This window comes from Pseudomonas sp. Xaverov 83, from assembly GCF_019352905.1.
GTDB lineage: Bacteria > Pseudomonadota > Gammaproteobacteria > Pseudomonadales > Pseudomonadaceae > Aquipseudomonas > Aquipseudomonas yamanorum.
The window spans coordinates 8,991-63,609 of sequence record NZ_JAAAFU010000092.1 but is presented as its reverse complement, the minus strand read 5'-3'; the positions used below and the strand labels follow the sequence as shown (position 1 = coordinate 63,609).

At 60.0% G+C, this 54,619-nt stretch carries 61 protein-coding genes, 1 tRNA gene and 1 pseudogene (1 of these 63 running past the window's edge); 20 read left to right on the top strand and 43 right to left on the bottom strand.

The annotated features are described in order from the left end of the window. The 5 genes in view from K0H47_RS29100 to sctU are tightly spaced (at most 10 nt apart) and all read left to right on the top strand, a layout consistent with a single transcriptional unit that may run on beyond the window. A protein-coding gene (locus tag K0H47_RS29100) for a FliM/FliN family flagellar motor switch protein (RefSeq protein WP_219274015.1) crosses the window boundary here: on the top strand, positions 1-868 show its 3' portion. The gene continues 146 nt to the left of window position 1, outside the view; 868 of the gene's 1,014 nt are visible here — the last part of the coding sequence; its start codon lies off the left edge, out of view; its stop codon occupies positions 866-868. After that, on the top strand, positions 865-1,518 hold the full coding sequence (sctR, locus tag K0H47_RS29095; protein WP_201140988.1) for a type III secretion system export apparatus subunit SctR: 654 nt from the start codon (positions 865-867) through the stop codon (positions 1,516-1,518). The genes K0H47_RS29100 and sctR overlap by 4 nt, the downstream gene beginning before the upstream one ends. A gap of 7 nt (positions 1,519-1,525) precedes the next feature. After that, positions 1,526-1,789: a type III secretion system export apparatus subunit SctS gene (gene sctS, locus K0H47_RS29090; protein WP_010177045.1), complete on the top strand. Its 264-nt coding sequence runs from the start codon at positions 1,526-1,528 to the stop codon at positions 1,787-1,789. 10 nt (positions 1,790-1,799) lie between these two features. Beyond that, complete coding sequence (sctT, locus tag K0H47_RS29085; RefSeq protein ID WP_177026483.1) at positions 1,800-2,588, top strand: type III secretion system export apparatus subunit SctT; 789 nt, start codon at positions 1,800-1,802, stop codon at positions 2,586-2,588. Next, on the top strand, positions 2,585-3,682 hold the full coding sequence (gene sctU / locus K0H47_RS29080) for a type III secretion system export apparatus subunit SctU (RefSeq protein ID WP_219274014.1): 1,098 nt from the start codon (positions 2,585-2,587) through the stop codon (positions 3,680-3,682). Before sctT ends, sctU begins: the two co-directional genes overlap by 4 nt. Here sctU and K0H47_RS29075 read toward each other — a convergent pair. From K0H47_RS29075 to K0H47_RS28985, 19 genes are all read right to left on the bottom strand, one after another. Continuing rightward, positions 3,679-4,041, bottom strand: a complete 363-nt coding sequence (locus K0H47_RS29075; protein ID WP_063033141.1) for a hypothetical protein — start codon at positions 4,039-4,041, stop codon at positions 3,679-3,681. The genes sctU and K0H47_RS29075 overlap by 4 nt on opposite strands. Positions 4,042-4,046: 5 nt before the next feature. Beyond that, positions 4,047-4,250: an HrpT family type III secretion system protein gene (gene hrpT / locus K0H47_RS29070; protein WP_201140990.1), complete on the bottom strand. Its 204-nt coding sequence runs from the start codon at positions 4,248-4,250 to the stop codon at positions 4,047-4,049. Then, entirely contained in the window at positions 4,247-6,388 is a 2,142-nt protein-coding gene (sctC, locus tag K0H47_RS29065) for a type III secretion system outer membrane ring subunit SctC (RefSeq protein ID WP_219274013.1), read from the bottom strand. Before sctC ends, hrpT begins: the two co-directional genes overlap by 4 nt. A gap of 14 nt (positions 6,389-6,402) precedes the next feature. Next, the gene (locus K0H47_RS29060; protein WP_063033139.1) at positions 6,403-6,795 is read right to left on the bottom strand and encodes a hypothetical protein; all 393 of its coding nucleotides are present in this window, start codon (positions 6,793-6,795) and stop codon (positions 6,403-6,405) included. A 1-nt stretch (position 6,796) separates the two neighbouring features. Further along, complete coding sequence (locus K0H47_RS29055; protein ID WP_063033138.1) at positions 6,797-7,015, bottom strand: hypothetical protein; 219 nt, start codon at positions 7,013-7,015, stop codon at positions 6,797-6,799. 104 nt (positions 7,016-7,119) lie between these two features. Next, positions 7,120-7,710, bottom strand: coding sequence for a type III secretion system stator protein SctL (gene sctL, locus K0H47_RS29050; RefSeq protein WP_063033137.1), 591 nt, complete (start codon positions 7,708-7,710; stop codon positions 7,120-7,122). Between the two features lie 16 nt (positions 7,711-7,726). Next, the gene (locus K0H47_RS29045; protein WP_177026484.1) at positions 7,727-8,266 is read right to left on the bottom strand and encodes a type III secretion protein; all 540 of its coding nucleotides are present in this window, start codon (positions 8,264-8,266) and stop codon (positions 7,727-7,729) included. After that, positions 8,259-9,038 carry a type III secretion system inner membrane ring lipoprotein SctJ gene (gene sctJ / locus K0H47_RS29040; protein WP_093201781.1) on the bottom strand — a complete coding sequence of 260 codons (780 nt, stop codon included), beginning with the start codon at positions 9,036-9,038 and terminating at the stop codon, positions 8,259-8,261. The genes K0H47_RS29045 and sctJ overlap by 8 nt, the downstream gene beginning before the upstream one ends. 6 nt (positions 9,039-9,044) lie before the next feature. Beyond that, positions 9,045-9,419 carry a hypothetical protein gene (locus tag K0H47_RS29035; RefSeq protein WP_177071887.1) on the bottom strand — a complete coding sequence of 125 codons (375 nt, stop codon included), beginning with the start codon at positions 9,417-9,419 and terminating at the stop codon, positions 9,045-9,047. A 62-nt stretch (positions 9,420-9,481) separates the two neighbouring features. Beyond that, a complete protein-coding gene (locus K0H47_RS29030) occupies positions 9,482-9,658 on the bottom strand; it encodes a hypothetical protein (RefSeq protein WP_063033133.1) in 177 nt (58 codons plus the stop codon). A 183-nt stretch (positions 9,659-9,841) separates the two neighbouring features. Then, positions 9,842-10,765, bottom strand: a complete 924-nt coding sequence (locus tag K0H47_RS29025; protein ID WP_219274012.1) for a sigma 54-interacting transcriptional regulator — start codon at positions 10,763-10,765, stop codon at positions 9,842-9,844. A 421-nt stretch (positions 10,766-11,186) separates the two neighbouring features. Continuing rightward, the gene (gene ychF, locus K0H47_RS29020) at positions 11,187-12,287 is read right to left on the bottom strand and encodes a redox-regulated ATPase YchF (RefSeq protein ID WP_017475978.1); all 1,101 of its coding nucleotides are present in this window, start codon (positions 12,285-12,287) and stop codon (positions 11,187-11,189) included. 23 nt (positions 12,288-12,310) lie between these two features. Next, positions 12,311-12,895 carry an aminoacyl-tRNA hydrolase gene (gene pth / locus K0H47_RS29015; protein WP_017475979.1) on the bottom strand — a complete coding sequence of 195 codons (585 nt, stop codon included), beginning with the start codon at positions 12,893-12,895 and terminating at the stop codon, positions 12,311-12,313. Between the two features lie 165 nt (positions 12,896-13,060). Continuing rightward, positions 13,061-13,660, bottom strand: coding sequence for a 50S ribosomal protein L25/general stress protein Ctc (locus K0H47_RS29010; RefSeq protein ID WP_017475980.1), 600 nt, complete (start codon positions 13,658-13,660; stop codon positions 13,061-13,063). 138 nt (positions 13,661-13,798) lie between these two features. Next, positions 13,799-14,740 carry a ribose-phosphate pyrophosphokinase gene (locus K0H47_RS29005; RefSeq protein WP_003208392.1) on the bottom strand — a complete coding sequence of 314 codons (942 nt, stop codon included), beginning with the start codon at positions 14,738-14,740 and terminating at the stop codon, positions 13,799-13,801. A 45-nt stretch (positions 14,741-14,785) separates the two neighbouring features. Continuing rightward, positions 14,786-14,860: transfer RNA gene (locus K0H47_RS29000), tRNA-Gln, on the bottom strand. Between the two features lie 36 nt (positions 14,861-14,896). Continuing rightward, entirely contained in the window at positions 14,897-15,748 is an 852-nt protein-coding gene (gene ispE / locus K0H47_RS28995; protein WP_063033131.1) for a 4-(cytidine 5'-diphospho)-2-C-methyl-D-erythritol kinase, read from the bottom strand. 1 nt (position 15,749) lies between these two features. After that, positions 15,750-16,367 (bottom strand): lipoprotein insertase outer membrane protein LolB, encoded by a 618-nt coding sequence (gene lolB, locus K0H47_RS28990; RefSeq protein ID WP_063033130.1) that lies wholly within the window; start codon positions 16,365-16,367, stop codon positions 15,750-15,752. A 4-nt stretch (positions 16,368-16,371) separates the two neighbouring features. Further along, entirely contained in the window at positions 16,372-18,096 is a 1,725-nt protein-coding gene (locus tag K0H47_RS28985) for a tetratricopeptide repeat protein (RefSeq protein ID WP_063033129.1), read from the bottom strand. 182 nt (positions 18,097-18,278) lie between these two features. Between K0H47_RS28985 and hemA the strand changes: the two genes are divergently transcribed. The 6 genes from hemA (at position 18,279) to K0H47_RS28955 (ending at position 23,644) form a co-directional block, all read left to right on the top strand. Next, the gene (gene hemA / locus K0H47_RS28980; RefSeq protein WP_008432265.1) at positions 18,279-19,568 is read left to right on the top strand and encodes a glutamyl-tRNA reductase; all 1,290 of its coding nucleotides are present in this window, start codon (positions 18,279-18,281) and stop codon (positions 19,566-19,568) included. Then, positions 19,565-20,647, top strand: a complete 1,083-nt coding sequence (gene prfA, locus K0H47_RS28975; protein ID WP_003208405.1) for a peptide chain release factor 1 — start codon at positions 19,565-19,567, stop codon at positions 20,645-20,647. The genes hemA and prfA overlap by 4 nt, the downstream gene beginning before the upstream one ends. Beyond that, the gene (prmC, locus tag K0H47_RS28970) at positions 20,648-21,475 is read left to right on the top strand and encodes a peptide chain release factor N(5)-glutamine methyltransferase (RefSeq protein WP_093201760.1); all 828 of its coding nucleotides are present in this window, start codon (positions 20,648-20,650) and stop codon (positions 21,473-21,475) included. It begins immediately after the preceding gene. Continuing rightward, entirely contained in the window at positions 21,472-22,227 is a 756-nt protein-coding gene (locus tag K0H47_RS28965) for a molybdopterin-synthase adenylyltransferase MoeB (protein WP_219274011.1), read from the top strand. Before prmC ends, K0H47_RS28965 begins: the two co-directional genes overlap by 4 nt. After that, on the top strand, positions 22,220-23,014 hold the full coding sequence (gene murI / locus K0H47_RS28960; protein ID WP_219274010.1) for a glutamate racemase: 795 nt from the start codon (positions 22,220-22,222) through the stop codon (positions 23,012-23,014). The genes K0H47_RS28965 and murI overlap by 8 nt, the downstream gene beginning before the upstream one ends. A gap of 111 nt (positions 23,015-23,125) precedes the next feature. Further along, on the top strand, positions 23,126-23,644 hold the full coding sequence (locus K0H47_RS28955) for an acyloxyacyl hydrolase (protein ID WP_063033125.1): 519 nt from the start codon (positions 23,126-23,128) through the stop codon (positions 23,642-23,644). Between the two features lie 138 nt (positions 23,645-23,782). Here the strand turns inward: K0H47_RS28955 and K0H47_RS28950 are convergent, their stop codons facing one another. The 12 genes from K0H47_RS28950 to K0H47_RS28895 all read right to left on the bottom strand — a co-directional run bounded on the left by K0H47_RS28950 (position 23,783) and on the right by K0H47_RS28895 (position 33,787). Further along, positions 23,783-24,088, bottom strand: coding sequence for a YkgJ family cysteine cluster protein (locus tag K0H47_RS28950; RefSeq protein WP_177026491.1), 306 nt, complete (start codon positions 24,086-24,088; stop codon positions 23,783-23,785). A 54-nt stretch (positions 24,089-24,142) separates the two neighbouring features. Further along, positions 24,143-24,634, bottom strand: coding sequence for a DUF2878 domain-containing protein (locus tag K0H47_RS28945; RefSeq protein ID WP_219274009.1), 492 nt, complete (start codon positions 24,632-24,634; stop codon positions 24,143-24,145). Next, positions 24,627-25,898 carry a cyclopropane-fatty-acyl-phospholipid synthase family protein gene (locus K0H47_RS28940; RefSeq protein ID WP_093201743.1) on the bottom strand — a complete coding sequence of 424 codons (1,272 nt, stop codon included), beginning with the start codon at positions 25,896-25,898 and terminating at the stop codon, positions 24,627-24,629. The genes K0H47_RS28945 and K0H47_RS28940 overlap by 8 nt, the downstream gene beginning before the upstream one ends. Continuing rightward, the gene (locus K0H47_RS28935; protein WP_093201738.1) at positions 25,885-26,691 is read right to left on the bottom strand and encodes a DUF1365 domain-containing protein; all 807 of its coding nucleotides are present in this window, start codon (positions 26,689-26,691) and stop codon (positions 25,885-25,887) included. Before K0H47_RS28935 ends, K0H47_RS28940 begins: the two co-directional genes overlap by 14 nt. After that, the gene (locus K0H47_RS28930; RefSeq protein ID WP_177026493.1) at positions 26,688-27,935 is read right to left on the bottom strand and encodes an NAD(P)/FAD-dependent oxidoreductase; all 1,248 of its coding nucleotides are present in this window, start codon (positions 27,933-27,935) and stop codon (positions 26,688-26,690) included. Before K0H47_RS28930 ends, K0H47_RS28935 begins: the two co-directional genes overlap by 4 nt. Next, entirely contained in the window at positions 27,932-28,714 is a 783-nt protein-coding gene (locus tag K0H47_RS28925; RefSeq protein WP_093201729.1) for an SDR family oxidoreductase, read from the bottom strand. The genes K0H47_RS28930 and K0H47_RS28925 overlap by 4 nt, the downstream gene beginning before the upstream one ends. After that, entirely contained in the window at positions 28,711-29,133 is a 423-nt protein-coding gene (locus K0H47_RS28920; RefSeq protein ID WP_063033118.1) for a nuclear transport factor 2 family protein, read from the bottom strand. The genes K0H47_RS28925 and K0H47_RS28920 overlap by 4 nt, the downstream gene beginning before the upstream one ends. Further along, a complete protein-coding gene (gene phrB, locus K0H47_RS28915; RefSeq protein ID WP_219274008.1) occupies positions 29,126-30,571 on the bottom strand; it encodes a deoxyribodipyrimidine photo-lyase in 1,446 nt (481 codons plus the stop codon). Before phrB ends, K0H47_RS28920 begins: the two co-directional genes overlap by 8 nt. After that, entirely contained in the window at positions 30,572-31,501 is a 930-nt protein-coding gene (locus tag K0H47_RS28910) for a MerR family transcriptional regulator (RefSeq protein ID WP_219274007.1), read from the bottom strand. It abuts the gene before it with no gap. A 3-nt stretch (positions 31,502-31,504) separates the two neighbouring features. Continuing rightward, on the bottom strand, positions 31,505-32,464 hold the full coding sequence (locus tag K0H47_RS28905) for a DUF523 and DUF1722 domain-containing protein (protein WP_177026509.1): 960 nt from the start codon (positions 32,462-32,464) through the stop codon (positions 31,505-31,507). 124 nt (positions 32,465-32,588) lie between these two features. Beyond that, on the bottom strand, positions 32,589-32,804 hold the full coding sequence (locus K0H47_RS28900) for a TIGR02450 family Trp-rich protein (protein ID WP_063033115.1): 216 nt from the start codon (positions 32,802-32,804) through the stop codon (positions 32,589-32,591). Then, positions 32,801-33,787: an NAD(P)/FAD-dependent oxidoreductase gene (locus K0H47_RS28895; protein WP_093201716.1), complete on the bottom strand. Its 987-nt coding sequence runs from the start codon at positions 33,785-33,787 to the stop codon at positions 32,801-32,803. The genes K0H47_RS28900 and K0H47_RS28895 overlap by 4 nt, the downstream gene beginning before the upstream one ends. Before the next feature lie 209 nt (positions 33,788-33,996). On the opposite strand from K0H47_RS28895, the gene K0H47_RS28890 reads away from it, so the two are divergent. Further along, the gene (locus K0H47_RS28890; RefSeq protein ID WP_177026496.1) at positions 33,997-34,896 is read left to right on the top strand and encodes a TIGR01777 family oxidoreductase; all 900 of its coding nucleotides are present in this window, start codon (positions 33,997-33,999) and stop codon (positions 34,894-34,896) included. A gap of 14 nt (positions 34,897-34,910) precedes the next feature. Beyond that, positions 34,911-35,936, top strand: coding sequence for a ferrochelatase (hemH, locus tag K0H47_RS28885; RefSeq protein WP_219274006.1), 1,026 nt, complete (start codon positions 34,911-34,913; stop codon positions 35,934-35,936). Positions 35,937-36,076: 140 nt separating this feature from the next. Here the strand turns inward: hemH and K0H47_RS28880 are convergent, their stop codons facing one another. The 3 genes from K0H47_RS28880 to algW all read right to left on the bottom strand — a co-directional run bounded on the left by K0H47_RS28880 (position 36,077) and on the right by algW (position 40,183). Then, the gene (locus K0H47_RS28880; RefSeq protein WP_093201707.1) at positions 36,077-36,796 is read right to left on the bottom strand and encodes a DUF4198 domain-containing protein; all 720 of its coding nucleotides are present in this window, start codon (positions 36,794-36,796) and stop codon (positions 36,077-36,079) included. Positions 36,797-36,808: 12 nt separating this feature from the next. Beyond that, positions 36,809-38,920 carry a TonB-dependent siderophore receptor gene (locus K0H47_RS28875; protein ID WP_219274005.1) on the bottom strand — a complete coding sequence of 704 codons (2,112 nt, stop codon included), beginning with the start codon at positions 38,918-38,920 and terminating at the stop codon, positions 36,809-36,811. A gap of 108 nt (positions 38,921-39,028) precedes the next feature. Beyond that, positions 39,029-40,183, bottom strand: coding sequence for a Do family serine endopeptidase AlgW (gene algW / locus K0H47_RS28870; protein WP_063033109.1), 1,155 nt, complete (start codon positions 40,181-40,183; stop codon positions 39,029-39,031). 103 nt (positions 40,184-40,286) lie between these two features. On the opposite strand from algW, the gene K0H47_RS28865 reads away from it, so the two are divergent. From K0H47_RS28865 to cysN, 3 genes are all read left to right on the top strand, one after another. Next, positions 40,287-41,045, top strand: a complete 759-nt coding sequence (locus K0H47_RS28865) for a Nif3-like dinuclear metal center hexameric protein (RefSeq protein WP_063033108.1) — start codon at positions 40,287-40,289, stop codon at positions 41,043-41,045. A 256-nt stretch (positions 41,046-41,301) separates the two neighbouring features. Beyond that, on the top strand, positions 41,302-42,219 hold the full coding sequence (cysD, locus tag K0H47_RS28860; protein WP_063033107.1) for a sulfate adenylyltransferase subunit CysD: 918 nt from the start codon (positions 41,302-41,304) through the stop codon (positions 42,217-42,219). Between the two features lie 9 nt (positions 42,220-42,228). Continuing rightward, positions 42,229-44,127 carry a sulfate adenylyltransferase subunit CysN gene (gene cysN / locus K0H47_RS28855; protein WP_063033106.1) on the top strand — a complete coding sequence of 633 codons (1,899 nt, stop codon included), beginning with the start codon at positions 42,229-42,231 and terminating at the stop codon, positions 44,125-44,127. Between the two features lie 183 nt (positions 44,128-44,310). Here cysN and K0H47_RS28850 read toward each other — a convergent pair whose 3' ends face one another. Genes K0H47_RS28850 through K0H47_RS28840 form a run of 3 tightly spaced genes read right to left on the bottom strand, consistent with a single transcriptional unit; the run spans position 44,311 to position 47,709 of the window. Then, entirely contained in the window at positions 44,311-45,210 is a 900-nt protein-coding gene (locus K0H47_RS28850) for an acyltransferase (protein WP_063033105.1), read from the bottom strand. Continuing rightward, a complete protein-coding gene (pta, locus tag K0H47_RS28845) occupies positions 45,211-47,310 on the bottom strand; it encodes a phosphate acetyltransferase (RefSeq protein WP_219274004.1) in 2,100 nt (699 codons plus the stop codon). 60 nt (positions 47,311-47,370) lie between these two features. Continuing rightward, positions 47,371-47,709 carry a DUF3565 domain-containing protein gene (locus K0H47_RS28840; RefSeq protein WP_003208456.1) on the bottom strand — a complete coding sequence of 113 codons (339 nt, stop codon included), beginning with the start codon at positions 47,707-47,709 and terminating at the stop codon, positions 47,371-47,373. On the opposite strand from K0H47_RS28840, the gene K0H47_RS28835 reads away from it, so the two are divergent. The 3 genes from K0H47_RS28835 (at position 47,678) to K0H47_RS28825 (ending at position 50,062) form a co-directional block, all read left to right on the top strand. Continuing rightward, positions 47,678-48,163 (top strand): peptidylprolyl isomerase, encoded by a 486-nt coding sequence (locus K0H47_RS28835; RefSeq protein WP_017476012.1) that lies wholly within the window; start codon positions 47,678-47,680, stop codon positions 48,161-48,163. The two genes, K0H47_RS28840 and K0H47_RS28835, sit on opposite strands and share 32 nt — an antisense overlap. 135 nt (positions 48,164-48,298) lie before the next feature. Further along, entirely contained in the window at positions 48,299-48,781 is a 483-nt protein-coding gene (locus K0H47_RS28830) for a glutathione peroxidase (protein WP_063033103.1), read from the top strand. 177 nt (positions 48,782-48,958) lie between these two features. Beyond that, a complete protein-coding gene (locus tag K0H47_RS28825; protein ID WP_219274003.1) occupies positions 48,959-50,062 on the top strand; it encodes an NADH:flavin oxidoreductase in 1,104 nt (367 codons plus the stop codon). On the opposite strand, the gene K0H47_RS28820 is transcribed toward K0H47_RS28825, so the two are convergent. Together K0H47_RS28820 and cysZ are read right to left on the bottom strand one after the other, a co-directional pair. Beyond that, positions 50,031-51,233, bottom strand: a complete 1,203-nt coding sequence (locus K0H47_RS28820) for a glycosyltransferase family 1 protein (RefSeq protein WP_063033101.1) — start codon at positions 51,231-51,233, stop codon at positions 50,031-50,033. The two genes, K0H47_RS28825 and K0H47_RS28820, sit on opposite strands and share 32 nt — an antisense overlap. Before the next feature lie 64 nt (positions 51,234-51,297). Beyond that, a complete protein-coding gene (cysZ, locus tag K0H47_RS28815; protein WP_017476016.1) occupies positions 51,298-52,053 on the bottom strand; it encodes a sulfate transporter CysZ in 756 nt (251 codons plus the stop codon). A gap of 293 nt (positions 52,054-52,346) precedes the next feature. Here cysZ and trxB point away from each other — a divergent pair, with 293 nt between their 5' ends. Further along, positions 52,347-53,309, top strand: coding sequence for a thioredoxin-disulfide reductase (gene trxB / locus K0H47_RS28810; RefSeq protein ID WP_063033099.1), 963 nt, complete (start codon positions 52,347-52,349; stop codon positions 53,307-53,309). A gap of 186 nt (positions 53,310-53,495) precedes the next feature. Here trxB and K0H47_RS28805 read toward each other — a convergent pair whose 3' ends face one another. The 4 genes and pseudogenes from K0H47_RS28805 to K0H47_RS31245 form a co-directional block, all read right to left on the bottom strand. Beyond that, positions 53,496-53,834 carry a HopJ type III effector protein gene (locus K0H47_RS28805; RefSeq protein WP_063033097.1) on the bottom strand — a complete coding sequence of 113 codons (339 nt, stop codon included), beginning with the start codon at positions 53,832-53,834 and terminating at the stop codon, positions 53,496-53,498. Beyond that, on the bottom strand, positions 53,827-54,123 hold the full coding sequence (locus tag K0H47_RS28800; RefSeq protein WP_063033096.1) for a DUF1244 domain-containing protein: 297 nt from the start codon (positions 54,121-54,123) through the stop codon (positions 53,827-53,829). The genes K0H47_RS28805 and K0H47_RS28800 overlap by 8 nt, the downstream gene beginning before the upstream one ends. 23 nt (positions 54,124-54,146) lie before the next feature. After that, complete coding sequence (gene folX, locus K0H47_RS28795) at positions 54,147-54,518, bottom strand: dihydroneopterin triphosphate 2'-epimerase (RefSeq protein ID WP_003208474.1); 372 nt, start codon at positions 54,516-54,518, stop codon at positions 54,147-54,149. Positions 54,519-54,520: 2 nt separating this feature from the next. Then, positions 54,521-54,619: pseudogene (locus K0H47_RS31245) on the bottom strand (GTP cyclohydrolase I FolE); the annotation flags it as partial.

The window sequence follows — 54,619 nt, the reverse complement described above, 5'->3', positions numbered from 1 at the left end:
TGCCAAACCGCAGTGTTTCGAGAGTACCAGCGGGGCGCTGGCATTCGCCGAGCCTGGACCGTTGTTCAGCCTGCTGGGGGAGTGCCCTGTGACATTGGCAGAGGCCGGCAATGACCCGGATTCCTGGTTCTGGGAATTGTTCCACCATCACCTGAGCCCCGAAGTGCGGACGCTGTTCGGTTACCTGCGGTTGCTGCCTGCCCCCAGGACGTTGACGTTCGGCTGCCGGTTCACGGTGACGCTGGGTGCGTCCCGCGTGGTGAGTTACCTGTGGCTGGCGCCCGAGACCTTCCTGGCGCTGTGCGACGCCGGCCCCTGGCGACCCATTGCCGCGCCGCTGCCTGCGTCGTTTCAACTGGCGCTTGCGGTGAAGCTGGGGCGCCTGCGTCTGCCGATTCAGCAGGTGCGCCACCTGCGTGTGGGTGATGTGGTGATGCTTGAACAACCCCTGTTCGACCCACAGGGCAATGGCCAGCTGCACGTCGGCAGGCACCGGCTGCACGGTTGTATTGATGATGAATCCGGGCCGTTGTGCCTGACGCTTATTTCGATCGAGGAAACGTCCATGGACGAGGATTTTGCAACACAGCAATACCCGGTGCAGGAGGGTGACCAGCCCGTGATGGACGTCTTCGGCCATGAGCCCTTCGACGAGTTGAACATGGCCCTGGATGTGCGCTGTGGCACCCTGAGCCTGACGCTCGGCGAACTGCGTAACCTGGCCCCTGGCGCGGTGCTGGGCATCTCCGGTTACGCCCCGGGTATGGCCGGGCTCTATTACGGCGACCGGCCGATCGGCCAGGGGCAGTTGGTGGAAGTGGACGGGCGCCTGGGCCTGCAGTTGTCACGTGTGATTTTCGCTCGATGACGCTTCAGGGGATTGACCCCCTTGTACTGGCATTGTTTCTCGGCGCGTTGTCGTTGATGCCGATGTTGTTGATCATCTGCACGTCCTTCTTGAAGATCGTCATCGTGCTGATGATTACCCGCAACGCCATCGGCGTGCAGCAGGTGCCGCCGAGCATGGCCATCAACGGAATAGCCTTGGCCGCGACGATATTTATCATGGCGCCCGTGGGCTATGAAATCGCCCAGAACGTCAAGGCGGCGCCTGTGGACATGAGCAATGTCCAGACGCTGCTGGAGACAGGGCGTGAGGCCATACAGCCGTTGCGCGCATTCATGCTGCGCAACACCGACCCGGATGTGTTGACCCACCTGCTGGAAAACAGCGCGCGCATGTGGCCACCTGAAATGGCGCAAAGCACCCAGCGCGAAGACCTCATCCTGCTGATCCCGGCGTTTGTGTTGTCGCAGTTGCAGGCGGGGTTCGAGATCGGTTTTCTGATCTACATTCCATTCATCGTCATCGACCTGATTGTCTCCAACCTGCTGTTGGCCCTGGGGATGCAGATGGTCTCGCCCATGACCATTTCCCTGCCGCTCAAGCTGCTGTTGTTCGTCATGGTTTCCGGGTGGTCGCGATTGCTCGACAGCCTGTTCCTTTCTTACCTCTGAGTGACCTATGGAACCCATCGTGCTGTTCAAGCAGGGCATGCTGCTGGTGGTGGTGCTGTCGGCACCGCCGCTGATCGTGGCGGTGATCGTCGGTGTGCTGACCTCCCTGGTGCAGGCCCTGATGCAGATCCAGGACCAGACGCTGCCCTTCGGCATCAAGCTGGTGGCGGTGGGCATCACCCTGGTCTTGACTGGCCGCTGGATCGGTTTGGAGTTGATCCAGCTGATCAACCTGATGTTCGACATGATCGCCCGTTCGGCATTGAACTGAGGGACTGCGCGTGCTGCTTTATCTTGAGTATTTGCCAAGCCTGCTGGTTGCCATGGCGCGCATTTATCCCTGTGCACTCCTGGTGCCGGCGTTCAGTTTTCAACATATCCGCGGCATGCCCCGGCACGTGATCGTGATGGTGATGGCGTTGATTCCGGCGCCCGGTATTCATGCCGTCATGAGCGGCCAGGATTACTCCGCGCTGATGATCATCGGGCTGATACTCAAGGAAGCGACCCTGGGTTTTTTGCTGGGGATCTTGCTGGCCATGCCGTTCTGGATGTTCGAGTCGGTGGGCGCGCTGCTGGATAACCAGCGCGGAGCCTTGGCGGGTGGCCAACTCAACCCGTCGCTGGGGCCGGATGCCACACCCATCGGGCACCTGTTCAAACAGTTGGTGATTTATCTGCTGATCGTGGTGCTGGGGCTGAGTGTGTTGACCCAGGTGATCTGGGACAGCTACCTGATCTGGCCGGCCACCGCCTGGCTGCCGCTGCCGGCCATCAATGGCTTCAGCGTTTTCCTCGGCGTGCTGGGCGATACCTTTACCCACATGATGCTGTACGCCGCGCCGTTTATTGCGGTGCTGCTGTTTCTCGAATTCGGCTTCGCGGTGCTGGGCCTGTACAGCCCGCAGCTGCAGGTTTCCACCTTGGCAACGCCGGTCAAGTGCCTCGCCGGGCTTGGGATTTTGCTGCTGTATTTTCCATTGCTGCAGGATTTGATCGTCACCCGCATGGCGCAGTTGGCAGACCTCAAACATTCCATCGGCCTGATGTTTCAGGGGGTTGCACCATGAGTGACTCAGGGGAGAAAAAACACGCCGCCACCCCAAAGAAACTCAAGGATCAGCGCAAGAAAGGCCAGGTCGCGCAAAGCCAGGATGTCGGCAAGTTATTGGTGCTGACCGCCTTGAGTGAAATCGCCCTGTTCACCGCTGAAACCAGCATGCAGCGCTTCCAGCAATTGATGATGCTGGCGATGTCGGGCATCGGCCGGCCTTTTGTGCGGGCCCTGGAAGAGGTGTTGCTGGAAGGCCTGCTGATGTTTTTTTCGTTTGCCCTGTTGATGGCCGGGGTGGCGATTGCCGTGAAGCTGATCAGCAGCTGGTTGCAGTTCGGCTTCCTGTTCGCACCGGAAAGTTTGACGCCGAACTTCAGTCGCCTGAACCCGCTCAGCCAGATCAAGCAGATGTTCTCCGCCCAGTCGGTAATGAACCTGTTGATGGGACTGGGTAAGGCGCTGTTGCTGACCCTGGTGCTGTACGTGGTGATCGGGCCGTCGTTGTCGGCGTTGATCAACCTCGCCACCAGCGATTTGCAGAGCTATATCCTGGCACTGATCACCTTGTTCCGTCACTTGCTGCACGCCTGTCTGGGGTTGCTGCTGGTGCTGGCGTTGATCGATATGGCGTTGCAGAAACATTTCTTCGCCAAGCGCATGCGCATGACCCAGGTGGAGGTGATGAAGGAATACAAGGACACGGAAGGCGACCCCCACGTCAAGGGCCAGCGGCGTCAGCTGGCCTATCAACTGGCCCAGGAAGAGCCGAAGGTCAAGCTGCCCAAGCTGGAAGAGTCCGACATGCTGGTGGTCAACCCGACGCACTTTGCCGTTGCGCTTTACTACCGTCCGGGGAAAACCCCGCTGCCGATGTTGGTGGACAAGGGCACGGACGCCGGGGCCCGTAAACTGATCGATCGGGCCAAGGCTGCCGATGTGCCGGTGATCCAGTGCGTGTGGCTGGCGCGTACGCTCTATGAGAAGAAACTGGGGGCCCCCATTCCCCGGGGGACGTTGCAGGCGGTGGCCTTCATCTACCGGACGCTGCGTGAGCTGGACGATGAGGCCAAGCGCGACACCTTGCATTGGCCGGAACTCGAACAGCGTTAACGCGGGCGGCGTACATCCAGCGCTTCAAGCTTGGCCAGGGACAGTATCCGGCTGACGGTGTCATTGAGCGCCGCACCGTCCACCGGTAAGGCGTGCCAGATCACCAGCGCGCCCTTGGCATCCAGGTAGACAAAGCACCCGTCGAACGCCAATGCATGTTCAAAGCGCCGCTCAAGCACGTGCTGCAACTGCCCGGCCTGTAAGGCCTCGGGTGCAATCTGCAAGGCCAGGCCCCGCTGGGTACCGGCCTTTATCGGGAGCAGGGTAATGCCTGGAGAGAGGGGCAGGTGAGCGTCATTGCCGCTCACCAACTGGTCCAGGAAAACCTGGCGATGTTGATCATCGTCGGGTAATCCCATGGGGTTCACCGCTCCAGGGATATGGTCTGATAATCCGAGCGTTCGCCGGCAGGGCCGGGTTCTACGCGCATCTGTGGCGGCCACCAGACCACCATTTTATTGGCGCTGGATTGCGGACGTGAGCAGGAGTCGCCCTTGCACGTTGGCGTGCAACCGACGATGAGCAACGTGAGGCCAATCAAGGTGACGCAAGACAGTGGTCGTTTCATTGTGGGGTGCTCCGGGCTGGCGTGAGGAGGGAAGGGCGGGGCACGCCGATGTGCTCATCTTTGATGACAGGGCGCATGGCGATAAACACTTCAGCCTCTTCACCCGGCTTGAGCCAGGCACGTGGCCAGACGCTCACTGCCAGGGTCTGGGAGTTGCTGCATTCCTTTTCATCGATGCGCACGTGGCGATTGAACTGGTTGCGCAGCACCACCACGGCCACGTTGAACTGCGGGCCGGCATACCACTGGGTGCGCTCGGTATTGAGGGCCAACAGGTCCCGGGTGGCGCACAAGGTATCCAGGCCAAGTGGCATCGGCGCCGCCTTGAAGGCCTTGGGCACTTGGCCGCTGACGAGGTGAGCCAGGGTGCTGGTGATGTCGCTGCGCTTGATCACCGGTTGATGCTCCGCATAGCGCCTTGTCAGAGGCTTGAGCGCCGCCTGCAGTTCGGCCTGGTCTTCCTGGGGCAAGTAGCGTGAAGGGTCGGCCTGATCGCCGATGACTCGCGGGGTCAGGATAAACAGACGCTCGCGCCGGTTGTTCTGGCGTTCGGTGGAGGAAAACAGCGCCTTGCCCAGCAACGGTATGTCGCCCAGCAGCGGTACCTTGTTCTGCTTGTCGGTGCGTTCGGTGACATGGAACCCACCCACCACCAGCGAGCGTTTTTCCGCCATCACCGCCTGGGTGCTGACCTTGCCCCGGCGCACATCAGGGCCGATGCGCTCGGGGTTGGACTCATCGAAGTTACCGTCCTCGATATCCACCACCAGATGGATCTGGTGCTGCCCGCGGGAGGTGATCACCCGGGGCACGACCTGGAAACTGGTGCCTACCGTGATGGGCAGGATGTTGGCGACTTCGGTGCCGGCCGTCAGGTATTGGGTGCGGTTGAAGTCAATCACCGCCGGCTGGTTTTCCAGGGTGAGCACTGACGGGTTGGACACCATCGTCGCCAGGCCACGTTGTTCCAACGCGCGTATGTCGGCATAGAAACGGTCACGGTGTGCTATCGACAGCTGCGAGGAGGTCCCGGGGGCCATGCTTACGCCGCCACGAAAGCGGCTGTTTTGAAAGCCCCAGTTGACCCCGAATTCGCGTAATTGGGTGCGTTCGATATCGAGGATGATTGCGTCGATTTCCACCAGCTTGCGGGCGACGTCGAGTTGAGCGATCAGCTCGCGGTACATCGCCTGGCGTTCCGGCAGGTCATAGATCAGCACGGCGTTGTTGCGCACGTCGGCCTCGACCCGGATTCTGCTGGCGGACACCGGTGCCCGTGGGGTGAGCGACAGGCCGCTGTCCAACTGCCCCGGGTTGATTGCCGGGCCGAGCATCTGCCCCAGCATCGGGTTGCCCAGCCGTGGAAAGCTCGGCGTGATGGGCGAGGGTTGTGAGGCTGAGGCTGGGCGCTGGCTAAGAGTCGAGAGGGTGGAGGCGGGGCGAGGTTCCAACAAACCGCGCAGCATGCTGGCGACGCCGGGAATGGTCAGCTTTTCACCGCGATAATCAATCGGGCGGTCCGCTGCGTTGGCGAACTTCAGCGGGTAGGTGAGGATGCTCTGCTTTTCGTCGGGAGATTTGCGCTGGCTGCTGAATTGCTTGATCTGCTCAATGTAGCGCTTGGGGCCCGAAACCAGTACCACGCCATCGTCGGACAACTCACCCCAGCCAAACCGGCTGTCCAGCAGGCCAATATCGGTCAGGGCCTGCTTGAGGTCGGCGAGGGTCTCGGAAGAGACTTCCAGTCGCGCTGATTCCTGTTGGTCCAGGGTGCTGATGTACAGGGTGTTGTTGTACAGGTACCACTGGAAGCGATGCTCCACGCCCAGCCTGTCGAGCAGCGATTGCGGGGTATTGGCGCGTATCTTGCCGTTGACGTTGCCTTCCAGCAGGCCGTCGATTTGCAGTTGTGTGCCAAACGACTGGGCGAAATCTTCCAGTACTTCCCGCAGTGGCTTGTGTTCGGCTTCATACGCGTAGGCGGTGTTTTTCCATTCACTGGGGACGGCGGCCAAGGTGCTTTCCAACGGGGTCAGCAACCAGGGCAGCAAGATCAGGCCACGCCAATGGGCTCGTTTTGTGCGGTCTGCAGGCGAGTCGGTGCGCAAGCGAGGGAGCTTGTAATTCTTGTTAGACATGATCGTTCTCTGAATTAGTACGGCAGCGAGCGTAGGGACGTGGGCATGGGTTTCCGGGTTGGGGCTGCGAGGCGTGCGACGATGGCGCGCCAGGTGTCACGCTGGTTGAGCAGAGCTTCGAGACACCCCAACAGGCGCTTCTCGTCGGCCCCCTCCCGCAGGCACTGGACGAGCCAGAGCACGCCACTGGCCGGCTCCAGGGCAAGTGCGCCGTGAAAGTGATTCAGGCTGGCGCCTCCCAGGCGCATCAAGGTTTGCAGGCGTAAGGTGTCCGGGCGACTTTGAGTCAGCTGGACACTCAGTTGCACGGTGTTCGATATACGCTGAAAAATAATCTCGTCATCGTCTTCGAACAGTCTGAGCTGGCCTTCTGTACCGTTCACCCAGCGAGTAATCAGCGACTGCAACTTACTGCACGCCGTCGAGCACAGTCTTGAACAGTGAGTGTTGGACGCGGACCTGTTCGTGAAACGCGAACGAAGAGAGGCGTTCTTGTTTAATGAGATCGCCGAAATAGGCCATGTCCACGTTGTCGATTTCCGGCTCATTGGCGATGGCGGCAACACGATTGGTATCGGTGTTGAGTTGTCTTAAAAGTTGGCTTCTCAAGTTCCCGTAAAAATTCATAGATTTCACTCCAGATGTGTTTGAGCTGTGTGGTTTGCCTCCGACTGTCAGTTCCATCCACATTGAGTTTTTTGTAACACACAGAGGGGCTGTCGACGGCAGTGTCATTCACTGTGCTTGCCGGCCTTGGGTGCGAGCAAAATGTCGCGCATTGAGAGCCAGTCGATACGAAAGTCCCCTTCATCCGTTTCCAGTACGAGCGTCTGGGGTTTGATCAACTCCTCAGTACGAACTATCCAGGGAGTGGCCCCATGCCTGGCCAGGCAGCGCTCCACGGTCTCACGCTCAAGTGGATGGCAGAGGAGAGTCGCCTTGACCGCCGGCATTTGTGCGGCCATCAATTGTTTGATCAAGGCGCTGACGCGTTGCGCTGGTGCGACATCATCCAGCAGGCAGAGCAGGGCCTGGTTGGCGATGGACGTCGCATATTGTTCGAGGTTGTCGCTCAGCATTTGATGCTGGCTCTCCCATTGTTTGAGCTGGGAGTTGGCGCGCTGCCAGAACTCCACGCTGGCCTTTTGATGCAGTTCTTCGCGTTGCTCTGCTGCCAGTAGCAGCAGGTGCTCAGCCTGGACTTTTGCGCGCTCCAACAGTTGATTGGCCTGGGCACTCTCCTGAATTTCTTCTCGCGTGATCAACAGGCGTGTCGGGCCAGGCGTTCCATCGTGCAGGGCAATTTTGTGTCGGCGTAACATGATGGGGGCAGTTCCGTCAGGGGAGGCGTTCGTCGTTTGTCGTCGTGACACGCCAGACGACTGCTTGCCAGAGGATATCGAGCCGGTTGTGGACGTCGTAAAAGTCGGCGTTTTTTTGCTCCAGTGCCAGTACACGATGACGCGCAAAGCGCAGGCGAAGTCGCTGCCAGACAGTGGGTTCGACCCACGCACGCAGTAGCTGCAGTGGATCGTCGTCGTGGGACAGTACCGTGTTTGGATTCAGTGCCTTCGATAGGCTCAGGCACCACAGGTGCTGGTTTTCGCTCAACACCCCGTCAATCGGGCGATGGCAGGTATCACTCAGCAGCGCCAGCATCAGTTCGAGCTGCGCTTTTGATGCGAGGGCCAGTCGAAGCACCGTGACGTGGGGTGTGGCGGGCAGGCAGGGCGGGATACCCAATGTTGTGCTCGCCAAGGCGTGATTGCTGCGACAGAGTGCGTCCAGAGCGCGATACTTGTCGGCGACGTTCCAGTCCGCATGTGCAGACCTCCATGGGAAGGCCCACCACTGAACCCAGTTCAGTTGTTCAGTCATTGGGTGGCCGAGCTCGGGCAAGTGCCGTTTGCTGAAGCCGCTTACGCCACAACACCGCTGCTATGATCGCCAGAACCAGACCTGCCAGTGACAACGCGATACTGTTCCGCCAAAACGCCAGATCATTTTCTGGAATGAGGAAGGGCCCGAAGTAGCTCAGGCGTTGCTGCTCCTGATAGGCTGCGGCAGGTACGAAAATCACCGTCAGCTTTTGTGAGTTATCCACAGCTGTGGTCATGCCGGGAATGCTACTGGCGACCATCCTGCGAACGCGTGCGCGGATATTGTCGGGGTCCAGCCGTGGGTCATGCTTGATGAATACCGAAGCAGATGCCGGTTGTACAGGTTCGCCAGGCGCTATGCGTTCAGGCAGCACAACGTGCACTCGGGCCACAATCACCCCGTCAATGTTTGACAAGGTGGCTTCCAGCTCTTGGGACAAGGCATAGATATAGCGGGCGCGCTCTTCAAGCGGAGTGGAGATAACGCCTTCCTTACGGAAGGTATCTCCCAGGGTGGTACGGGCAACCCTGGGTAATCCGACAGCCTCCAGCGTACGTACGGCACGGCTGATGTCAGTGGCGTTGACCCGCACGACAACACCATCTTTGGCGGGGATCTTTTGCGCGCGTATGTGCTTGTCTGCCAGTTCCGCGATGACTTCATTGGCTTCCTGCTCAGAGAGTTGGCGATGGAGTTCGACGCGTTCACCGCAGCCGCTGAGCATGAGCGTCAGACATAAGATGAACCCGGTGGCCAGTGGACGGATCATTTTTACCTACTGTAAGTTGCCGACTTTTTCGACAAGTTGTATGGCTTTCCCGATACTTTTCGTGGCTGCGTGGTTTAACAACACCGTGTTGGAGAGCTCGGTGGAATATTTAAGTTTTTCTTTTTCGTTGTGGGTGGTGTTGAAGGCTGTCAGGGTTTTGCTCATACGGTTTGTCGACTTGACCAACAAGGCTGACGCCTCTGTCAGGATATTCGAGATGTTCCCTGGCGCGGCAGTATTAACGGGAAGCGTCGAGTGCTCCACCTTTGCTTCGAAAAAATGTGCATCTTCAGTTTTTTGTGAGGGGGGGGAGGCTGGCTGAATCCAGGAAGTTGTAGTAACTCTGGTGTTTTCTAACGAAACATCATTTTCTGTCTGCATACAAAGCTCCTTGGGCCGGAATAAAAAAACCGCACCTGCCTAAAGGCAGGGCGGTCTGTTGGTTAGCGAATTGCTTCAATATTTTTTTTCTTTTCGGTAATTTTAAAAGCCTCGATACCGTCTTTGAGCGACTCCCGGGCTTCTGCTTTTCTTAACTGCTTGAGGTCGTCGTTTTCACCGCCGCCGAAGCCCTGAGACGGATAGGTATTTGCCGGGGCGGTATCACTGATACGGGACATATGGTTACTCCATTATTTCGAATGAAAAGGAAAGTACTCGTGGCCGTACTTGGTGTGTACGCACCTTTGTTGGGCGTTCACGTTAGCTCTAGCAAGACCCGTAGCTTGTGTGGTTGTAGCGACGGTGGCGTTCCACCTTTCAGAAGGGCCGCTGTATCTGAATATTTCTCGCTGCACCGGGCACTAGTCCAGTGATATAGCCAGTTGCTTCATGCGGTAATAGAGCGTGCGTTTCGCAACCCCCAGTTCAACGGCCACGCCATCAACACATTGGCCGTGACGGCGAAGCGACTCTTCAATCAGCGTTTTCTCGATTTGCTGCAGCCGTTCCTTGAGGCAGGTTTCTGTCTTTTGATGGCCCGCCACCGACTCTGAAAGCGGTGGCAGACCCAACACAAAACGCTTCGCCGCCGAACGCAGTTCACGAACGTTGCCCGGCCAGGGATGGCACAGCAACCGTTGCAGCAGCGCACTGGGGGGAGAGGGTGCGGGGCACTTAAAGAACTCTGACTCTTCGCGGACCATGTTCAGGAATAACGGCACAATCCGCTCACGCCGTTCCCGCAGGGGCGGCAGCTGGATATCGACCACATTCAGGCGAAAGTACAGGTCGCGCCTGAACGCTCCCTGTTCGACCATCTCATGCAGTGATTGCTGTGCGGAGGCGATGACCCGCATATCCACCGGAATGAACCGCGTGGAGCCCAGGCGTTCAACGCCCCGGCACTCCAGCACTCGCAGCAGCTTGGCCTGCAAGTTGAGAGGCATGCTGTCAATTTCATCGAGGTACAACGTGCCCAGGTGGGCGGCTTCGACAAACCCTGCCCGGGATTGCATCGCACCGGTATAGGCGCCGCTGTTGACCCCAAACAGTTGGCTTTCAGCCAGGCTTTCCGGTATCGCGGCGCAGTTGACGGCAACAAAGTTGCCCTTTCGGCGGGACAGCAGATGTATGCGTTGTGCCAAAGTATCTTTACCTGTCCCGGTTTCGCCCAGCAGTAGCATATCGATATTAAGTGTGGCCGTATTATGGATAGTGGCTTCAATGGCGGGGCATTCGGTAAGGGGTGAGTCTGTTACATCCTCATTGTGATAGGAGGCCGGCATATTGTTGTTGCTCCAATATTGGGTCGCATCACTGTTGTTAGACTTTATTAGTCCTTTCGAATGCCGGGAAGTAAATCGGAAAACATCTGCTTTGTCATCTTGGGTAAGAGGTCAAAAGGCGGCCCTAAGTGTGTAGAAAAGATTAAGAGTAGGCGGAGTAAAAAGAAGGCAACTCGTTTTGTTAGTTTGATTTCTCATTCTGCGAAGGATAAATCCTAAAGTGGCTGGAGAATTTTGGAGTCTGAAGGGTTTTTGTCGCCAAGTGATGGGGTATTGGTTTTGTGAGTGTTTTTGTTTTTTAATATATAAAGTTAACGAATGTGTCTTACTGCCGGGTTGTTCAATGCAAAACTGTTCGCCCACAAAAAAGCCGATGCACTGCATCGGCTTTTTTGTTTGCGGCATGGGCCGCAGTTGACGCTTACACGTTGAAGCGGAAGTGCATCACGTCGCCATCCTTGACGATGTATTCCTTGCCTTCCAGGCGCCATTTACCGGCTTCCTTGGCTCCGGCTTCACCCTTGAACTGGATGAAGTCGTTGTAGGCGATGACTTCGGCGCGGATGAAGCCTTTTTCGAAGTCGGTGTGGATCACGCCAGCGGCTTGCGGGGCAGTGGCACCGACCTTGACGGTCCAAGCGCGGACTTCTTCAACACCGGCGGTGAAGTAGGTCTGCAGGTGCAGCATTTCGTAGCCGGCGCGGATCACGCGGTTCAGGCCAGGCTCTTCCAGGCCCAGGGCCTCGAGGAACATGTCCTTCTCTTCGCCGTCTTCCAGCTCGGCGATTTCCGCTTCGATCTTGTTGCAGACCGGTACGACCATCGCGCCTTCTTCTTCGGCAATGGCCATGACCACGTCGAGCAGCGGATTGTTCTCGAAACCGTCTTCAGCCACGTTGGCGATGTACATCACAGGCTTGGTGGTCAGCAGGTGGAAGCCCTTGATCACGGCCTTTTCGTCGGCGCTCATGCTCTTCATCAGGCTGCGTGCCGGCTTGCCCAGGGTGAAGTGGGCAATCAACTGCTCCAGCAAGGCTTTCTGGACCACTGCGTCCTTGTCGCCGCCCTTGGCGTTACGGGTGACCTTTTGCAGTTGCTTCTCGCAGCTGTCTAGGTCGGCGAAGATCAGTTCCAGGTCGATGATCTCGATGTCGCGTTTCGGGTCGACGCTGTTGGAGACGTGAATTACGTTCTCGTCTTCGAAGCAGCGGACCACGTGCGCAATGGCATCGGTCTCACGGATGTTGGCGAGGAACTTGTTGCCCAGGCCTTCACCTTTCGACGCGCCGGCAACCAGGCCTGCGATGTCGACGAACTCCATGGTGGTCGGCAGGATGCGCTTTGGATTCACGATGGCCGCCAGGGCGTCCAGGCGTGTATCGGGCATCGGCACGATACCGGTGTTCGGCTCGATGGTGCAGAAGGGGAAGTTCTCCGCCGCAATCCCGGATTTGGTCAGGGCGTTGAACAGGGTGGACTTGCCGACGTTAGGTAGGCCGACGATGCCGCAATTGAATCCCATGGTGTTTCCCCTCGGGTAAAGAGTCAGGCCTTCTGGCTGTGCAGGTTTTTCATCGCACGGTTCCATTCACCGGCGAAGATATCCGGCAGCACGCCGAGGGCAAAATCGATGCTGGCATCGAGTTTTTCCTGTTCGGCGCGTGGCGCACGACCCAGGACGAAATTTGAAACCATACTGGCAACGCCCGGGTGGCCGATGCCAAGCCGCAAGCGGTAAAACGTATTCTGATTGCCCAACTGCGCGATGATGTCCCGCAGGCCATTATGCCCGCCATGGCCGCCGCCTTGCTTGAGCTTGGCAACGCCGGGTGGCAGGTCAAGTTCGTCATGGGCCACCAGGATTTCTTCGGGTTTGATCCGGAAGAAGCCCGCAAGCGCCGCGACAGCCTGGCCGCTGCGGTTCATGTAGGTGGTGGGAATCAACAGACGAACATCCTGACCCTGATGCGAAAAGCGTCCGGTCAGGCCGAAATATTTGCGATCGGCCGTAAGGTTTACACCTTGTGCGTGGGCGATGCGCTCAACAAAAAGGGCCCCCGCGTTATGCCGGGTCTGTTCGTATTCGGCGCCTGGATTTCCCAGGCCAACGATCAGTTTAATGGCAGTCACGACAGGGGCCCTTCCTTTGGAGTTGTGGATAACATCGCCGTGGGTGCGGCGAAAGTGAACGACAAAAACTCATTAACCGTTAGAGGCCAACTTCGCATTCTCGCCCGCTTTCTCGCTACGTTCCGGTCCGCGATGTTTCCTCAAGCTCCGGCATTACAGAGTGAATTACTCTGCAGCGCCTTCTTCAGCTTCTGGTGCAACGCGTGGAGCGTGTACGTTTGCAACAGCTTTGTCATCACCGTGAGCCAGTGCAACAAACTCAACGCCTTTAGGGGCCTTGAGGTCGGACAGGTGGATGATGTCGCCGATTTCAGCAGCCGACAGGTCGACTTCGATGAACTCAGGCAGGTCTTTCGGCAGGCAGGTCACTTCGATCTCGGCTACAACGTGCGAGATTTCGCCGCCTTTCTTGACCGGAGCTTCTTCACCAACAAAGTGCACAGGCACGATAGCGGTCAGTTTTTGACCGGCTACAACGCGAATGAAGTCAGCGTGCAGTACGTGGCCCTTGGCTGGGTGACGTTGCAGTGCCTTGATGATGACGTTCTGCTTCTTGCCACCAACGTTCAGCTCGATGATGTGGCTGTAGGCCGCGTCGTTTTCGAGCAGTTTGGCGATTTCTTTAGCCAGCATGCTGATGGATTCAGGGGCTTTTTCGCCACCGTAAACTACAGCTGGAACCAGGCTTGCGAGACGACGCAGGCGGCGGCTCGCACCTTTCCCCAGGTCGGAACGCAGTTCAGCATTCAAAGTAAATTCGTTCATGTTGTATCTCCAAAATAACCACATTCGCCCTAGCGTTTGCGACCAGCGCTAAAGGCGATATGGGCAAAAAAGCCCCGCCCCAACAGAATGCTGGGGCGGGGCGCTTTTCGTCAGGTTGATGCAGCTAAGGTTTAACCCTTAACGGAACATCGCGCTGATCGATTCTTCGTTGCTGATGCGGCGAACCGCTTCGGCAACTACCGGTGCGATATCCAGTTGACGGATACGCGAACAGGCTTGAGCGGCAGCGGACAACGGGATGGTGTTAGTCACCACCAGTTCGTCCAGCATTGAGTTCTCGATGTTCTCGATCGCTCGGCCCGACAGCACAGGGTGTGTGCAGTAGGCGAAGACTTTTGCTGCACCGTGCTCTTTCAAGGCTTTCGCCGCGTGGCACAGGGTGCCGGCGGTGTCGACCATGTCATCAACCAGAATACAGGTACGCCCTTCGACATCACCGATGATATGCATCACTTCAGAGTGATTGGCTTTCTCACGGCGTTTGTCGATGATCCCGAGATCCACGCCCAGGGATTTGGCAACAGCCCGTGCACGCACGACGCCACCAATGTCCGGGGACACGATCATCAGGTTTTCAAAGCGCTGGTCTTCGATGTCATCCACCAGGACGGGGGAGCCGTAGATGTTATCTACCGGAATATCGAAGAACCCCTGGATTTGGTCAGCGTGCAGGTCAACCGTGAGAACACGGTCGATGCCTACCACGGTCAGCATGTCAGCAACGACTTTCGCGCTGATAGCCACACGTGCGGAACGCGGACGGCGATCCTGACGGGCATAACCAAAGTAAGGGATTACAGCTGTGATTCGAGTCGCTGAGGAGCGGCGGAAGGCATCAGCCATCACGACGAGTTCCATCAGGTTATCGTTGGTCGGAGCGCAAGTCGGCTGAATAATGAAGACGTCTTTACCGCGAACGTTTTCATTGATCTCGGCTGTAATTTCGCCGTCGGAGAATTTACCGACAGAGATGTCACCGAGAGGGATATGCAGCTGACGTACAACACGCCGAGCCAGATCGGGGTTAGCATTCCCCGTAAAGACCATCATCTTGGACACGCGCAGTACCTAGAGGCTGAGGGTAACCTGGATGAGTATAGAAAATGGCAGGGGCGGCTGGATTCGAACCAACGCATGGCAGGATCAAAACCTGCTGCCTTACCGCTTGGCGACGCCCCTGTATCTGTTGCAACGAGTACCCAGTACTCGGTTCCTTTAGAGCAGACTTTGCAGCTTGCGATGCAACATCGAAACGTTGCTTCCCTTTGCTACAAACCCTGTAAGGGTCTCTGTAAGAAGGGCCGAGACTTTATCAGCTTCAGCTTTGCTTGGGAAGCCCCCAAACACACAACTTCCAGTTCCGGTTAATTTTGCTTCGGTAAATTTACCTAACAAATTCAAAGCGTTACGTACATCTGGATAACGCCTTGCTACAACCGGTAAGCAGTCATTTCGACTGTTTCCCTTGGGAACGGGGCGCACTTTAATGGGAGGAGAGTTACGTGTCAACAGTGGATCTGAAAAAATTTCTGCTGTACTTACAGATACTTGCGGAACAAGCACGACATACCAAGGCTCTTCGGGGTCTACAGGGGTGAGTTTCTCCCCCACGCCTTCGGCAAAAGCAGCGTGCCCACGCACGAAAACCGGGACGTCCGCGCCCAGTGTCAGGCCCAGCGCCGCCAGGCGATCGTGGTCCCAACCCAGCTGCCACAAGTGATTCAGGCCGAGCAAAGTTGTCGCGGCATTCGAGCTGCCGCCACCGATGCCGCCGCCCATGGGCAGGATTTTTTCGATCCAGATGTCGATGCCCAATGGGCAACCGGATTGTTCCTGAAGTTTTTTCGCGGCCTTCACAATCAGGTTGCTGTCGTGAGGCACGCCTTCGAATTCGGTGTGCAGTTGAATCACGCCGTCATCGCGAACGGCGAAAGTCAGCTCATCGCCGTAATCGAGAAATTGAAAAATAGTCTGCAGCTCGTGATAGCCGTCTTCACGGCGACCGAGAATGTGCAGCATCAAATTCAGTTTGGCCGGGGAGGGCAGGGTCAGACGTTGCGCGGTCATGTCACTGCCCCAGTTTGCGAGGTTGCCAGTCCTTGATCACCAGCGTGACGTCAAGGTCGGTGCCATGCAGCTTGATGCGCTCGGGCAGCCAGTAACCATTCTGTTGCACATAGCTCAGGTACTCGACCTGCCAGCCATCCTGTTCCAGCGAAGCCAGGCGGCTGTCGCCATTGAGGCTCAGGCGGCTCTTGCTGTCTGGCGCCGGAAGACCGCGTACCCACCACACCAGGTGCGATACGGGGAGTTTCCAGCCCATCTGTTCTTCCAGCAGGGCTTCCGGCGTCGGCGCCTCAAAGCGGCCCTGATTGGCCACTTCCAGGCTGACTTGCCCCGGTCGGCCGGTCAGGCGTGCCGCGCCGCGACCCAGCGGGCCGGACAGGCGAATGTCGTAATAGTCCTGGCGTTGCAGCCAGAACAAGGTGCCGCTGCCTGAATCTTTCGGAGCGCGAATGCCGACCTTGCCCTCGATCTGCCAGCCGTCAAGGCTGCTCAGTTGATCCTTGTGCTGCTGCCATTGCGCCGGGTTGCCCGGGCCTTCGACAGATTCACGGGTGCCGAGGCCGGAACAGCCGGCGAGCAGGGCGATAAAGCTGAATACGATGACGTGGCGCAAAAACATAAAATTAAAGGGTCTCGGATCCGGTCAGGCGCTTGATGGTACTGCGCAGGATTGGGCTTTCGGGTTGTTCCTTGAGGAACTTCTCCCAGATTTGTCGCGCTTCACGCTGCTTGCCGTTGGCCCAGAGCACTTCGCCCAGGTGTGCGGCCACTTCCTGGTCGGGGAAGCGCTCCAGCGCCTGGCGCAGCAAGCGTTCGGCTTCGTCCAGGTTACCCAGGCGGTAATTCACCCAGCCGAGGCTGTCGAGTACGGCCGGGTCTTCCGGGTTCAGCTGGTGAGCCTTTTCAATCAGCTCCTTGGCTTCGGCGTAACGCGTTGTACGGTCGGACAAGGTGTAACCCAGGGCGTTCAGTGCCATGGCGTTGTCCGGATCGCGCTTGATGATCAGGCGCAGGTCTTTTTCCATCTGCGCCAGGTCATTGCGTTTTTCCGCCTGCATGGCGCGGGTGTACAGCAGGTTCAGGTCGTCCGGGTATTGCAGCAAGGCTTGCTGGAGGATTTTCCAGGCGCGATCGCCTTGCTTGTTGGCCGACAAGGTCTCGGCCTGGATCAGGTACAGCTGGATCGCGTAGTCCGGCTCGGCATCCCGTGCGGCAGCCAGGCGTTTTTCGGCCTCGTCGGTGCGGCCGTTGCTCATCAGGATATCGGCCTGGCGCAGTTGGGCCGGCAGGTAATCATTGCCAGGACCAACTTGGGCGTATTCAAGCAGCGCGGCTTGCGGGTCGTTGCGTTCTTCAGCGATGCGACCCAGGTTCAGGTGCGCCGAATCAACGTGGCTTTCGCGGGCGATCAAGTCTTCCAGGTAGCCCTTGGCCTCATCCCATGCCTTGGCTTCCAGGCACACCAGCGCCAGGGAGTAACGCAATTCGTCATCGTCCGGGTATTGCTGGACGAGGTTGGCGAACTGCACCTTGGCATCTTCCATGCGGTCCTGTTCAACCAGCATGCGCGCATAGGTCAGCAGCAGGCGTTTGTCGCCCGGGTACTTCTTGATGCTTTTTTCCAGCAGCGGAATCGCTTCCTTGCCGCGGTTAAGGTTTTGCAGCAGGCGGGCGCGCAGCAGGATCGGTGCTATCTCGCCGTCTTCCGGCGGGTGTTGCTCCAGCAACTTCAGCGCGGCCTCGGACTCATCATCCTGTTGCAGCAACAGCGCCTTGCCGAAAATCAGCTGACTGTTGTTCGGGTGTTTTTGCAGCAGACGGTCGAAACTCTTCATCAGGCCGTTGCGGGTGTCCTGATCGGTGTCGGCGGCCGACAGCGCGAGGAAGTCGAAATGTGTGTCGCCCTTGCCCTGCAGGACTTTCTCCATATAGACCATGGAGTCGTCATAGCGCCCGGCGCGGGCCAGTTGAATGGCGGCTGCCCGTTGCGCCTCGAGATCGTCAGGAGCGTTTTTCGCCCAGATCAGCGAGGTGTCCAGGGCGGCCTGATCGGCGCCCAGGTACTCGGCGATACGAAACGCGCGCTCGGAAATCCCCGGATCCTGAGTATTGATGGCCTGGGTCACGTAGTTATCCAGGGCAATGTCGAAACGATTGCGCTGGCCGGCCAGCTCCGCGCTCAGCAGACTGAAGACCGTTTCTTCACTGAACGAGGAATAAACCTTGGGCTTTTCAGGGGCGGGGGTGCTGTCTTCTACCGGCGGCGTACCGTCCGGCGACACGGGTGCCATGGCCTGGCAGCCGCTGAGAAAGACAAAAGCAAGGAGCAACGCGGAAGATCTATTCATATAGGAAGAGGACGACTAACCTGCGGTCGGATCATCATGACACAAGCCTTCGGCCAAACATAACCGAGTCTCAGTGGATGCCTTTATAGACACAAGGCATTAGGACAATAGCCTACGGTGGTTGTTCTGAATCATTCGAAGTAGGACAATTGTCGGCTTCCCGACATCATCAGCGATATTGAATGGCCTTCCTTGCACTCGGTATTAACCACAAGACTGCTTCTGTAGACGTCCGCGAGCGCGTGGCTTTTACTCCCGAGCAGTTGGTTGAGGCCTTGCAGCAGCTCTGCCGGCTCACCGACAGTCGCGAAGCTGCGATCCTTTCGACCTGCAATCGCAGCGAGCTCTATATAGAGCAGGAGCATCTTTCAGCGGATGTGGTGCTGCGCTGGCTGGCCGATTACCACCATTTGAGCCTTGATGAACTGCGCCAAAGCTCATATGTGCACGAAGAGGATGCGGCAGTTCGTCACATGATGCGCGTCGCCTCCGGGCTCGATTCGCTGGTGCTGGGTGAACCGCAGATCCTCGGCCAGATGAAATCGGCCTACGCCGTGGCCCGCGAGGCCGGCACCATCGGCCCGCTGCTGGGGCGTTTGTTCCAGGCCACCTTCAATTCCGCCAAGCAAGTGCGCACCGATACCGCCATCGGTGAAAACCCGGTGTCCGTGGCGTTTGCCGCCGTCAGCCTGGCCAAGCAGATTTTCAGTGACTTGCAACGCAGCCAGGCCCTGCTGATCGGCGCCGGCGAGACCATCACCCTGGTCGCCCGTCATCTGCATGAGCTGGGGGTGAAGCGCATCGTTGTCGCCAACCGTACCCTGGAGCGCGCCAGCATTCTGGCCGAGCAGTTCGGTGCCCATGCGGTGTTGCTCTCGGATATCCCGGCCGAACTGGTGCGCAGCGATATCGTCATCAGTTCCACCGCCAGCCAGTTGCCGATCCTTGGCAAGGGCGCGGTGGAAAGCGCCCTGAAACTGCGCAAGCACAAGCCGATTTTCATGGTGGATATCGCTGTTCCTCGGGATATCGAGCCTGAAGTCGGCGAGTTGGACGACGTTTACCTCTACAGCGTCGACGACCTGCACGAGGTGGTGGCCGAAAACCTCAAGAGCCGCCAGGGCGCAGCCCAGGCCGCCGAGGAGATGGTCAGCACCGGTGCTGACGACTTCATGGTGCGCCTGCGTGAATTGGCGGCAGTGGACGTGCTCAAGGCCTACCGTCAGCAAGGCGAACGCTTGCGGGACGAGGAATTGATCAAGGCCCAGCGTATGCTCGCCAACGGCAGCAGCGCCGAAGACGTGCTGATGCAACTGGCACGCGGCCTGACCAACAAATTGCTGCACGCCCCCAGTGTTCAGTTGAAAAAGCTTACCGCCGAAGGCCGCCTCGATGCGCTGGCCATGGCCCAGGAACTCTTTGCCCTCGGTGAGGGCGCGACAGAAAGCTCTTCGGATAAAAAACCGCAATGAAAGCGTCACTGCTCAATAAACTGGACGTCCTTCAGGACCGTTTCGAAGAACTGACCGCCCTGCTCGGCGACGGCGAGGTCATCTCCGATCAGACCAAGTTCCGCACCTATTCCAAGGAATACGCGGAAGTTGAGCCGATCGTGGGCACCTATAAACAGTTGCTCAAGGTTCAGGCTGACCTCGAAGGCGCACAGGCGCTGCTCAAGGACAGCGACCCGGACATGCGCGAAATGGCCGTTGAAGAAGTGCGAGAAGCCAAGGACAAGCTGATCGAACTGGAAGGCGACCTGCAGCGCATGCTGCTGCCCAAGGACCCTAACGACGGGCGCAACGTGTTCCTCGAAATCCGCGCCGGCACCGGCGGTGACGAGGCGGCGATTTTCTCCGGCGACCTGTTCCGCATGTACTCGCGGTATGCCGAACGTCGCGGCTGGCGGGTCGAGATTTTGTCCGAGAACGAGGGCGAACACGGCGGCTATAAAGAAGTCATCGCCCGGGTTGAAGGCGAGAATGTCTACGGCAAGCTGAAGTTCGAGTCGGGCGTGCACCGCGTGCAGCGGGTTCCGGCAACGGAATCCCAGGGCCGCATCCACACTTCGGCGTGCACCGTGGCCGTGTTGCCCGAGCCTGACGAACAGGAAGCCATCGAGATCAACCCGGCAGATCTGCGGGTCGACACCTACCGCTCATCGGGCGCCGGTGGCCAGCACGTGAACAAGACCGACTCGGCGATCCGCATCACTCACTTGCCTTCGGGCATCGTGGTGGAATGCCAGGAAGAACGTTCCCAGCACAAGAACCGTGCGCGGGCCATGTCCTGGCTGTCGGCCAAGCTCAATGACCAGCAGACCAGCGCTGCCGCCAACGCGATTGCCAGCGAGCGTAAATTGCTGGTGGGTTCGGGCGACCGGTCCGAGCGTATCCGTACCTACAACTTTGCCCAGGGCCGGGTCACTGACCACCGCGTCAACCTGACGCTGTACTCCTTGGACGAAATCCTTGCCGGTGGCGTTGATGCGGTGATCGAGCCATTGTTGGCCGAATACCAGGCCGACCAGCTCGCAGCGATAGGTGAATAAATGACCATTATCGCCAGCCTGTTACGCGCCGCCGACCTGCCGGACTCGCCCACTGCGCGCCTGGACGTGGAGTTGCTGCTGGCGGCTGCCTTGGGCAAGTCCCGCAGCTACCTGCACACCTGGCCGGAAAAAATCGTCAGCAGCGAAGACGCACTGACCTTTGCCGACTACCTGCAACGCCGCCGCACCGGCGAGCCTGTGGCCTACATCCTCGGCCAGCAAGGCTTCTGGAAGCTCGATCTGGAAGTGGCGCCGCACACGCTGATCCCGCGTCCGGAAACCGAGATGCTGGTGGAAGCCGCTCTCGAATTGCTGCCTGCTACACCGGCCAAGGTCCTCGACCTCGGCACCGGCAGCGGCGCAATTGCCCTGGCCCTGGCCAGCGAACGCCCGGCCTGGCAAGTCACGGCTGTCGACCGCGTGCTGGAAGCCGTGGCCCTGGCCGAACGCAACCGCCAGCGCCTGCACCTGAATAACGCCACGGTGCTGAACAGCCATTGGTTCAGCGCCCTTGAAGGCCGCACCTACAACCTGATCATCAGCAACCCGCCATATATCGCCGATACCGATCCGCATCTGGTGGCCGGTGATGTGCGCTTTGAGCCGGCCAGCGCGCTGGTGGCCGGGCATGACGGCCTGGACGACCTGCGGCTGATCATCGCCCAGGCGCCCGCGCACCTCGACGCTGCTGGCTGGCTGTTGCTGGAACACGGTTACGACCAGGCGGCCGCCGTGCGCGACCTGCTGCTGAGTGAAGGCTTCGAAGACGTCCACAGCCGCATCGACCTCGGTGGCCACGAGCGCATCACCTTGGGGCGCCGGCCGTGATGAATGATCAGGAGCTGTTGCGCTATAGCCGACAGATTCTGTTGCAGCATGTCGACATCGAAGGCCAGTTGCGCCTGAAAAACAGCCGCGCGCTGATCGTCGGGCTCGGTGGTCTTGGTTCGCCGGTAGCGCTGTATCTGGCGGCGGCGGGTGTAGGTGCGCTGCATTTGGCGGATTTCGACACGGTCGACCTGACCAACCTGCAACGCCAGATCATCCATGACACCGACAGCGTCGGCCTGAGCAAGGTCGATTCGGCGATTCGCCGCCTGAGTGCGATCAATCCTGAAATACAGTTGGTCGCCCATCGCAGTGCGCTGGATGTTGATTCCCTCGCGGCTGCCGTGGCGGCGGTCGACGTGGTACTCGATTGCAGCGACAACTTCTCCACCCGCGAAGCGGTCAACGCTGCCTGTGTTGACGCCGGCAAGCCTCTGGTCAGTGGTGCGGCGATTCGCCTGGAAGGCCAGCTGTCGGTGTTCGACCCACGGCGCGCCGAAAGCCCGTGCTACCACTGTTTGTACGGGCACGGCAGCGAAACCGAACTGACCTGCAGTGAAGCCGGCGTGATCGGCCCGTTGGTGGGCTTGGTCGGCAGCCTGCAGGCCCTGGAAGCCTTGAAGCTGCTGGCCGGTTTCGGCGAGCCGCTGGTGGGGCGGCTGTTGTTGATCGACGCCCTGACCACGCGCTTCCGCGAGCTGCGGGTCAAGCGTGACCCCGGTTGCAGCGTCTGCGGCAGCCACCATGGTTAAGGACGCGCCGATCGGTGTGTTCGACTCCGGCGTCGGCGGCCTGTCGGTGCTGGACGAAATCCAGTGTCTGCTGCCCCATGAATCGCTGCTGTACGTAGCGGATTGCGGGCACATCCCCTACGGCGAGAAAACCCCGGCCTTCATCCTTGATCGCTCGCGACGGGTGGCGGCGTTCTTCCGTGAGAAGGGCGCCAAAGCCTTTGTGATTGCCTGCAACACGGCGACTGTTGCCGCAGTCGCCGACTTGCGCCAGGACTATCCCGACTGGCCGCTGGTAGGTATGGAGCCTGCGGTCAAACCCGCCGCCGCCGCGACCCGCAGCGGCGTGGTCGGGGTGCTGGCGACCACCGGCACCCTGCAAAGCGCCAAGTTCGCCGCCTTGCTCGACCGCTTCGCCACCGATGTTCGGGTGATCACCCAGCCGTGCCCGGGCCTGGTGGAGCTGATCGAGACCGGCGATTTGAGCAGCCCGGCCTTGCGTGTGATGTTGCAGGGTTATGTCGAACCGTTGATCGCTGCCGGTTGCGACACCATCATCCTCGGCTGCACCCACTACCCATTCCTCAAACCACTGCTCGCCGAGATGCTCCCGCCGACGATCATTCTGATCGACACCGGCGCTGCAGTAGCGCGTCAATTACAGCGCCTGTTGAGTGATCGCGAACTGCTGGCCACTGGCAATCCCGTGCCGGCACAGTTCTGGACCAGCGGCGATCCAGAGCATCTAAGAAAAATCCTACCTACCCTATGGAATTTTTCCTGCGTTGTGCGTAGCTTTGGCCTGTGAAAATTTCGTGAAATAACCGAATTACTGACTGAACTTCTGCATAAACGGCGACTTCTATAGCAAGTTAGCCTGTACAAAATCATACAACTTCGTTCGTAAAGGATGTTTCTTATGAAGCGCTGGTTCTGTTTGGCCGCGATTGCGGCCGCTGTGGTGGGGCACTCTTTTTCAGCGCAGGCGGCAGGCCTGGAATTTGGAGTGGGGAGTACCAGCGATTCGACCATGACTTATCGGTTGGGGCTGACATCTGATTGGGATAAAAGCTGGTGGCAGACCGATACGGGCCGCGTGACCGGGTACTGGAGCGGAGCCTACACCTACTGGGACGGTGACAAGCGCGCCAGCGTCAGCAGCCTTTCGTTCTCGCCGGTTTTTGTTTATGAGTTTGCCGGGGAAAGGGTGAAACCGTACATCGAGGCTGGGGTTGGCGTGGCCGTGTTCTCCCGCACAAGGGTCGAAGACAACAACATCGGCCAGGCTTTCCAGTTTGAAGACCGACTGGGCTTTGGTCTGCGCTTTGTCGGTGGGAGTGAAGTGGGTATTCGGGCTACTCATTACTCGAATGCCGGGATCAGCAGCAATAACGATGGTGTCGAGAGCTATTCGTTGCACTACACGATGCCACTGTAATTCTTCAGAACACCGCAAAACCATTGTGGGAGCGGGCTTGCTCGCGAAAGCGGCGTATCAGCCACGAATCAGTTGACTGACACACCGCTTTCGCGAGCAAGCCCGCTCCCACATTTGCTCATCGTTGGTTTTTCAAAATCAGCGATACACCGTCGCAAGCCCCTGGCGCTCATCGATGCACTCCGGTGCGCCCATCTCGAACTCCCGGCAGATCAGCGGCCGCTTCTCATAAATCGTGCACATCATCGTGTCGCGATCCAGCGCCGCGCACCAGCCATCATCCAGGCGCAGCATGACTTCGCCGCCCCAATCGTCGGTATCGATAAAGCGGTCAGGCACGCCGGTGTCGGTGATCAGCATGACTTCCAACTGACAGCAGCACGCGGCGCAGGTGGAGCAGGTGACGGTGGGTTCGGCGATTTGCGTGTGGGGGATGTTGGTCATAGGCGCGCAGTGTAAGGCAAGCGGCTCATAGGTGTGTGAAAGGCCTGACGGACGTCAATGTGCCAACTGCCTGGCGACCCAATGCAACAATGGAAAAATCATCCCCCAGAGTAACGCCAGGCCGATGACTGTCGGCACGGTGCCATAGCCGAAACTCACCCCGGCCAGTTGGCTGCCCGCGTAATAGGACAACGGCCCGCCCACCGCCCCCAACAAACTCGCACGCCACCAGGGCTGCGCGCTCCAGGCCAGGCAATGGCGCAGCGTGGTCGCCAGCAATGCCCACAACAGGATCAGCCACAATGGCGCCAACGGCCCGGGCAGGCTGAAATGAAACACGCCGAATGCACGTAGCACGGTGTCGATCACGGTGCCCAACAAGGTGACGGCAAGAATCACCTGGCCTTCCGCTGACCACGAACTTATCCGCAGCAGGTGGATTACCAGCACCGCCAACCCCACCAACAGCCACAGACTGTCGCCGCCCAACACACAGGCAAACCAACCGCACTGGAACAGCACGGCATTTGCCAGCGGTTTAAGCATCAAAGCGCCCGAGCAGGGGCTGGGTCAGGGCCGCCGGCTTGGCCAGGAGCATTTGTGCGGTGCCGATGGTGCGCTCCATAAAGCCGCCCTCGCAGTAGCACAGGTAAAACTCCCACAGCCGCAGGAAATATTCGTCGTAGCCCATTTCCGTCAGGCGGCTGTGGGCGCGGCGAAAGTTCTCATGCCACAGGCGCAGGGTTCGTGCGTAATGCAGGCCGAAATCCTCCATGTGCAGCAGGTTCATGTCGGTGTCGCGGCTGACGATCTCGAGCATTTTCTGCACGCAGGGCAAGGCGCCGCCGGGGAAAATGTAGCGCTGGATGAAATCCACGCTGCTCTTGGCCTGTTCGTAGCGCTGCTCGCGAATGGTGATGGCTTGCAGCAACATCAGGCCGTTGCTCTTGAGCAACTGAGCGCATTGTTTGAAGTAGGTCGGCAGGAAGCGATGGCCCACGGCTTCGATCATCTCGATGGACACCAGTTTGTCGTACTGCCCGCTCAGGTCGCGGTAGTCCTCCAGCAGCAACGTCACCTGATTCTGCAAACCCAGGGCCTCGATGCGTTTTTCAGTGTAGGCAAACTGCTCTTTGGACAAGGTCGTCGTGGTGACCTTGCAGCCGTACTGCTGTGCGGCATAAATCGCCATGCTGCCCCAGCCGGTGCCGATTTCCAGCAGGTGGTCGGACGGTTTCAGCGCGAGCTTCTGGCAGATGCGCTCCAGCTTGTTCAACTGTGCCTGTTCCAGGGTGTCGTCGGCGGTGAGGAACTGTGCGGCCGAATACATCATGGTCGGGTCGAGGAATTCTTCGAACAGGTCATTGCCCAGGTCGTAGTGGGCGGCGATGTTCTTCTGCGAGCCCTTACGCGTGTTGCGGTTGAGCCAGTGCAGGCCTTGGGTGAAGGGCCGCGCGAGTTTGGCCAGGCCACCTTCCAGTGCATCCAGCACGTCGAGGTTGCTGACCATCACCCGCACCACGGCCGTCAGGTCGGGGCTGCTCCAGTAGCCATGAATAAATGCCTCGCCTGCGCCGATGGAACCGTTGGCTGCCACCAGCCCCCACACGGCCGAATCGAGGATCTGGATTTCCCCCAGCAGGTGCGCTTCCCGTGCGCCGAAGACTTGTCGCTCACCGTCCTCAATCACCACCAACTGGCCGTGGCGCAGTTGGCCGAGCTGGCGCAGCACCGCTTTGCGCAGCAGTGCGGCGGTCATGCCGTTGACGTTCAAGCGATTGGATTTGACCGATAAGCTAGGGGATTTCATGGCGGCGATCCTTGGTGTACCCGACTGCGGTGCGAGAAGCGCCTTCGGCGGCGTGATGGGAAAAAATCGGCGTGCGTTTAAGCAGGAGGCGCAGGGCCTGCCAATAAATGGCCAGGCAGGTCTTGGCGGTCATCCACGGAAAGCGCCACAAGTAACGGTGCAGGCTGGCGCGGTTCAGCGCCTCGCGTTGCAGGCTCAAGGTGGCGTCGAAAACTTTCAGCTCGCCCTGCCAGTCGGCCATGTGTACGCCGAGTTTCGCGGCGGGCGGGCTGAAGCTCATGCGGTATTCCAGGTCCCGGGGCAAAAATGGCGAGACATGAAAGGCCTTGGCCACGGCGAAGTGCTGATGCTCACCGGCAGGCAGCGCCATGGCCGGCAGCACGTAGTGATAGCGTTCGCGCCACGGGGTGTTGGTCACTTCGCACAGAATCGCGGCCAAGGTGCCATCGGCCTCGAAGCAGTAGAAGAAACTCACCGGATTAAAAGCCAGGCCCCAACTGCGAGCCTGGGTCAGAAGGCAGATTGCGCCCAGTGGGATGCGCCCCAGGGCCTTGCCGACTTCTTGACGTACGGCATCGGTCAAGCTCATGCCGTGACGGGTAAATTCACGCAGGTAATCCTGCTGGCGAAACGCGAACGGCGCCCAGCGGTCGCCGGCCAATGGCGACAAGCCGAAGACTTCGTGCTGTTCGCTGAGGTCCAGGTACAGCAGGCCGATCCGATAGCGGAAGGCGTGGCCCTTGGGCGTAAAACGCCGATGGGCGATCCAGCCGCTGTACAGGGCGCTGTTCACAGGGTTTCCCCAAATGCCTTGGCCACCCGCAACGCGCTGACCACGCCGTCTTCGTGGAAACCGTTGGCCCAATACGCGCCGCAATAATAGGTGTGCTGCGTGCCGTGCAATTCTTCCCAGCGCGCTTGAGCGGCCACGGCGGCCAGGCTGTATTGCGGGTGGGCATAGGTGTAGCGGGAGAGGACTTTGAGCGGGTTAATCATCGCCGTCTGGTTGAGGCTGACGCAAAAGGTGGTGGTGCTGTCGATGCCCTGCAGGATGTTCATGTCGTAGGTCACGGCAGCCTGTTTTTGCGTGCTGCTGTCCAGGCGGTAATTCCAGCTGGCCCAAGCCAATTTACGGTCGGGCAGCAAGCGGGTGTCGGTGTGCAGGACTACGTCGTTGTCGGCGTAGGGCAAGGCGCCGAGGATCTGTTGCTCGGCCAGGCTCGCATCCCCCAGCAACCCCAGGGCCTGGTCGCTGTGGCAGGCGAACACGACTTTGTCGAATGCCTCGCTGCCTGCCGCGCTGTGGATAACCACGCCGATCGGTGTGCGCTCTACCCGGGTGACGGGGCAATTGAGGCGAATTTTTTCACGGAAGGACTGGGTCAGCGGTTCGATATAACGGCTGGAGCCGCCTTCGATCACGCACCACTGTGGGCGGTTACTCACCGATAGCAAGCCGTGGTTCTTGAAGAACCGCACGAAGAATTGCAGGGGAAACCCGAGCATGTCAGCCAGGGACATCGACCAGATCGCCGCGCCCATCGGCACGATGTAGTGCTGGATAAATCGCTGGCCGTAGCCGCCCGTTTGCAGGTACTCGCCCAGGGTCATCTCGGCGCTGATGCGTTGCTCTTGCAAGTCCAGCGGTGCCTGGCGGTTGAAGCGCAGGATGTCGCGCAACATGCCCCAGAACCCCGGCGACAGCATATTGCGGCGCTGGGCGAACAGGCTGTTGAGGTTGTTGCCGTTGTACTCAAACCCGGCGTTCGGGTCGCACACCGAAAAACTCATTTCGGTGGGTTTGAACGTCACACCGATCTGCCCCAGCAACTTGATGAAGTTAGGGTAGGTCCAGTTGTTGAACACGATGAAGCCGGTGTCCACTGCGTAGCTTTTGCCATCCACCGTGACACTCACCGTGTGGGTGTGCCCGCCGATGCGGTCGCCCGCTTCGAACAGGGTGATGTCGTGGCGGCGGCTGAGCAGGTAGGCACTGGTCAGTCCGGCAATGCCGCTGCCGATAATGGCGATCTTCACAGGTTGTCCTTGCGCGGCGGCGGACTGCGCAACATGCGTTTGCCAATGATCAGCTTGGCGCGGTTCGGCAGTTTCGACAGCGGCCACAGCGCGGCAATAAACAGGGCCGGAAAAGCAATTTCCAAGGGCCGGTTTTGCAGCTTGGCGAAGATATGTCGCGCGGCTTTGTCCGCCGGCCAGCTCAAGGGCATCGGGAAGTCATTGCGGGCGGTCAGCGGTGTATCGACGAAGCCCGGGCTGACCACGGTGACGTCAATGCCCTCGGGCGACAGGTCGATGCGCAGGGATTCGAACAGATAACGCAGTCCCGCCTTGGAGGCACCATAAGCTTCAGCCCTGGGCATTGGCAGGTAGGTCACGGCGCTGGCGACGCCGACCAGGTGCGGTGTGTGGCCGGCCCGCAACAGCGGCAGGGCGGCTTCGATGCAGTAACTGCTGGCCAGCAGGTTGGTGCGCACTACGTGCTCGATGATCGAGGAATCGAACTGCCTGGCGTCCACGTATTCGCAGGTGCCGGCATTCAGGATCACGGTGTCCAGCGAGCCCCAGGCCACGCCGATATGCTCGCCGATTTCGCGCACGGTCTGGCTGTTGGTCAGGTCGCCCGCTACCACCAGCACTTGCCCGGGGTATTGTTGGGCGAGCTGTTCCAGCGGCTCTTTGGAGCGGGAACTGACAGCCACATGGGCACCGCTTTCGAGCAGCGCCTTGGCCAGTTCGGCACCGATGCCACTGCTGGCACCGGTCAGCCAATAACGACGGGGCGGCATAAGGTTCATCCCATTCTCCTTTTCAGCCAACTGACCACACCGCCGAGGACCGGCACGTGTTCATACAGCAGCGCACCCGCGTCGAAATAATCCCGATGGTGGTACACCTTGTCGCGCCACAGCAGATGCGAGCAGCCTTCGACACGAATCACTTTCCCCCCGCCCAGGCGTGGGTGGCAGAAGCTCATTTTCCAGCGCAGGTAGCCTTCGCCTTCGGTCACTTGATCGAAGCCATGGAAGTCAAAACGCAGCTGGGTAACGTTGTCGTACAGCTCGGCGAAATAACGGTGCAGCGCCGGCAGCCCGTGCACTTCGTGCAGCGGGTCGGTGAAGTTGATGTCCTGGCTGTACAGGCTGTCGAGCAGGTGCAGATTGTGTTTGTCCACACTGGCAAAGGTCTGAGCGAAGCGGCGCAGGAAATCACTCATAACCACCCCCGACCGCCTGGCGTGAAGGCAGGCTGCGGAAGGCGGCGAGCGCGCGCTCGCGCGACTTTTTCAGATCGACGATAGGACGAGGGTAGTCCGCTACGCCAAACAAGCCGCCCACGGCATCGGGGTTGTGCACTTCCTTTTTGTTCAGCGCTGCCAGTTGTGGCAGCCAGTGCTTGATAAACACGCCTTCACCGTCGAATTTTTCCGACTGGCTCAAGGGGCTGAAAATCCGGAAGTACGGCGCCGAGTCGGTGCCGGTGGACGAACTCCACTGCCAGCCACCGTTGTTCGCCGCGAGGTCGCCGTCGATCAGGTGACACATGAAAAAACGCTCGCCTTCGCGCCAGTCGATCAGCAGGTTTTTAGTCAGGAACATCGCCACCACCATGCGCAGGCGGTTGTGCATCCAGCCGGTTTCCAGCAATTGGCGCATGGCCGCGTCGATGATCGGCAGGCCGGTGCGGGCTTCCTGCCACGCCTTCAAGTCTTCCGGACTGTTGCGCCAGGCCACGGCTTCAGTCTCCGGGCGGAACGCGCGGTGGCGTGAGACCCGTGGGTAACCCACCAGGATATGTTTGTAGAACTCGCGCCACAGCAGCTCGTTGATCCAGGTAATCGCGCCGATGTCGCCGCTTTCGAATTCACCCTGGTTGCTTTGCAGCGCGGCATGCAGGCACTGGCGCGGTGAGACCACGCCCGCTGCGAGGTAGGCCGAAAGCTGGCTGGTGCCGGGCTTGGCCGGGAAATCGCGTTCGTCCTTGTAATAGCTGATTTGCGCGTCGGCGAATTGATCGAGACGGCGCCGGGCTTCGGCTTCGCTGGCAGGCCACAGGGCACGCAAGGCTTCGCTTGGGGTGGCAAAACCCTCGACGTGATCCGGGACCGGGTCGCTTTTGAGCTTGAGTGCCGCCTGTGCCTTGGGTGTCGCTACCAGGCGCGGCAAGGCGCCGTGCAGAAGGTTGTAGCAGACCTTGCGAAACTGGCTGAATACCTGGAAGTAGGTGCCGGTCTTGGTCAGGACGCTGCCGGGCTGGAAAAACAACTGGTCCAGGTAATTGTGAAACGTAACGCCTCGGCCTTCGAGGGTCTCGGCCACGGCGGCGTCGCGGCGCGCTTCGTGGATGCCGTATTCGTCATTGACGTGCACCGACTCGACCGACAGTTCCTGGCACAGGTCTGCCAGGACTTGTGGTGCCTGGTCCCAGGTCGAGGCATGGCGGATCAATAGAGGAATGTTCAACTCCCCCAGCGCGACGCTCAGGCTCTTGAGGTTGCGCAGCCAGAAGTCGACTTTGCACGGCGCGTCATCGTGGGCCAGCCATTGCTCGGGACTGATCAGGTAGACAGCCGCTGTCGGGCCACGCTGTGCGGCGGCGGCGAGGGCGGTGTTGTCATGTAGGCGCAGGTCGGTGCGCAGCCAGATCAAGTGCATTTAAATAAGTCCACGCTGGATCAGTACCTGATGGGCCGACAATGGGTCTTCGGCCAGGAGCAATTCAGGAATGTCTTGGGTTAATACGGACAGCTCGGCCTGATGGATGCATACCGCTGGTCCGGTTATCAGTTTTGGGCAACTGAAGCCACTCAATAGTTTTTCCAGCGCCGACGTATGGAGCGTCTTGCTCGAATACAGCAGTACTGCCCGGGGTTGCAGGCGTTCGACGGCCAGGGCCAGTTCGCCCGTCGGCAATGGCCAGTCGAAGACTTCCACCGGGCAATCGGCGCTGCTGGCGAGCCAGGCGGTGAGCCACAGGTGCGGCTCCAGCGGCAGGTCGGAATGGTTGATCAGCAGTAACGGCGCGCCGTTGAGTTGGCGGTTGTTGTGATACATCCGCGCGCCGAATTTGCTGCGCAGCCAGGAATAGAAAAACACCCGCTCCATCTGCGCACCGAATTGGCCCTGCCAGCGCAGTTCAAGCTCCCTGAGCAACGGCAATAACAGTTGCTCGCACAAGGTGCGTGGCGGATACAGGGCCATGGCCTGGTTGAAGGCGTCATCCACCCGGCGTTCGGCCAGTTCGCTGATGGCCTGCACCAGGTGCTGGCGGCGGTTATGCCATTCGTTTTCCTCCGGCGGTTGGCTGGCGGGTTGTGCGGTGTCGATCAGGCTCTTGACCTGGCTGACCGGCACACCGCGGTTGAGCCAGGTCAGGATGATGTGGATGCGTTGTACATGCTCGGCACTGAATAGCCGGTGCCCCTTGGGCGTGCGCTGGGGCACGATCAGGCCATAACGCCGCTCCCAGGCGCGCAGGGTCACGGCGTTGACGCCGGTCTGGCGCGCTACTTCGCGGATCGGCAGCCAGCCTTGTTCGATGGCCTCGGCGATGTCTTCGACAGGTGCTTGCAGGGGGAAAGTCATAGGTTAAATCGCATTACGCAGGCTGAGGTTTTCCGGGTGCGGTTGCAGGTAGGCCTGCTGCGCGATGTAGCGGTCCGGGTGCTGGCGAAAGTGGTGCTTGAGCAGCGTCAGCGGCACCACCAGCGGGACGATGCCCTGGCGGTATTGGCCGATGAGGGTCTGCACTTCCTGTTTGTCTTCGGCGCTGATGGCTTGCTTGAGGTAGCCGCTGATGTGTTGCAGCACATTGGTGTGGGTGCCACGGGTGGCACACTTGCTCAGGGCGGTCATCAGTTCGCTGAAATAACCGGCGGCCAAGGTGTCGAGGTCGACGTCCTTGGGCATGCTGCCCAGCAGGTTGCCCAGGCTTTTGTAATGCACGGGGCTGTGGGCCATCAGCAGGTATTTGTAGCGCGAGTGAAATTCCAGCAGGCGGTGACGGGTCAGGCCTTCGGCGAGGAGCTGCTGCCAAGTGGCGTAGACGAACACGCGGGTCAGGAAATTTTCCCGCAGCACCGGGTCGTTCAGCCGACCATCTTCTTCCACCGGCAGGTTGGGGTGACGCGCGCAAAACGCCTGGGCGTAGATACCGCGTCCGCCGCCGTCGATGGGCATGCCGTTGTCTTGATAGACCTTGACCCGCTCCAGGCCGCAGGACGGCGATTTCTGCATGAAGATGTAGCCGCAGAGATCGGTGTGTTCGGCGGCCATTTGCCGACCGTAATCGTCCAGCGGTTGGGTCACGTTGAGCTCGCGGTGCACGGTGCCGACGGCCTGGGGGTTAAGCGGGTCGCCCACCAGCCGAATCGGCTCACGGGGAATGCCCAGGCCGATGGCGACCTCAGGGCAAAGCGGCACGAAGTCGAAATAATCGGCGAGGGTCTGGCTGCACAGTTGAGATTGTTTGTGCCCGCCGTTGAAGCGCACGTTCTCGCCCAACAGGCAGGCGCTGATGGCGATTTTTGGTTTTCCGGTGGTGGGCAGGGTGCTGGACATGGCCAAACCTCGGTGAAATTCCTGTACAGAGATAAATTTCTGTACAACTTAATCTCATCATAGGTTTGAAGCTGTACAAGTCAAATGATTTGTACAGGTATTTGCGGAATGGCTATTTCCAGCCGATTTTCCAGTCTTCAGCGTTTTGCAGGGTTTGCCAGGGCAGGCGCTGAACGCGATGGCTCATCACCGCTTCCAGTTCGATTTCCTGCACATCGCCTTCTTCGTCGCGCAGCAACTGGGTGACCAGGAAATGTTTTTCCTTGTGCTGCGGGCGGGCTGCTGTCCACTTCGACAGCAGCAACTTGGCGGGATTGATGCGGTTCATTGCAGATGCTCGATCAACCGCCGCGCCGCTTCCTGGCCGCTGAGCCAGGCACCTTCCACACGGCCCGACAGGCACCAGTCGCCACACACGTACAAGCCCAGGTCGGCGTCGGCCAGCACGCCAAATTCATGGCTGGTGGACGGCCGTGCATACAGCCAGCGGTGGGCGAGGGTGAAGGATGGCGCCGGCATGGCGCTGTGCAAAAGTTCGGCGAAGGCACCGTGCAGGTGTTCGATCACCGCTTCCTTGGACAGGTCCAGGTGTTGCTTGCTCCAGGTGCTGGTGGCGTGCAGTACCCAAGTGTCGAGGGTGGTGTCGCGCCCAGGTTTGCTGCGGTTGCGAGCCAGCCAGTCCAGAGGGCTGTCTTGCACGAAGCAGCCTTCCATGGGGGTATCCAACGGTTTGTCGAAGGCCAGGGCGATGGCCCAGGTCGGGTCCATCTTCACGCCGGCGGCGGCACTCGCCAGTTTGGGCGCGGCGGCCAGCAGGGCGGTGGCTTGGGGCGCCGGGGTGGCAATGATCACGTGGCTGAACGGGCCGTGGTTTTCGCCGTCGGCGTCCAGCAGGTTCCAGTGGTGTTTGCCCTGGAACACTTCGGTGATGCGGCAACCGAATTGCACCGGCAAGTCATCCAGCAGGGCGCGGGTGATCGCACTCATGCGCGGCGTGCCGACCCAGCGGATCTGTTCATCGGGGGAGGGCGTGAGTTGCCCGGACTTGAAGTTGTACAGCTGCGGTTTCCATTGCTCGGCGCAACCCTGGGCTTGCCAGCGTTGTACCTCGTTGACGAAGCGTCGGTCGCGGGCGGTGAAGTACTGCGCGCCCATGTCCAGTGCCCCCGCATCGCTGCGCTTGCTGGACATCCGACCGCCACTGCCGCGGCTTTTATCGAAGAGTTGTACAACGTGCCCCGCGTCTTTTAACGCTCGGGCGGCGGAGAGACCGGCGATGCCGGTGCCAATGATCGCGATGGGAACAGTCATGGGAGGCCTCGTTTTACCGTTGGGTACAGACTACGCCGACACCAATAGCTGTACAATATTGTTTTTTGGTATAAGTTTTGGCGTACCTGATCGTTTGGCGTGACCTATGGTTAACCCTGAGGGTTTAACCACCGTTGCGCCCGATTAAAACATCCCTGTTTATAAAATAGACTAACGGTGGTCGGCGAACGTTACACGAGGAACGACTCATGCACATTTTGCTGACCGGCGGTACGGGTTTGATCGGCCGCCAACTTTGCCAACACTGGCTTGCCCAGGGCCATCGCCTCACGGTCTGGAGCCGCCATCCCGAACAAGTGGCCAAATTGTGTGGCGCCCAAGTGCGCGGCATTGCTTGCCTGCAAGACGTAAACGAGCCGGTGGACGCGGTGATCAACCTGGCCGGCGCACCGATTGCCGACCGGCCCTGGACGCATAAACGCAAGGCGCTGCTATGGAGCAGCCGTATCGGCCTGACCGAAACCTTGCTGGCGTGGCTTGAGGGCCTTGAGCAAAAACCGGCGGTGTTGATTTCCGGTTCTGCGGTCGGCTGGTACGGCGACGGCGGCGAGCGTGAGCTGACCGAAGACAGCGGCCCGGTACAAGACGATTTCGGCAGCCAGCTCTCTATTGCCTGGGAAGAAACCGCCCAGCGCGCCGAAGCATTGGGTATCCGCGTCGTGCTGGTACGTACAGGGCTGGTGCTGGCGGCCGAGGGCGGCTTTTTGTCGCGGCTGTTGCTGCCATTCAAACTGGCGCTGGGCGGGCCTATCGGCAACGGTCGGCAGTGGATGCCATGGGTCCATATAAAGGATCAAATCGCCCTGATTGATTTTCTTCTGCACAAGACCGATGCCAGCGGTCCTTATAATGCCTGCGCGCCACACCCGGTACGCAACCTGGAGTTCGCCAAGACCCTGGGCAAGGTGCTGCACCGCCCGGCGTTCATGCCCATGCCGGCGTTTGCCTTGCGCATCGGCCTGGGCGAGTTGTCCGGTTTGTTGCTGGGCGGCCAGCGGGCGTTGCCGCAGCGGCTGTTGGCCGCTGGGTTCATTTTCCAGTTCACTGAGTTGCACGCGGCCCTGGACGACTTGTCCAGCCGCCTCTAGAAATAGGATGTTGCATGACGGATCACGCGTTGTTACTGGTCAACCTGGGTTCACCGGCGTCCACTTCGGTGGCGGATGTGCGCAGCTACCTTAATCAATTCCTGATGGACCCTTACGTCATTGACCTGCCATGGCCGGTTCGGCGCTTGCTGGTGTCGCTGATCCTGATCAAGCGCCCGGAGCAATCGGCCCATGCCTACGCCTCGATCTGGTGGGACGAAGGCTCGCCGCTGGTCGTCCTCAGCCGCCGCCTGCAACAACAGATGACCGCGCAATGGACCCAAGGCCCGGTGGAACTGGCAATGCGTTATGGCGAGCCGTCGATTGAAAGCGTACTGACGCGGCTGGCGTCCCAGGGCATCAAGAAAGTCACCCTGGCGCCGTTGTACCCGCAATTTGCAGACAGCACCGTGACCACGGTGATCGAAGAAGCCCGACGCGTGGTGCGGGACAAAAAGTTGGCGATCGAGTTTTCGATTCTGCAGCCGTTCTACGATGAACCGGAGTACCTCGACGCCTTGGCCAACAGCGCCAGAGCTTATATGGAACAGGATTTCGATCACCTCCTGCTGAGCTTTCATGGGTTGCCCGAGCGCCACCTGAAAAAGCTCGACCCTACCGGGCAACACTGTTTCAAGGACGCCAACTGCTGCCAGAACGCCTCACCCGAGGTGCTTGCCACGTGCTATCGCGCGCAGTGCTTCAGTGTTGCGCGGGACTTCGCGGAGCGCCTTGGCTTGCCGGAGGGCAAATGGTCGGTGGCGTTCCAGTCGCGGTTGGGCCGGGCCAAGTGGATCGAACCCTACACCGAGGCACGCCTTGAAGCGTTGGCTCAGCAAGGGGTGAAGAAGTTGCTGGTGATGTGCCCGGCGTTTGTCGCGGACTGCATCGAGACACTGGAGGAAATTGGCGATCGCGGCCTGGAACAATTCCGCGAAGCGGGGGGCGAGGAGCTGGTGTTGGTGCCTTGCCTGAACGATGACCCACAGTGGGCGGTGGCGCTCAATACCCTGTGTGAAAGAGCGCCGGTGGCACTGTAATCAAGCCGAGTGAGGCCTGAATGTGGGAGCGGGCTTGCCCGCGAATACGGTGGGTCAGTTAATGAAGATAGCGACTGATACACCGCCTTCGCGAGCAAGCCCGCTCCCTCATTGACTGTGCCCACTCTGAATTTTCGGTGTTACTCGTGATGCGGCTCGCCCAGGAAGGTCAGGGAACTGAACAGTCCGCGAGTCGCTACATCAGCATTGTCTTTAAGCGGGATCTCCACCTGCGCCGCAATCACATTCAATCCTTCATTCCTTACCAGCACCTGGGCGCGGCCGTCTTTATCGGTCTCGGTGCTCAAGGTGCTCGGTGCATTGCGATAATCCCCCACCAGCTTGACCCCAGCCGCCGGCTTGCCATCCAGCAGCACCCGCACGGGCAGTGATTTGCCCGGTCCTACGGTCAGCGGATCAACTTCTGGCAAGATCAGTAGCTTGAGCTGGTCCAGCTTCGGCAACGTTGCTCCCGGCTGGTAGATCGCCAGGCCGTACTTGAAGGTATGGGTCGACTCAATCGCCCCCGGCACTTTACTGCGGCCCTCGTTGACCCACTTCTTTTCAGCCGTCTGCGACCACATGCCGTTATCCAGGGCGACCGCCAATACAGCCGGCGATTTGAGAGGCTTCAGGCGCGCGTGGTCGGACAGCCGTTCCACGGTCACCGGAATCATTTTGCCGCTGGCGTCATAGGCCCAGGCGCCGCTGATTTTCTGGGCCTTGAACACGTTGTCTTCGGCGCCGTGGCCGTAGATCACTTCGATATTGCCGCGCCGTTGTTCGGTCCACAGCCCGTGGGCCGAGACTTGGGTGGCAAACAGCAGGCCTAACACGGCCAGGGATTTGAAGACTTGCATGGAGACGTCCTTTTACAGGTTGAGGGTCAGGCTGACGGTGAAATTGCGCGGCTCGCCGGGATTGACCCAGTAATTGCTGTAGGAGCGCTCGTAGTACTTTTCGTCGAACAGGTTGTTGAGGTTCAGGCCCACGGTGACGTTGTCGCTGGCCTTGTAGTGGGCCAGCAGGTCGACGGTGTGGTAGGCCGGCAATTCAAAGCTTTTGCCAGCTTCGCCTGAGCGGTCGCCGACGTAGGTAAAGGCCGCGCCGAGGTCGGAGCCACGCAACAGGCCGTCCTGGAATTCATACACCCCGAGTAAACTGCCGCTTCGTTTGGCCACGCCGAGAATCCTGCTGCCCGCAGGGATGTCTTTGTCGCCTTTAGTCACTTCGGCGTCGATGTAGGCAAAGGCGCCGATCACCCGTACGGCGTCAGTCACCTGACCGGTCAGTTGCAGGTCAAAACCCTGGCTGCGGGCCTTGCCCATGGCCCGCTGGGTGTCGGTGGCCGGGTCCAGGGCCAAGACATTTTCTTTCTCGATATGGAAGGCGGCGAGGGTGGTGCTCAGGCGGTCGTCGAACAGTTCGCTCTTGATCCCGATTTCATAACCCACGCCTTCCTCCGGCTTGAAGGATTTGCCGCCGGCGTCCAGGCCATTGTTGGGTTTGAACGAGGTGGAGGCATTGGCGAACAGGCCCACTTCAGGCGTCAGTTGGTAGAGCAGGCCGGCGCGTTGGGTCAGGGCATCGTGGGTCTGCCGGCTTTTGGCGTGGTTGCGGGCGAAGTCGTCGGTGTGCTGCTCGAAGTGTTCGAAGCGCGCGCCGATCATCCCGCGCAGGCGGTCGGTGAAGATGATCTGGTCCTGCAGGTTCAGCGCCTGGCTTTTCACCTGTTCGAAAAAGTCGGTGCCCGAGCGCTTGCCATTGGGCTTTGGCTGGCCGTAGACCGGGTTGTAGATGTCGATGGCGTAGTCGCCGCCAGCAAACGCGGTTACCCGTTCTTTCTTGCGGTAGTCCTCGTATTCGGTACCCATCAGCAACTCGTGCTGCCAGCTACCGATGTCGAACCGGCCACGTAGCTCGAGTTGGGTGATGCTGTCGTGCCAACCGGTGGAGCGTTCGCGATAGCGACGGTTGAGGGTGTGGCCGTCGGCATCCAGTGGGCGGTTTTCCGAGGCATCGCCCCACAGGCTGCCCTGTTTGTAGTGGCTGGCCAGGCGCAGTTGCCAGGCATCGTTGAGGTGATGTTCAAGGGTGGCTTGCAGGCGGTTGTTGTGGTTGCGGATATCGCCGTCGTTGGGCTCGCCGAGGAAGGTCGAGCGGGAAACGCCGCTCCAGCGATTGTTCGGCGCGACGATGCCACGGTCGAAGGTGGAGCGGTGGCGCACGAATTCGCTTTCCACCAGCAGGCGCGTGTCCGGGTCCAGTTGCCAACTGATGGAGGGCGCGACGAAGACCCGTTTGGCCTCCACGTGGTCGCGGAAGCTGTGGTTGTCTTCCACCGCCAGGTTGACCCGTGACAACACGTTACCCTCGCTGTCGAGCGGCGTGTTCACGTCCAGTGCGGTGCGATAGCGGTCCCAGCTGCCAGCGCTGGTCTGCACGGTGGTGAAGGCTTCGGGCTGCGGCTTCTTGCTGACGATATTCACCGTGCCGCCCGGGTCGCCACGGCCATACAGGCTGGCGGCGGGGCCCTTGAGCACTTCGATGCGCTCGATATTGGCCGCATCCGGCGTACTTGGGTAACCGCGGTTGGCGCTGAAACCGTCCACGTAAAACTCAGAGGTGGTGAAGCCGCGAACGCTGTATTCGTAGAGCGTCAGGCCGCCGAAGTTGTTCTGTCTGGATACGCCGCCGGCAAATTCCAGGGCGCGCTCGACGTTGGTACTGCCCAGGTCCTTGAGCACCGAGGCAGGAATCACGCTGATGGATTGTGGGATGTCTCGCAGGGCGGTGTCGGTTTTGGTTGCGCTGGCGGAGCGGGTGGCGCGATAGCCTTTGACGGGGCCAGTGGCGGATTCATACGCCTCACTGGTGATGCGGGTAGCCTCCAGTTCTAAGGTGGCAGTGTCTTCGGCGTAGACCGGGTCCACCAGCAAACCCATGGCGATTCCCACCAGTGGGGCAAATCTTCGAGACGGCATGATAGAACGTTCCAATAGCGATATTGAAACAATATAACATCTCTATTGTGGGTAATTTTCTTCTGAAACATTAGGTAACAGGAGCCCTGAAGCGGGCTCCTTCAGAGGTTATTCCTCTTCTTTCACCGGCGCCGGCGGCGGACGCAGGCCGATTTCTGCCGACAGCTTGATTTCCTTGCCATTGCGCATCACCTGGATCGCCACCTTGTCGGTCGGCTTGATCCGCGCCACCTGGTTCATCGACTTGCGGCCATCACCGGCCGGTTCGCCGTCGATGCTGAGGATCACATCCCCCAGTTGCAGGCCGGCTTTCTGCGCCGGGCCGTCGCGGAAGATCCCGGCGACCACGATGCCTGGGCGCCCGGTCAGGCCAAACGACTCGGCCAGTTCCTTGGTCAGCGGTTGTACTTCAATCCCCAGCCAGCCACGAATCACTTGGCCATGCTCGATGATCGACTTCATCACTTCCGTGGCGAGTTTGACCGGGATGGCGAAGCCGATGCCCTGGGAGCCACCGGACTTGGAGAAGATCGCGGTGTTGATGCCGGTCAGGTTGCCGTTGGCATCCACCAGCGCGCCGCCGGAGTTGCCCGGGTTGATCGCCGCGTCGGTCTGGATAAAGTCTTCGTAGCTGTTGAGGCCCAACTGGTTACGCCCGGTGGCGCTGATGATGCCCATGGTCACGGTCTGGCCCACCCCGAACGGGTTGCCGATGGCCAGCGCCACGTCACCTACGCGCAAGCCTTCGGAGCGGCCGATGGTGATCGAGGGCAGGCTTTTCAGATCAATCTTCAACACCGCAAGGTCGGTTTCCGGGTCGCTGCCAACTACGCGGGCCAGGGTTTCCCGGCCATCACGCAGGGCCACCACAATCTGGTCGGCGCCGGTGGTCACGTGGTTGTTGGTCAGGATGTAGCCTTCCGGGCTCATGATCACGCCGGAGCCGAGGCTGGATTCCATGCGTCGCTGCTTGGGCGAGTTGTCGCCGAAAAAGCGCCGGAACTGCGGGTCTTCAAACAGCGGATGCGCCGGTTTGTTGATGACCTTGGTGGTGTACAGGTTCACCACGGCGGGCGCGGCGATCACCACCGCGTCGGCGTAAGTCACCGGGCCTTGCACCACCGCGCTGGTTTGCGGTGCCTGTTGCAGGTTGACATCGAGCGTCGGCAGGCCGACCAGTTGTGGATAACGCTGAATAATCAGCATCGCGATCAGCACGCCAGCCAACAATGGCCATCCAAAAAAACGCAGTGCCTTGAGCATTAAGAAAAATCCTGACAGGTTGCAGGGGGCGGGAGAGCGCCCATAATGTCGCGCATTATACGAGGCCGTGAGCGCCTCTGAACGGGATATTTAGGAGTCTTTTATGGCCGTTGCCCTGAGCACCTTAGTCGAGGAAGCGGACCGCTACCTTAATAGTGCAAAAATCGCCGATTACTGCCCCAACGGCCTGCAAGTCGAGGGCCGGCCGCAGGTGCTGCGCATCGTCAGCGGCGTGACTGCCAGCCAGGCACTGCTGGACGCGGCCGTCGAAGCCCAGGCCGACCTGGTGCTGGTGCACCACGGTTACTTCTGGAAAGGTGAAAGCCCGTGCATCACCGGCATGAAGCAGCGCCGCCTGAAAACCCTGCTCAAGCACGATATCAGCCTGCTGGCCTACCACTTGCCCCTGGACCTGCACCCGGAAGTCGGCAACAACGTGCAACTGGCCCGGCAACTGGACATCACCGTCGAAGGTCCACTGGACCCGGACAACCTCAAGATCGTCGGCCTGGTGGGCTCCCTTGCCGAACCGGTGTCGCCCCGTGACTTCGCCCGCCGCGTGCAGGAAGCCATGGGGCGCGAGCCGCTGCTGATCGAAGGCAGCGAGATGATCCGCCGCGTCGGCTGGTGCACCGGTGGGGGGCAGGGTTATATCGACCAGGCGGTGTTGGCCGGGGTCGATCTGTATTTGAGTGGCGAGGCGTCGGAACAGACCTTCCACAGTGCCCGGGAAAACGACATCAGCTTCATCGCGGCCGGGCACCACGCCACCGAACGTTACGGCGTGCAAGCCTTGGGCGATTACCTCGCACGGCGCTTCGCCCTCGAACACCTCTTCATCGATTGCCCAAACCCGATCTAACGAACACCACCGGATACATGTGGGAGCGGGCTTGCTCGCGAATGCGGTGCATCAGTCGCCATATGCATTGACTGACACACCGCATTCGCGAGCAAGCCCGCTCCCACATTTGATCGAGTCGAGCCAAACCCAGCGGTATATTGATATACCGTTTCGATCTAGCCAGCTCCCTCAATAGAATCAGGTGCTGTGCTAGCATGCCCCGCTCGAACACGGCCCGCTGGCCGTCCATAAGATCGTTTTTCCGTGAGTAGCCATGGTCGACAAACTGACGCATCTGAAACAGCTGGAGGCGGAAAGCATCCACATCATCCGCGAGGTCGCCGCCGAGTTCGATAACCCGGTGATGCTCTACTCGATCGGTAAAGACTCCGCCGTGATGCTGCACCTGGCACGCAAGGCATTTTTCCCGGGCAAGCTGCCGTTTCCGGTGATGCACGTCGATACCCGCTGGAAATTCCAGGAGATGTACAAGTTCCGCGACAAGATGGTCGAGGAACTGGGCCTGGACCTGATCACTCACGTCAACCCGGACGGTGTGGCGCAGGGCATCAACCCGTTCACCCATGGCAGCGCCAAGCACACCGACATCATGAAGACCGAGGGCCTGAAACAGGCGCTCGACAAATATGGTTTCGACGCTGCATTCGGCGGTGCCCGTCGCGATGAAGAGAAATCCCGTGCCAAAGAGCGCGTGTACTCGTTCCGCGACAGCAAGCACCGCTGGGACCCGAAAAACCAGCGCCCGGAGCTGTGGAACGTCTACAACGGCAACGTCAACAAGGGCGAGTCGATCCGCGTGTTCCCGCTGTCCAACTGGACCGAGCTGGATATCTGGCAGTACATCTACCTGGAAGGCATCCCGATCGTGCCGCTGTACTTCGCCGCCGAACGCGAAGTGATCGAGAAGAATGGCACGTTGATCATGATCGACGACGACCGCATCCTCGAGCACCTGTCCGACGAAGACAAAGCCCGAATCGTCAAAAAGAAAGTACGTTTCCGTACCCTTGGCTGCTACCCGTTGACGGGCGCGGTGGAGTCCGAAGCCGAGACGCTGACGGACATCATTCAGGAAATGCTCCTGACGCGAACTTCCGAGCGCCAGGGCCGTGTCATCGACCACGATGGTGCAGGCTCGATGGAAGATAAAAAACGTCAAGGCTATTTCTAAGGGGCTGTCATGTCGCATCAATCTGATTTGATCAGCGAGGACATCCTCGCCTACCTGGGCCAGCACGAGCGCAAGGAAATGTTGCGCTTCCTGACCTGTGGCAACGTCGACGACGGCAAGAGCACCCTGATCGGGCGCCTGCTGCACGACTCCAAGATGATCTACGAAGATCACCTGGAAGCTATCACCCGCGATTCGAAGAAGTCCGGCACCACCGGTGACGACATCGACCTGGCCTTGCTGGTCGACGGCCTGCAGGCCGAGCGTGAGCAGGGCATCACCATCGATGTTGCCTACCGCTACTTCTCCACCGCCAAGCGCAAGTTCATCATCGCCGACACCCCCGGCCATGAGCAGTACACCCGCAACATGGCCACCGGTGCCTCCACCTGTGACCTGGCGATCATCCTGATCGACGCCCGCTACGGCGTGCAGACCCAGACCCGTCGCCATAGCTTTATCGCCTCGTTGCTGGGGATCAAGCACATCGTGGTGGCCGTCAACAAGATGGACATCAACGGCTTCGACCAAAGCGTATTCGAGTCGATCAAGGCCGATTACCTGAAGTTCGCCGACGGTATCGCGTTCAAGCCGAGCACCTTGGCCTTCGTGCCGATGTCGGCGCTCAAGGGCGACAACGTGGTGAACAAGAGCGAGCGTTCGCCCTGGTACACCGGCCAGTCGCTGATGGAGATTCTCGAAACCGTCGAGATCGCCAACGACCGCAACTACACCGACCTGCGTTTCCCGGTGCAGTACGTCAACCGCCCGAACCTGAACTTCCGTGGTTTCGCCGGCACCCTGGCCAGCGGCATCGTGCACAAGGGCGACGAAGTCGTGGTGCTGCCGTCGGGCAAGAGCAGCCGCGTCAAATCCATCGTCACCTTTGAAGGTGAACTGGAAAACGCCGGCCCAGGCCAGGCCGTGACCCTGACCATGGAAGACGAGATCGACATCTCCCGTGGCGACCTGTTGGTGCATGCCGACAACGTGCCGCAAGTGACCGACGCCTTCGACGCCATGCTGGTGTGGATGGCTGAAGAACCGATGCTGCCGGGCAAGAAATACGACATCAAGCGCGCCACCAGCTACGTGCCGGGTTCCATCACCAGCATCGTGCATCGTGTTGATGTGAACACCCTGGAAGAAGGCCCGGCGAGCGCCTTGCAGTTGAACGAAATCGGCCGGGTCAAGGTCAGCCTCGACACGGTCATCGCCCTGGACGGTTACGCGAGCAACCGCACCACCGGCTCGTTTATCGTCATCGATCGTTTGACCAACGGCACCGTGGCCGCAGGCATGATCATCGCGCCGCCGGTAACTCACGGCAGTGCGGCGCAGCATGGCAAGTTGGCTCACGTGGCCACCGAGGAGCGCGCCCAGCGCTTCGGCCAGCAACCGGCGACCGTGCTGTTCAGCGGCTTGTCCGGCGCCGGCAAAAGCACCCTGGCCTACGCGGTTGAGCGCAAGCTGTTCGACATGGGCCGTGCGGTGTTTGTGCTGGACGGCCAGAACCTGCGCCATGACCTGAACAAGGGCCTGCCCCAGGACCGTGCCGGGCGTACCGAGAACTGGCGCCGCGCCGCGCACGTGGCGCGTCAGTTCAACGAAGCGGGCTTGCTGACCCTGGCTGCGTTTGTTGCCCCGGATGCCGAAGGGCGTGAACAGGCCAAGGCGCTGATCGGCGCTGATCGTTTGCTGACCGTGTACGTGCAGGCTTCGCCGCTGGTGTGTGCCGAGCGTGATCCGCAAGGCTTGTACGCGGCGGGCGGGGATAACATCCCGGGTGAGTCCTTCCCGTATGACGTGCCGTTGAATGCTGATCTTGTGATCGACACCCAGGCGTTGTCGCTGGAAGAAAGCGTCAAGCAAGTGCTGGAACTGCTGCGCCAGCGCGGCGCGATCTAAGCGTCCCGCGCACAAAAAAGCCCGCCATGTTGGCGGGCTTTTTTATGGAATCTTGAAAACAACTCGGTCAACTGTGGGAGCTGGCTTGCCTGCGAAAGCGGTCTTTCAGTGCATGCAGTTTTAGCTGACCCGCCGCTATCGCAGGCAAGCCAGCTCCCACATTAAATTGCATCCACATGTTGATCAGCGACGGGCTGGGAAGCCTTTGTGAAGCTCTTCGAGCAGCACATCCTTCTCTTCCCACAACCGGTTGATCCAACCCTGGAACGCCAGCCGATACTCCCCATCCTGCTCATAATTCTTGCCGATAAACTCGGCTGGAATCTGCACCTCTTCAAACTGCACGACCACGTCCTTCACATTCCCGCACAGCAAATCCCAATAACCGGGGCGCCCACCAGGATAGTGAATGGTCACGTTCACCAGCGACTTCAGCTGTTCACCCATGGCATCCAGCACAAATGCGATACCACCGGCCTTGGGCTTGAGCAGGTAGCGAAACGGTGACTTCTGCTGCGCATGCTTGCCGGGGGTAAACCGTGTGCCTTCGGCAAAGTTGAAAATACCCACCGGGTTGTGGCGAAACTTCGCGCAGGTCTTGCGGGTGGTTTCCAGGTCCTTGCCTTTCTTCTCCGGGTGTTTTTCCAGGTACGCCTTGGTGTAGCGCTTCATGAACGGGAAGCCCAGTGCCCACCACGCCAAACCAATTACCGGGACCCAGATCAGCTCCTGCTTGAGGAAGAACTTCAGCGGGCGAATACGTCGGTTGAGCACGTATTGCAACACCATGATATCGACCCAGCTCTGGTGATTACTGGTCACCAGGTACGAGTGCTCATAGTCCAGGCCTTCCAGGCCCTTCAGGTGCCAGCGGGTGCGACACACCAGGTTCATCCAGGCTTTGTTGTTGCTGATCCAGGCCTCGTGAGTCTGGTTCATCAGCCATTCACTGAAGCGCTTGGCAAACGGCAACGCCTTGAACAGCGCCACGATAAACAGGAACGAGCACAGCAGGATCGTGTTCAACGCCAGCAACAGCGAGGCGATCACCCCGCGCACGGCGGCAGGTAGAAAATCCAGCATTTAGACATCCATAGGTCGGTTGGCGGCTTGAATCGCGGTCAATGCGATGGTGTACACGATATCGTCCACCTGCGCCCCACGGGGCAGGTCGTTTACCGGTTTGCGCAGGCCTTGCAGCATCGGGCCCAGGCTCACGCAATCGGCACTGCGCTGCACGGCCTTGTGGGTGGTGTTGCCGGTGTTCAGGTCGGGGAACACGAACACCGTGGCCTTGCCCGCCACCAGGCTGTTGGGCGCCAGTTGCCGGGCCACGGTTTCGTTGGCGGCGGCGTCGTACTGCAACGGGCCGTCGATCAGCAGTGAGCTTTGGGCTTCGTGGGCCAGCAGGGTGGCTTCGCGGACTTTCTCGACTTCTTCGCCCGTGGCGGAATCACCGCTGGAATAACTGATCATCGCCACCCGTGGCGTGATGCCGAACGCGGCGGCCGAGTCGGCGCTTTGCAGGGCGATTTCCGCCAGTTCGGCGGCGCTTGGGTGCGGGTTCATCACGCAGTCGCCGTACACCAGCACCTGCTCCGGGAACAGCATGAAGAACACCGACGAGACCAAGGTGCAGCCCGGCGCAGTCTTGATCAACTGGAGGGCCGGGCGAATGGTGTTGGCGGTGGAATGGATGACACCGGAGACCAGGCCGTCGACTTCATCCAGGGCGAGCATCATGGTGGCGATCACCACCGTGTCTTCCAGCTGCTGCTCGGCCATCGGTGCGTTGAGGCTTTTGGTTTTGCGCAGTGCCACCATCGGCTCCACGTAGCGCTGGCGAATCAGGTCGGGGTCGAGAATCTCCAGGCCTTCGGGCAGCTCGATGCCATGGGCGCGGGCCACCGCTTCCACGTCCGCCGGCTTGGCCAGCAATACGCAACGGGCAATGCCCCGTGCCTGGCAGATGGCGGCGGCCTGCACGGTCAGCGGCTCGCTGCCTTCGGGCAATACGATGCGCTTGTTGGCGGCCTGGGCGCGCTGGATCAGTTGATAGCGGAACACCGCCGGCGACAGGCGCATCTCCCGCGGCGTGCCGCAGCGTTGGTGCAGCCAGCGTGCGTCGAGGTGGCTGGCGACGAAATCGGTGATGATCTCCGCACGTTCGCGGTCATCAATCGGGATTTCCTTGTTCAGGCTGTTGAGCTGGTTGGCGGTGTCGTAGGAGCCGGTGCTCACCGACAACACCGGCAGCCCGGCCTGGAACGCGCCCCGGCACAGGTCCATGATCCGTGGGTCGGGCAGGGTGTCGCTGGTCAGCAACAGGCCGGCCAGCGGCACGCCGTTGATGGCGGCCAGGCTGACGGCGAGGATGATGTCGTCGCGGTCGCCGGGGGTCACTACCAGCACGCCGGGCTTGAGCAGCTCCACGGTGTTACGCATGGTGCGGGCGCAGATGATGATTTTGGTCATGCGCCGGGTTTCGTAGTCACCGGCGTTGAGGATCTGCGCGCCCATCAGGTCGGCCACGTCGCGGGTGCGCGGGGCGTTGAGTTCCGGCTGGTACGGGATGCAGCCCAACAGACGGAAATCGCCGCTGCGCAACAACGGCGAATGCTCTTTGAGCCGTGCCGAGAACGCCTCCATGCTTTCGTCGGTGCGCACCTTGTTGAGGATCACGCCCAACACTTTTGGATCTTTCGGGCCGCCAAACAACTGGGCCTGCAATTCCACGCGGCCGGAGAGTTCGGTGAGCACTTCGTTTTCCGGGGCCGAGACCAGGATTACTTCGGCGTCCAGGCTCTTGGCCAGGTGCAGGTTGACCCGGGCCGCATAGCTGGCGCTGCGGGTCGGCACCATGCCTTCGACGATCAACACGTCCTTGCCCACGGCGGCTTGCTGGTAAAGGGTGATGATTTCTTCCAGCAGCTCATCCAGCTGGCCGTCGCCGAGCATCCGCTCCACGTGGGCCAGGCCCAAGGGGTGGGGTGGTTTCAGGCCGTGGGTGCGGGCCACCAGTTCGGTGGAGCGCTCGGGGCCGGTGTCGCCGGGGTGCGGCTGGGCAATCGGTTTGAAGAAGCCGACTTTCAGCCCGGCCCGTTCAAGGGTACGCACCAGCCCAAGGCTGATGGAGGTCAGACCCACACCAAAATCGGTGGGCGCGATAAAAAAAGTCTGCATGCGAATTCTCTGGAGGTGCATGGCTTCGGTGGCGGCCTATGGCTGGCTGCCTACCGGGAATCAGGTGCCAAGGTTATCTTTATCTGAGCCTTGCGCACACCAGCCGCACGTAAAGGGCTTGTCTATTTTTTCAAGGCGTTGCGCCGGGTCTGTGACCCAGGCCCGGGATTGCCAGGGCGGCTGGTGGCGCAGGTGCTGGGTGTGACCACAGGAAAGCTCGACGACCCAGTGCCGGTCTTCGTCCTGGTGAAATCCGACGACCGTCGGGTCAGTTGTTCGACCCCGTCCGTCCGGGTTGTGTTCGCTTTCGGGCAAATCCTTGTTTAGACTTGTCCGTTCTTCATTCTTCTGCAAAAGGTCTCGCCCCATGCCGATCGCCGCCAATAAGGCTGTCTCCATTGACTATACCCTGACCAACGACGCTGGTGAGGTCATCGACAGTTCTGCCGGCGGCGCGCCGCTGGTCTACCTGCAAGGTGCAGGTAACATCATTCCGGGCCTGGAAAAGGCCCTGGAAGGCAAAGAGGTCGGTGACGAACTGACCGTTGCCGTAGAACCTGAAGATGCCTACGGCGAATACTCTGCCGAACTGGTCAGCACCCTGAGCCGCAGCATGTTCGAAGGTGTCGACGAGCTGGAAGTGGGCATGCAGTTCCACGCTTCCGCTCCGGACGGCCAGATGCAGATCGTCACCATCCGTGACCTGGACGGCGACGACGTGACCGTCGACGGCAACCACCCGCTGGCTGGCCAGCGCCTGAACTTCCAGGTGAAGATCGTCGCTATCCGTGACGCTTCTCAGGAAGAAGTGGCCCACGGCCACGTGCACGGCGAAGGTGGTCACCACCATTAATTGACTGAGCGACGCTCTGTCAGTTGGAAAAAGGCGCCTTCGGGCGCCTTTTTCATTTGGCGGCTATTCTTGCCGACTTGGCGGCTGTAATCTCGAGTGGCCGTTACAAAGAACATGGGATATCTGGAGTTCGTCATGAGTGCTTTCCACGACCTTAAACTCAAAGCCCTGGATGGTCAGGAGCTGCCTCTGGCGCCCTTCAAGGGGCAAGTCGTGCTGGTGGTCAACGTCGCCTCCAAATGTGGTTTGACACCACAGTACGCCGCGCTGGAAAACCTCTATCAGCAATACAAAAGCCAGGGTTTCACCGTGCTCGGGCTGCCGTGCAATCAATTTGCCGGGCAGGAACCGGGCACTGAAGAAGAAATCCAGGAATTTTGCAGCCTCAATTACGGCGTGACCTTTCCCTTGGGCAGCAAGCTCGAGGTGAACGGCCACGATCGCCACCAGCTGTATCGATTGCTGGCGGGCGAGGGCGCCGAGTTTCCCGGGGACATCACCTGGAACTTCGAAAAATTCCTGCTGGGTAAAGACGGCCGGGTCCTGGCGCGTTTCTCGCCGCGTACACCGCCGGATGATCCCACCATCGTGCAGGCGATTGAAAAAGCATTGAGCTGATACTTTCAGCATTGCCGAGTGAGCTTCCGTGGCAAGGGAGCTTGCTCCCGCTGGGCTGCGAAGCAGCCCCATGCCCTCCCGCTTTTACCCCTTAATCACCCCAATCAATAGTGCTATCCAGCACGCTGCCCACTCCATATTATCCACATCATAAATTCCTTCTGATGGAGTGCTCCCATGCCTGTCCAAGCCTTGTTCAAACCGTTCCAGCTCGGCGCACTGCAACTGCCGACCCGCGTGGTGATGGCGCCGATGACCCGTTCGTTCTCCCCGGGCGGCGTGCCTAACGCCAAAGTCATTGAGTACTACCGCCGCCGCGCCGCTGCCGGTGTCGGCCTGATCATCACCGAAGGCACCGTGATCGGTCATCCGGCGTCCAACGGCTACCCGAACGTCCCGCATTTCTACGGTGAGGCCGCCCTGGCCGGCTGGAAGAAAGTGGTCGACGCGGTACACGCCGAAGGCGGCAAGATCGTCCCGCAACTGTGGCATGTGGGCAGCGTACGACGCATCGGCACCGAGCCGGATGCCAGCGTGCCAGCCTATGGTCCGACTGAAAAACTCAAGGACGGCAACGTCGTCGTCCACGGCATGACCGTGCAAGACATCAAGGACGTGATCGCTGCGTTCGCCCAAGCCGCCAAGGATGCACAAAGCATCGGCATGGATGGCGTGGAAATCCACGGCGCCCACGGTTACCTGGTGGACCAGTTCTTCTGGGAAGGCACCAACCAGCGCACCGACGAATACGGCGGCAGCCTGGCCAACCGTTCGCGTTTCGCCATCGAATTGATCCAGGCCATCCGCGCCGCCGTGGGCCCGGACTTCCCGATCATCTTGCGTTTCTCCCAGTGGAAGCAGCAGGATTACACCGCGCGCCTGGTGCAAACCCCGGAAGCGCTGGCTGAGTTCCTCAAGCCGCTGTCTGACGCCGGCGTGGATATTTTCCACTGTTCCACCCGCCGTTTCTGGGAGCCGGAATTCGAAGGCTCCGAGCTGAACCTGGCGGGCTGGACCCGCAAGCTCACCGGCAAGCCAACCATCACCGTGGGCAGCGTCGGCCTGGACGGCGAATTCCTGCAGTTCATGGTCAACACCGACAAGGTGGCGCAACCCGCCAGCCTGGAAAATCTGCTGGAGCGTCTGAACAACGACGAGTTTGATCTGGTCGCTGTCGGCCGCGCACTGCTGGTGGATCCGGATTGGGCGCTGAAGGTCCGCGAAGGACGTGAAGGCGATATCCTGCCGTTCAGTCGTGAGGCGTTGACGACGTTGGTGTAAGGGGCGACAGGACGGGCACTGGTTGCTCGTCCTCGCATACCCCGCGTAACTGCCGCTCAAACTGCTCGATAATCGCCGGCCAACCCTGACGGCTGGCGTGTTGCCGGGCATTGAGCCGCACCCGCCTTAGACTTTCCCGCTCTTCCAGCAGCCAATTGGCCGCATCGCAAAACGCCTCCTCATCCCCCGGCATCGCCAGCACGCCACTGTAGCCATGGCGAATGTGCTGGGTCGCGGCCGCCTGGTCGTACGCCACTACACCCAACCCTGAAGCCATGGCTTCCAGCACCACGTTGCCGAAGGTTTCAGTGAGGCTGGGGAACAGGAACAGATCCCCGGATGCGTAATGCCTGGCCAACTCTTCGCCGCGCAGGGTGCCGCAGAAAATCGCCTCCGGCAGTTCCTTTTCCAGCATCGCCCGTTGTGGGCCGTCGCCGACGATGATCAGTTTCATCTGGCGCAGTGGATAGGTGTCCTGCAGCGTTTCAAAGCAGCGCTTGAGCAGCCCGAGGTTTTTCTCTTGGGCCAGGCGGCCCACGTGCAGCACCGCGATCTGGTCACTGTTCAATGCCCAGCTTTCACGCAGCGCATTGTCGCGCTTGGCCGGATGAAACAGCTGGCTGTCGACACCGCGGGCGAGCATGCCCAGGCGCTCGAAATGGCGGCGCTCCAGCTCCAGGCGCTGGCTGGCGCTGGGCACCAGGGTCAAGGTCGAGCGGTTATGGAACCAGCGCAGATAGTGGGTCAGCATCCGGCTCAACATACCCAGGCCGTACTGGTTGGAGTACTGCTGGAAATTGGTATGGAAGCCACTCACCACGCTGATCCCCAGGCGCCGTGCCGCACGTAACGCCGACAAGCCCAGCGGCCCTTCAGTGGCGATATACAGCACATCCGGGCGCTGGCGGGTCCAGCGCCGCAGCAATTTGTGCATCGACGACTGGCCCCATTGCAGCCCCGGATAACCCGGCAAAGGCCAGCCGCGGCAAAGCATCAGGCCATCGTCACTGGGCCGGCTCTGGTCGCTGCCCTGGCGTGGGCGAACCAGTTCGACTTGATGCCCGCGCGCGCGCAAACCGTCACACAGGCGGCCAAGGGTATTGGCCACCCCGTTGATCTCTGGCGGGAAGGTTTCGGTGATCAGGGTGATGTGGAGCGAAGCTGTCGTCATGACCCACAGTGTCGGCGTGGGCCATGTCGTCATTGTGTCTTTTGGATGATGGATTTGTGACGGCTCAGGCCTTTTTAACGGCCATGGCCTCGGCGCCCTGTTCACGCACCCAGAACAACGTCGCCCCAGCGACCGCCGCCGGCATCATCAGCAGGTTCACCACCGGCACCAGCAGCACCAGGTAAACGATCCCGCCAAAACTCATGCTCTGCCAGCGCTTCTGGCGCAGCCAGGCGAGCATTTCGTTCCAGCCCAGCTTGTGGTTGTCCGCCGGGTAGTCGATGTACTGGATCGCCATCATCCACACGCCGAACAGCAGCCACAGCGGCGCGGCCACCAGGTTGACCACCGGGATAAACGACAGGATAAACAGGCCGATGGCCCGGGGCAGGAAGTAGCCCAGTTTGCGCATTTCCCGGGCCAGGGTGCGGGGGACCATGGCCGCGAGTTCGCCCCAGCTGAACGCCGGGAAATCATCGGTGCCGCGCACCACCACTTCGACCTTTTCCGACAGGAAGCCGTTGAACGGCGCGGCGATGATGTTGGCGAGCATGGTGAAGGTGAAAAACACCATCAGCACCACCAGCACCACGAATAAAGGCCACAACAGGTAATTGAGGAAGCTCAGCCAGCTCGGCAATGTCGGCATGAGTGTGTCGACCCACAGGCTGAACTGATGGCCGGCGAAGTAGATCAATCCGACGAACAGGATCAGGTTGATCGCCAGCGGCAGCAGCACGAACAGGCGCAAGCCAGGACTGAGTACCAGTTTGAGGCCTTCGCGCAGGTACTGTGGGCCTGAAAGAACGGGGGCGGGCATGAATGACTCCGGACAATGGGGGCGAACGCGCCGACCTTACCGGCTTTGGGAGTACCGGGAAAGCACGGCCCGCCTCGCGACATTAACGGTAACAAAGGTGTCGATTAATAGAGGGCACGGGATAGAGACCACCTATGAGCTGGATTGTTATTCCGTATTTCCTTAATCTTGCCTCCCTCTATACGCTGCACCCATTATTTTCAGGATCTGCGAGTTCAAGCCTTCCCCAAGTGCTTCGCGGTCCTTTTTTATTCCAGCCGTTCTGTAGTCCGGGCGGTCGATAGGAGTGAGTCATGTCTGATACCCGTCATTCGCGAGTGATTATTCTCGGTTCCGGCCCTGCCGGTTACAGCGCTGCCGTCTACGCTGCCCGGGCCAACCTCAAGCCGTTGCTGATCACCGGCATGCAAGCGGGCGGTCAGTTGACCACCACCACTGAAGTCGACAACTGGCCGGGCGACGTCCATGGCCTGACCGGCCCGGTGCTGATGGAGCGCATGAAAGAGCACGCCGAGCGTTTCGAAACCGAAATCGTGTTTGATCACATCAACGCGGTCGACTTCTCGAAAAAGCCTTACAGCCTGACCGGCGACAGCGGCGTGTACACCTGTGACGCGCTGATCATCGCCACCGGCGCCAGCGCCCGTTACCTGGGCCTGCCGTCGGAAGAAGCGTTCATGGGCAAGGGCGTTTCCGCCTGCGCGACCTGCGACGGTTTCTTCTACCGCAACAAGCCAGTGGCTGTGGTCGGTGGCGGCAACACCGCGGTGGAAGAGGCGCTGTACCTGGCCAACATCGCCAGCACCGTGACCCTGGTTCACCGCCGCGAGACCTTCCGCGCCGAGAAGATTCTGATCGACAAGCTGCATGCCCGCGTGGCCGAAGGCAAGATCATCCTCAAGCTCAACGCCACCCTGGACGAAGTCCTGGGCGACAACATGGGCGTGACTGGTGCTCGCCTGAAGAACAACGACGGCAGCTTCGACGAACTGAAAGTCGACGGCGTGTTCATCGCCATCGGCCACACCCCGAACACCTCGTTGTTCGAAGGCGTTCTGGATGCCAAAGATGGCTACCTGATCGTGCAGGGCGGCCGTGAAGGCAACGCGACGGCCACCAACATCGAAGGCATCTTCGCTGCCGGTGACGTGGCCGACCACGTCTACCGCCAGGCGATCACCTCCGCCGGCGCTGGCTGCATGGCGGCCCTGGATGCCGAGCGTTACCTCGACGGTTTGAAGGACGCTGCGTTCTAAACCGCTGAAACAAAAAAACCGGCTGCGAGGCCGGTTTTTTTACGTCTGCGATTTATGCAACACCGCAGCTCAGAAGTGTTAACCCAATCACTGTGGGAGCTGGCTTGCCTGCGATAGCGGCGTTGGCTGATACACCGCTATCGCAGGCAAGCCAGCTCCCACATTAAACCGGGTTATCAAATTGAATCAGCGGCGCGTCAATGGCTGCTGAGTGAACTTCACACCCGCCAACCCATGCTCGATCAGCGCACGAATGTTGCCATGGTCACTGCCTTCAGGCGTGGCCAGTACCGAACGGTAATGCTCGCCAAACGCCAACAGCGCTTCCTCATCACTCAAGCCTTCCAGCAGCGCCAGGCCCAGGGTCTTGCACGAACCTTCGTTCTGCCCGGCGGCGTTTTCCACGCTGCCGTTGGTGAAGGCTTGTGGCTGGTAGTCGTAACCGGCGGCAACAAACGCCAGGGTATCGGCAAACGCATGTTCGCCGCTGGTGAGGCTGGCGCGCAGGGTGTTCAGGTCAGTCATGGGTTTTTCCTTTGGCGAATGCCGCTTGCTGTTCGGCACTGGCTTCTTGCTGGTATTGGGCTTTCCACTCGGCGTACGGCATGCCGTACACCACTTCACGGGCGTCATCGAGGCTCAGCTCGATGTGGCGCTCGTCGGCCTCGGCCTTGTACCACTTGGACAAGCAGTTGCGGCAGAAGCCCGAGAGGTTCATCAGGTCGATGTTCTGCACATCCTTGCGGCTGTCCAGGTGGGCCACCAGCCGGCGGAAGGCGGCGGCTTCGAGTTCGAGGCGTTGTTGATCGTTCATGGTACTCACTGCAAAGGTAAGGGTTAGCGACTGGCCGCCAGGGTGATCGACACCGATTCGGCAAAACGCAACGCATGGGGTTTGTCGACTTCGACTTCGGCGTACAGCACCGACGTATTGCTCATCACCAGGTCGAGGATCTCCTGGGTCAGGCGCTCCAGCAGGGCAAAGCGGTTGCCTTCCACATGGGCGATGATCGCCTTGGTGATGGTGCGGTAGTTCAGCGCGTGGTCGATGTCGTTGTCGCGTACGGCTTCCTGGGCGGCATACAGGATGGTCAGGTTGATCAACACATCCTGCTTGTTGAGGATTTCATCCTCGTTGATTCCGATAAACGTGCGCAGGCACAGGTCTTTGACCCGGATGCGCGCCATGCCTGGCTGAAGTTGTGGCATTGCTACTTGCTCCGTCCAATCAGTTGCAGGAACTCCATGCGCGTGGTGTTCGACTCGCGGAAGGCGCCGAGCATCACCGAGGTGTTCATGGTTGAATTCTG

Coding starts and splice junctions, on each gene's coding strand:
- hemH (WP_219274006.1), top strand. CDS start 34,911: ATGACGGATCACGCGTTGTTACTGGTCAACCTGGGTTCACCGGCGTCC.
- sctL (WP_063033137.1), bottom strand. CDS start 7,710: ATGTTACGCCGACACAAAATTGCCCTGCACGATGGAACGCCTGGCCCG.
- lolB (WP_063033130.1), bottom strand. CDS start 16,367: ATGTTTTTGCGCCACGTCATCGTATTCAGCTTTATCGCCCTGCTCGCC.
- hemA (WP_008432265.1), top strand. CDS start 18,279: ATGGCCTTCCTTGCACTCGGTATTAACCACAAGACTGCTTCTGTAGAC.
- K0H47_RS28940 (WP_093201743.1), bottom strand. CDS start 25,898: ATGAAATCCCCTAGCTTATCGGTCAAATCCAATCGCTTGAACGTCAAC.
- sctS (WP_010177045.1), top strand. CDS start 1,526: ATGGAACCCATCGTGCTGTTCAAGCAGGGCATGCTGCTGGTGGTGGTG.
- K0H47_RS28825 (WP_219274003.1), top strand. CDS start 48,959: ATGCCTGTCCAAGCCTTGTTCAAACCGTTCCAGCTCGGCGCACTGCAA.
- K0H47_RS28800 (WP_063033096.1), bottom strand. CDS start 54,123: ATGAACGATCAACAACGCCTCGAACTCGAAGCCGCCGCCTTCCGCCGG.
- K0H47_RS28920 (WP_063033118.1), bottom strand. CDS start 29,133: ATGAGTGATTTCCTGCGCCGCTTCGCTCAGACCTTTGCCAGTGTGGAC.
- K0H47_RS28950 (WP_177026491.1), bottom strand. CDS start 24,088: ATGACCAACATCCCCCACACGCAAATCGCCGAACCCACCGTCACCTGC.
- ychF (WP_017475978.1), bottom strand. CDS start 12,287: ATGGGATTCAATTGCGGCATCGTCGGCCTACCTAACGTCGGCAAGTCC.
- K0H47_RS28875 (WP_219274005.1), bottom strand. CDS start 38,920: ATGCCGTCTCGAAGATTTGCCCCACTGGTGGGAATCGCCATGGGTTTG.
- K0H47_RS28865 (WP_063033108.1), top strand. CDS start 40,287: ATGGCCGTTGCCCTGAGCACCTTAGTCGAGGAAGCGGACCGCTACCTT.
- K0H47_RS28895 (WP_093201716.1), bottom strand. CDS start 33,787: ATGACTGTTCCCATCGCGATCATTGGCACCGGCATCGCCGGTCTCTCC.
- K0H47_RS28880 (WP_093201707.1), bottom strand. CDS start 36,796: ATGCAAGTCTTCAAATCCCTGGCCGTGTTAGGCCTGCTGTTTGCCACC.
- trxB (WP_063033099.1), top strand. CDS start 52,347: ATGTCTGATACCCGTCATTCGCGAGTGATTATTCTCGGTTCCGGCCCT.
- prmC (WP_093201760.1), top strand. CDS start 20,648: ATGACCATTATCGCCAGCCTGTTACGCGCCGCCGACCTGCCGGACTCG.
- K0H47_RS28910 (WP_219274007.1), bottom strand. CDS start 31,501: ATGACTTTCCCCCTGCAAGCACCTGTCGAAGACATCGCCGAGGCCATC.
- K0H47_RS28945 (WP_219274009.1), bottom strand. CDS start 24,634: ATGCTTAAACCGCTGGCAAATGCCGTGCTGTTCCAGTGCGGTTGGTTT.
- K0H47_RS28900 (WP_063033115.1), bottom strand. CDS start 32,804: ATGAACCGCATCAATCCCGCCAAGTTGCTGCTGTCGAAGTGGACAGCA.
- algW (WP_063033109.1), bottom strand. CDS start 40,183: ATGCTCAAGGCACTGCGTTTTTTTGGATGGCCATTGTTGGCTGGCGTG.
- K0H47_RS28835 (WP_017476012.1), top strand. CDS start 47,678: ATGCCGATCGCCGCCAATAAGGCTGTCTCCATTGACTATACCCTGACC.
- cysZ (WP_017476016.1), bottom strand. CDS start 52,053: ATGCCCGCCCCCGTTCTTTCAGGCCCACAGTACCTGCGCGAAGGCCTC.
- hrpT (WP_201140990.1), bottom strand. CDS start 4,250: ATGAAACGACCACTGTCTTGCGTCACCTTGATTGGCCTCACGTTGCTC.
- sctJ (WP_093201781.1), bottom strand. CDS start 9,038: ATGATCCGTCCACTGGCCACCGGGTTCATCTTATGTCTGACGCTCATG.
- prfA (WP_003208405.1), top strand. CDS start 19,565: ATGAAAGCGTCACTGCTCAATAAACTGGACGTCCTTCAGGACCGTTTC.
- K0H47_RS29055 (WP_063033138.1), bottom strand. CDS start 7,015: ATGAATTTTTACGGGAACTTGAGAAGCCAACTTTTAAGACAACTCAAC.
- K0H47_RS29035 (WP_177071887.1), bottom strand. CDS start 9,419: ATGCAGACAGAAAATGATGTTTCGTTAGAAAACACCAGAGTTACTACA.
- K0H47_RS28840 (WP_003208456.1), bottom strand. CDS start 47,709: ATGGAGACAGCCTTATTGGCGGCGATCGGCATGGGGCGAGACCTTTTG.
- phrB (WP_219274008.1), bottom strand. CDS start 30,571: ATGCACTTGATCTGGCTGCGCACCGACCTGCGCCTACATGACAACACC.
- sctU (WP_219274014.1), top strand. CDS start 2,585: ATGAGTGACTCAGGGGAGAAAAAACACGCCGCCACCCCAAAGAAACTC.
- K0H47_RS29045 (WP_177026484.1), bottom strand. CDS start 8,266: ATGACTGAACAACTGAACTGGGTTCAGTGGTGGGCCTTCCCATGGAGG.
- K0H47_RS28850 (WP_063033105.1), bottom strand. CDS start 45,210: ATGCTGGATTTTCTACCTGCCGCCGTGCGCGGGGTGATCGCCTCGCTG.
- pta (WP_219274004.1), bottom strand. CDS start 47,310: ATGCAGACTTTTTTTATCGCGCCCACCGATTTTGGTGTGGGTCTGACC.
- K0H47_RS28955 (WP_063033125.1), top strand. CDS start 23,126: ATGAAGCGCTGGTTCTGTTTGGCCGCGATTGCGGCCGCTGTGGTGGGG.
- cysN (WP_063033106.1), top strand. CDS start 42,229: ATGTCGCATCAATCTGATTTGATCAGCGAGGACATCCTCGCCTACCTG.
- K0H47_RS28820 (WP_063033101.1), bottom strand. CDS start 51,233: ATGACGACAGCTTCGCTCCACATCACCCTGATCACCGAAACCTTCCCG.
- K0H47_RS29075 (WP_063033141.1), bottom strand. CDS start 4,041: ATGGGATTACCCGACGATGATCAACATCGCCAGGTTTTCCTGGACCAG.
- K0H47_RS29025 (WP_219274012.1), bottom strand. CDS start 10,765: ATGCCGGCCTCCTATCACAATGAGGATGTAACAGACTCACCCCTTACC.
- ispE (WP_063033131.1), bottom strand. CDS start 15,748: ATGACCGCGCAACGTCTGACCCTGCCCTCCCCGGCCAAACTGAATTTG.
- K0H47_RS29010 (WP_017475980.1), bottom strand. CDS start 13,660: ATGAACGAATTTACTTTGAATGCTGAACTGCGTTCCGACCTGGGGAAA.
- K0H47_RS28925 (WP_093201729.1), bottom strand. CDS start 28,714: ATGAACCTTATGCCGCCCCGTCGTTATTGGCTGACCGGTGCCAGCAGT.
- K0H47_RS29030 (WP_063033133.1), bottom strand. CDS start 9,658: ATGTCCCGTATCAGTGATACCGCCCCGGCAAATACCTATCCGTCTCAG.
- sctC (WP_219274013.1), bottom strand. CDS start 6,388: ATGTCTAACAAGAATTACAAGCTCCCTCGCTTGCGCACCGACTCGCCT.
- K0H47_RS28890 (WP_177026496.1), top strand. CDS start 33,997: ATGCACATTTTGCTGACCGGCGGTACGGGTTTGATCGGCCGCCAACTT.
- folX (WP_003208474.1), bottom strand. CDS start 54,518: ATGCCACAACTTCAGCCAGGCATGGCGCGCATCCGGGTCAAAGACCTG.
- K0H47_RS28805 (WP_063033097.1), bottom strand. CDS start 53,834: ATGACTGACCTGAACACCCTGCGCGCCAGCCTCACCAGCGGCGAACAT.
- cysD (WP_063033107.1), top strand. CDS start 41,302: ATGGTCGACAAACTGACGCATCTGAAACAGCTGGAGGCGGAAAGCATC.
- K0H47_RS28830 (WP_063033103.1), top strand. CDS start 48,299: ATGAGTGCTTTCCACGACCTTAAACTCAAAGCCCTGGATGGTCAGGAG.
- sctR (WP_201140988.1), top strand. CDS start 865: ATGACGCTTCAGGGGATTGACCCCCTTGTACTGGCATTGTTTCTCGGC.
- murI (WP_219274010.1), top strand. CDS start 22,220: ATGGTTAAGGACGCGCCGATCGGTGTGTTCGACTCCGGCGTCGGCGGC.
- K0H47_RS28985 (WP_063033129.1), bottom strand. CDS start 18,096: ATGAATAGATCTTCCGCGTTGCTCCTTGCTTTTGTCTTTCTCAGCGGC.